The sequence below is a fragment of the Acinetobacter tianfuensis genome, assembly GCF_003611465.1.
In the GTDB taxonomy this organism is placed as follows: Bacteria; Pseudomonadota; Gammaproteobacteria; order Pseudomonadales; family Moraxellaceae; genus Acinetobacter; species Acinetobacter tianfuensis.
On record NZ_RAXV01000034.1, the window covers coordinates 1 to 43,784 of the forward strand.

At 43.9% G+C, this 43,784-nt stretch carries 37 protein-coding genes, 3 tRNA genes and 1 pseudogene; 19 read left to right on the plus strand and 22 right to left on the minus strand.

Translation table 11 applies throughout. The features are described 5' to 3' along the window. Positions 1–457 (plus strand): annotated as a pseudogene (locus D7V32_RS13635) (Lrp/AsnC family transcriptional regulator); the annotation flags it as partial. Between the two features lie 48 nt (positions 458–505). Here the strand turns inward: D7V32_RS13635 and D7V32_RS13640 are convergent. After that, positions 506–2,167 (minus strand): acyl-CoA dehydrogenase family protein, encoded by a 1,662-nt coding sequence (locus tag D7V32_RS13640; RefSeq protein ID WP_120403395.1) that lies wholly within the window; start codon positions 2,165–2,167, stop codon positions 506–508. Between the two features lie 91 nt (positions 2,168–2,258). Here D7V32_RS13640 and D7V32_RS13645 point away from each other — a divergent pair, with 91 nt between their 5' ends. The 3 genes from D7V32_RS13645 to D7V32_RS13655 are packed head-to-tail and all read left to right on the plus strand — an operon-like array spanning position 2,259 to position 4,249. Then, a complete protein-coding gene (locus D7V32_RS13645) occupies positions 2,259–2,903 on the plus strand; it encodes a TetR/AcrR family transcriptional regulator (protein WP_120403396.1) in 645 nt (214 codons plus the stop codon). Between the two features lie 25 nt (positions 2,904–2,928). Beyond that, positions 2,929–3,858 (plus strand): hypothetical protein, encoded by a 930-nt coding sequence (locus D7V32_RS13650; RefSeq protein ID WP_120403397.1) that lies wholly within the window; start codon positions 2,929–2,931, stop codon positions 3,856–3,858. After that, positions 3,809–4,249, plus strand: a complete 441-nt coding sequence (locus tag D7V32_RS13655) for a hypothetical protein (protein WP_228200220.1) — start codon at positions 3,809–3,811, stop codon at positions 4,247–4,249. The genes D7V32_RS13650 and D7V32_RS13655 overlap by 50 nt, the downstream gene beginning before the upstream one ends. A gap of 46 nt (positions 4,250–4,295) precedes the next feature. On the opposite strand, the gene katG is transcribed toward D7V32_RS13655, so the two are convergent. Further along, entirely contained in the window at positions 4,296–6,482 is a 2,187-nt protein-coding gene (katG, locus tag D7V32_RS13660) for a catalase/peroxidase HPI (protein ID WP_120403398.1), read from the minus strand. A gap of 350 nt (positions 6,483–6,832) precedes the next feature. On the opposite strand from katG, the gene D7V32_RS13665 reads away from it, so the two are divergent. Both D7V32_RS13665 and D7V32_RS13670 read left to right on the plus strand, forming a co-directional pair. Then, entirely contained in the window at positions 6,833–7,273 is a 441-nt protein-coding gene (locus tag D7V32_RS13665) for a thiol-disulfide oxidoreductase DCC family protein (RefSeq protein WP_120403399.1), read from the plus strand. Beyond that, on the plus strand, positions 7,266–7,655 hold the full coding sequence (locus D7V32_RS13670) for a DoxX-like family protein (protein WP_120403400.1): 390 nt from the start codon (positions 7,266–7,268) through the stop codon (positions 7,653–7,655). The genes D7V32_RS13665 and D7V32_RS13670 overlap by 8 nt, the downstream gene beginning before the upstream one ends. Before the next feature lies 1 nt (position 7,656). Here the strand turns inward: D7V32_RS13670 and D7V32_RS13675 are convergent, their stop codons facing one another. From D7V32_RS13675 to hcaE, 8 genes are all read right to left on the minus strand, one after another. Further along, the gene (locus tag D7V32_RS13675; protein ID WP_120403401.1) at positions 7,657–8,712 is read right to left on the minus strand and encodes an MBL fold metallo-hydrolase; all 1,056 of its coding nucleotides are present in this window, start codon (positions 8,710–8,712) and stop codon (positions 7,657–7,659) included. A gap of 419 nt (positions 8,713–9,131) precedes the next feature. Next, complete coding sequence (locus D7V32_RS13680) at positions 9,132–10,040, minus strand: DMT family transporter (RefSeq protein ID WP_120403402.1); 909 nt, start codon at positions 10,038–10,040, stop codon at positions 9,132–9,134. Positions 10,041–10,344: 304 nt separating this feature from the next. Continuing rightward, positions 10,345–11,574 (minus strand): 3-phenylpropionate/cinnamic acid dioxygenase ferredoxin--NAD(+) reductase subunit, encoded by a 1,230-nt coding sequence (gene hcaD / locus D7V32_RS13685; RefSeq protein WP_120403403.1) that lies wholly within the window; start codon positions 11,572–11,574, stop codon positions 10,345–10,347. Positions 11,575–11,579: 5 nt separating this feature from the next. After that, a complete protein-coding gene (locus tag D7V32_RS13690; RefSeq protein WP_120403404.1) occupies positions 11,580–12,545 on the minus strand; it encodes a 3-carboxyethylcatechol 2,3-dioxygenase in 966 nt (321 codons plus the stop codon). Between the two features lie 65 nt (positions 12,546–12,610). Continuing rightward, a complete protein-coding gene (hcaB, locus tag D7V32_RS13695) occupies positions 12,611–13,426 on the minus strand; it encodes a 3-phenylpropionate-dihydrodiol/cinnamic acid-dihydrodiol dehydrogenase (RefSeq protein ID WP_120403405.1) in 816 nt (271 codons plus the stop codon). Between the two features lie 2 nt (positions 13,427–13,428). Continuing rightward, positions 13,429–13,755 carry a 3-phenylpropionate/cinnamic acid dioxygenase ferredoxin subunit gene (gene hcaC, locus D7V32_RS13700; protein ID WP_120403406.1) on the minus strand — a complete coding sequence of 109 codons (327 nt, stop codon included), beginning with the start codon at positions 13,753–13,755 and terminating at the stop codon, positions 13,429–13,431. Beyond that, complete coding sequence (gene hcaF / locus D7V32_RS13705) at positions 13,755–14,273, minus strand: 3-phenylpropionate/cinnamic acid dioxygenase subunit beta (RefSeq protein ID WP_120403407.1); 519 nt, start codon at positions 14,271–14,273, stop codon at positions 13,755–13,757. The genes hcaC and hcaF overlap by 1 nt, the downstream gene beginning before the upstream one ends. After that, complete coding sequence (gene hcaE / locus D7V32_RS13710; RefSeq protein WP_120403408.1) at positions 14,270–15,637, minus strand: 3-phenylpropionate/cinnamic acid dioxygenase subunit alpha; 1,368 nt, start codon at positions 15,635–15,637, stop codon at positions 14,270–14,272. Before hcaE ends, hcaF begins: the two co-directional genes overlap by 4 nt. A 280-nt stretch (positions 15,638–15,917) precedes the next feature. Between hcaE and hcaR the strand changes: the two genes are divergently transcribed. Further along, positions 15,918–16,817: a DNA-binding transcriptional regulator HcaR gene (gene hcaR, locus D7V32_RS13715; RefSeq protein ID WP_120403409.1), complete on the plus strand. Its 900-nt coding sequence runs from the start codon at positions 15,918–15,920 to the stop codon at positions 16,815–16,817. 400 nt (positions 16,818–17,217) lie between these two features. Here the strand turns inward: hcaR and D7V32_RS13725 are convergent, their stop codons facing one another. The 7 genes from D7V32_RS13725 to D7V32_RS13760 form a co-directional block, all read right to left on the minus strand. Beyond that, positions 17,218–18,078 carry an alpha/beta fold hydrolase gene (locus D7V32_RS13725; RefSeq protein WP_120403411.1) on the minus strand — a complete coding sequence of 287 codons (861 nt, stop codon included), beginning with the start codon at positions 18,076–18,078 and terminating at the stop codon, positions 17,218–17,220. 286 nt (positions 18,079–18,364) lie between these two features. Beyond that, positions 18,365–19,618 carry an OprD family outer membrane porin gene (locus D7V32_RS13730; protein WP_120403412.1) on the minus strand — a complete coding sequence of 418 codons (1,254 nt, stop codon included), beginning with the start codon at positions 19,616–19,618 and terminating at the stop codon, positions 18,365–18,367. 563 nt (positions 19,619–20,181) lie between these two features. Beyond that, positions 20,182–21,201 (minus strand): 4-hydroxy-2-oxovalerate aldolase, encoded by a 1,020-nt coding sequence (dmpG, locus tag D7V32_RS13740; RefSeq protein ID WP_120403414.1) that lies wholly within the window; start codon positions 21,199–21,201, stop codon positions 20,182–20,184. A gap of 10 nt (positions 21,202–21,211) precedes the next feature. Then, complete coding sequence (locus D7V32_RS13745; RefSeq protein WP_120403415.1) at positions 21,212–22,114, minus strand: acetaldehyde dehydrogenase (acetylating); 903 nt, start codon at positions 22,112–22,114, stop codon at positions 21,212–21,214. Positions 22,115–22,150: 36 nt separating this feature from the next. Continuing rightward, positions 22,151–22,948 carry a fumarylacetoacetate hydrolase family protein gene (locus D7V32_RS13750; RefSeq protein ID WP_120403416.1) on the minus strand — a complete coding sequence of 266 codons (798 nt, stop codon included), beginning with the start codon at positions 22,946–22,948 and terminating at the stop codon, positions 22,151–22,153. 484 nt (positions 22,949–23,432) lie between these two features. Next, positions 23,433–24,101, minus strand: a complete 669-nt coding sequence (locus tag D7V32_RS13755; RefSeq protein ID WP_120403417.1) for an HAD-IA family hydrolase — start codon at positions 24,099–24,101, stop codon at positions 23,433–23,435. Between the two features lie 148 nt (positions 24,102–24,249). Next, positions 24,250–25,212, minus strand: coding sequence for an RluA family pseudouridine synthase (locus tag D7V32_RS13760; protein WP_120403433.1), 963 nt, complete (start codon positions 25,210–25,212; stop codon positions 24,250–24,252). 509 nt (positions 25,213–25,721) lie between these two features. On the opposite strand from D7V32_RS13760, the gene D7V32_RS17375 reads away from it, so the two are divergent. From D7V32_RS17375 to D7V32_RS13790, 6 genes are all read left to right on the plus strand, one after another. Beyond that, positions 25,722–25,862, plus strand: a complete 141-nt coding sequence (locus tag D7V32_RS17375) for a hypothetical protein (RefSeq protein WP_171407673.1) — start codon at positions 25,722–25,724, stop codon at positions 25,860–25,862. A gap of 111 nt (positions 25,863–25,973) precedes the next feature. Further along, the gene (locus tag D7V32_RS13770) at positions 25,974–29,366 is read left to right on the plus strand and encodes an Rne/Rng family ribonuclease (protein ID WP_120403418.1); all 3,393 of its coding nucleotides are present in this window, start codon (positions 25,974–25,976) and stop codon (positions 29,364–29,366) included. A gap of 188 nt (positions 29,367–29,554) precedes the next feature. Further along, the gene (locus D7V32_RS13775) at positions 29,555–31,396 is read left to right on the plus strand and encodes a long-chain-acyl-CoA synthetase (RefSeq protein ID WP_120403419.1); all 1,842 of its coding nucleotides are present in this window, start codon (positions 29,555–29,557) and stop codon (positions 31,394–31,396) included. Positions 31,397–31,527: 131 nt separating this feature from the next. Then, a tRNA-Lys gene (locus D7V32_RS13780) sits at positions 31,528–31,603 on the plus strand. Between the two features lie 24 nt (positions 31,604–31,627). Then, positions 31,628–31,703 (plus strand) — tRNA-Lys (locus tag D7V32_RS13785). A gap of 45 nt (positions 31,704–31,748) precedes the next feature. Further along, positions 31,749–31,824 (plus strand) — tRNA-Lys (locus D7V32_RS13790). 204 nt (positions 31,825–32,028) lie between these two features. Here D7V32_RS13790 and D7V32_RS13795 read toward each other — a convergent pair. Beyond that, positions 32,029–32,682, minus strand: coding sequence for a hypothetical protein (locus D7V32_RS13795; protein ID WP_120403420.1), 654 nt, complete (start codon positions 32,680–32,682; stop codon positions 32,029–32,031). Positions 32,683–32,974: 292 nt separating this feature from the next. On the opposite strand from D7V32_RS13795, the gene D7V32_RS13800 reads away from it, so the two are divergent. Next, positions 32,975–33,226, plus strand: coding sequence for a PspC domain-containing protein (locus tag D7V32_RS13800; protein ID WP_120403421.1), 252 nt, complete (start codon positions 32,975–32,977; stop codon positions 33,224–33,226). Between the two features lie 135 nt (positions 33,227–33,361). Here D7V32_RS13800 and D7V32_RS13805 read toward each other — a convergent pair whose 3' ends face one another. Continuing rightward, complete coding sequence (locus D7V32_RS13805) at positions 33,362–34,468, minus strand: HPP family protein (protein WP_120403422.1); 1,107 nt, start codon at positions 34,466–34,468, stop codon at positions 33,362–33,364. Positions 34,469–34,687: 219 nt separating this feature from the next. On the opposite strand from D7V32_RS13805, the gene D7V32_RS13810 reads away from it, so the two are divergent. Together D7V32_RS13810 and D7V32_RS13815 are read left to right on the plus strand one after the other, a co-directional pair. Beyond that, complete coding sequence (locus D7V32_RS13810; protein ID WP_120403423.1) at positions 34,688–35,452, plus strand: sulfite exporter TauE/SafE family protein; 765 nt, start codon at positions 34,688–34,690, stop codon at positions 35,450–35,452. Between the two features lie 101 nt (positions 35,453–35,553). Beyond that, positions 35,554–36,969, plus strand: coding sequence for an SLC13 family permease (locus D7V32_RS13815; protein ID WP_120403424.1), 1,416 nt, complete (start codon positions 35,554–35,556; stop codon positions 36,967–36,969). A 59-nt stretch (positions 36,970–37,028) separates the two neighbouring features. Here D7V32_RS13815 and D7V32_RS13820 read toward each other — a convergent pair whose 3' ends face one another. Both D7V32_RS13820 and D7V32_RS13825 read right to left on the minus strand, forming a co-directional pair. Then, the gene (locus D7V32_RS13820) at positions 37,029–37,823 is read right to left on the minus strand and encodes a TIGR03915 family putative DNA repair protein (protein WP_120403425.1); all 795 of its coding nucleotides are present in this window, start codon (positions 37,821–37,823) and stop codon (positions 37,029–37,031) included. Between the two features lie 4 nt (positions 37,824–37,827). Next, the gene (locus D7V32_RS13825; RefSeq protein WP_120403426.1) at positions 37,828–39,087 is read right to left on the minus strand and encodes a putative DNA modification/repair radical SAM protein; all 1,260 of its coding nucleotides are present in this window, start codon (positions 39,085–39,087) and stop codon (positions 37,828–37,830) included. A gap of 311 nt (positions 39,088–39,398) precedes the next feature. Here D7V32_RS13825 and glyQ point away from each other — a divergent pair, with 311 nt between their 5' ends. From glyQ to glyS, 3 genes are read left to right on the plus strand one after another with little or no spacing between them, the layout of a single operon-like run. Next, positions 39,399–40,367: a glycine--tRNA ligase subunit alpha gene (glyQ, locus tag D7V32_RS13835; protein WP_120403428.1), complete on the plus strand. Its 969-nt coding sequence runs from the start codon at positions 39,399–39,401 to the stop codon at positions 40,365–40,367. Between the two features lie 36 nt (positions 40,368–40,403). Then, entirely contained in the window at positions 40,404–40,799 is a 396-nt protein-coding gene (locus tag D7V32_RS13840; protein ID WP_120403429.1) for a tautomerase family protein, read from the plus strand. Between the two features lie 46 nt (positions 40,800–40,845). After that, positions 40,846–42,912, plus strand: coding sequence for a glycine--tRNA ligase subunit beta (gene glyS / locus D7V32_RS13845; protein ID WP_120403430.1), 2,067 nt, complete (start codon positions 40,846–40,848; stop codon positions 42,910–42,912). A gap of 50 nt (positions 42,913–42,962) precedes the next feature. On the opposite strand, the gene D7V32_RS13850 is transcribed toward glyS, so the two are convergent. Beyond that, on the minus strand, positions 42,963–43,784 hold an 822-nt coding region (locus tag D7V32_RS13850; RefSeq protein ID WP_120403431.1), incomplete at its 5' end, for a UvrD-helicase domain-containing protein.

Genomic DNA, 43,784 nt, shown 5'->3' on the forward strand with positions numbered 1-43,784 from the left:
AACCGATGCTAAAATTTTAAAGCATTTACAAGAAGACTCGCGCATGACCAATGCAGAACTTGCAGAACAAATTGGCATGTCGACCTCACCCTGATGGCGCAGAGTCAAACATCTTGAAGATACTCAAGTGATTAAAGGCTACGGTGTTTTATTAGACCGCAAAAAAATTGGCCAAGGCGTCATGGTGTTTATTCGAGTATCTATTGACAGCCACAGTGAAAAAGAAGCGAAAAAATTTGAAGAACGTGTGACCGAGCTTGAACATGTAGTCGCCTGCTATAGCGTGGGCGGTGATGCTGACTTTTTGCTGCAAGTGGTGTCACCCGACTTAGACACATATGCAGAGTTTTCTATGTCAATTATTCGGCGCTTGCCCGGCATTAAAGAAATGCAGAGTATTTTTGTGCTGAAAGAAATTAAGCCTTTCTTGGGTTACCCGATTCATAGTCAGAAATAAAATACGGGCTGAAGCTCTCTCCCAAAGGGAGAGGGAAATTCATTGTATTTAGCGTGCAAAAGCCCGTTCTAATACTCGCTCTACATCGACCATTTTCGCTTCAATCATACCCACCACACGCCCATGAAATGCACTATAGCGGCTTTGAATAAAGGCATCCGAAACAAAATCAGGGGAATAGCGTTTCAATAAAACCGCTTGCGCCAAGACCGTTAAACGGCTGACCAAACTGCGCCCCATAAACTGTAAGTCTTCAGGCGATTGATGGAACAATCTGAACAAGTCCTGCAATTCAGTTTGCAAAGTTTCATCTGTATTTGCCGTGCTAGCCAAATCTTTAAACAGCACTTCAATGGATTCAGGATCACGCCCAATGGCACGCAGTACATCTAAACACATCACATTGCCCGAACCTTCCCAGATGGTATTCACAGGCGCTTCTTTAAAAATGCGCGCCATGATGCCATTATCAACATAGCCATTGCCGCCAAAGACTTCCATCATCTCACCAGTCAGCTCCACTGCACGCTTACAAATCCAAAACTTAGCGGCTGGGGTCATAATGCGTTTCCATGCCACAGACAAAGCATCATCCGATTCATAGCACTGCGCCAAATGAAAACTCAGCTGCGTCGCCGCTTCACTTTCTAAAGCCAAATCTGCCAAAACTGCACGCATTAAGGGTTGATCAATCAGATGTTTACCAAAAGCCTGACGCTGACGGGTATAAGCAATACATTGCACCAAAGCTTGACGCAGCATGGCGCTCGAACCAACTGAACAGGTCAGACGAGTATAGTTCGCCATTTCAATAATGGTTGGAATGCCACGCCCTGCCTCACCAATCATGATGCCCCATGCATTTTTGAATTCGACTTCCGAGCTTGAATTACTGCGATTCCCGACTTTTTCTTTTAGGCGCTGTACCTGAATATTATTCTTGGTACCATCTTCCAGCCAACGCGGTACAAAGAAGCAGGCCAAGCCATCTTGTTCGGTTTTTGCCACCACCAAATGCGCATCACACATCGGTGCAGAGAAGAACCATTTATGTCCTGTGAGCAAATAAGCCTTGCCTCGTCCTGTTTCTGCCACAGGCACGGCGATGGTTTCATTGGCGCGTACATCCGAACCGCCCTGCTTTTCAGTCATGCCCATACCGAGCCAAATCGACTTTTTCTGCGCAATCGGTACATCGCGTTCATCATATTCTGTCGATAATAATTGAGTGCCAATTTTCGCCCACAATTCAGGTTCTCGTTGGATTAAGGGAATACTGCCCAGCGTCATGGAGTTTGGACATAAGTTACCGCATTCGACCTGACCAGCAAGATAAAAACGTGCGGCCCACTCCACCCATTTCGTTTTGGAATTTGGCTGATTAAACGGATGTGCATGGGTATCAAACTGGCGGTTGAGACCCATCCATTTATGCCATGAAGGATGAAATTCGATAAAGTCAGTACGGCGGCCACGGGCATCAAAGGCATGTAAAATTGGCGTGTGTTTGTTGGCTAAAGCTCCATGCTGAAAGTATTTGCTCGAACCTGCGACTTTACCCATTTCGCATAAAGTCGGCTGATCATGGCTGCCGTAGCGTTTTAAAATTTCATGTAAAACCGTATCACTTGAAAATAAGTTGTAGTTGTCCAGTTCATCAAATTGGTTGCTGATTTGATGCGTCATCCATGGTTGTTCTAATGTATTCATCGTCTATATTTTCCGCTTGTTCTTGTTGGCTTTTCATTTCAGTATAGAGAAAATTTAAAGCATAGTCGTTCGGTTTTCCACGCTTAAAAATATGAAGCATTCAGCCATTCAAATACGGCGTAAGCCACGTCAATCTCGTGCCAAACTGACCCAAGAAGCCTTACAGGACAGTTTTGTTCGGCTTTTGCATGAGCGCCCTGCCAGCCAAATTACCATTCGGGAAATTACCGACCTTGCAGGCGTTGGCTTAGGGACGTTTTATGAGTATTTTTCTAAGAAGGAAGATTTGATTGCGCTGACCATTCATTTGCATGTGAAGCACAATGCGGAAAGCTTAAAAAGTTATGCACAAAGCTTGATCAAGTTATCCACAAATTTGGAGTTTCAGGTGTATTTAGAAAGAATTATTCATTTTCAAATTGAGCAAATTCAAGCACAGCAGTTTTTATGGTCACAGGTATTTTTGCTGGAACGGCAAATTTCAGATATTGAAAGTTACCGTAAGAGCTATGCCATGATGGTGCAAATGTGGCAAAGCATTCTTGCACCGTTTATACAGAATGATAAACAGCTCACGTCGATGGCTTTAAATATGCAACGGGTGTGTTATGGCTTTGTATCGCAGACTTTGTTGATTGAGCCAGAGTTTGGGGATTGGGAAATCTTTGAAATTAATATTATTCAAATGCTAAAATCAACTAATACAAAGCAATTTCAAAATTATACAAGATATTGAGATTAAATAATTTTATGGGGGATTTATGAAACTAAACTATTTTACTTACTGTTTTGAAAGATTCGATGATAAACAACAATTTCGCTGTAATATTCGTGAATTTATTAAAGCTTCTACTTCACCACAAGCCCTACCATTTGCACGAGTAAATAAACATTCTGGAGAAAACCTATATTTACTCCCTGTTCTATCGGGTCTTTATTTATTCGTTCAAACAAAAGATCGAGAAATTATAAAAAAAATTGAACGAAAAGATGACGAAATTAAAGCTCACGAAATTCAGTCTTTACTAACTAAAGATGAAAGCTTAGGTTTTGCTTCATACATATATTTTCATCCTATGATCAATGTATTTGGATTTGCATCCCGAGTACTATCGCCCAAATGTACAGTTTTTCAAACTTTTATTAACAACTTGCTCTTAATGCTTAATATCCGTGACATCAATTTTTTAATACATCCATTAAAAACACAAATTACTAAAGCAGAAGCAATGAAGTTTCCATTTATTGGTACTACACGCGTTTTAGTCAATGGAAATAGTAGCTTTGGACAAAATGTTAAAGAATTTTTGCTAGGCTCCACTAATCAAAATGATCTAGAGATTATTGAAAGTTTTGAAATTATTATTAAACCCTCTCCACGAAAGCCTCTCACTGATACTATAAAACATCAATTAGCTACATTAGATGATGACGGTGTTAAAGGTATTATTTTACGTGCTAAACAAAATTTGGAAGATAATATCAAAGATTATTACATACATCAGGCTGGTGCATTGTACGATGAGATTACCAATACAGAAGAAGAAAAAATATTTAATGAAATTAAAGATAAATTAGAAAACAATAGTGAGTTGGCTGAAAAGGTGTCCGAATATGAACATGAAGTCCCAGAAGGTTCTAATGAACGTATTAATCATTTTAGTCAGCCCGATAATTGGCGTACTGACTGAGCTCATATATTTTCATTATTTGAAAGAAATTATTACTATTAGTTTTTTTACAAATGCTAAAGACCTAGCAACTGCACTTCTCAGCTATGCTATCGCTATGTTTGGTATTGTCGCTATGATAATTACACTAGTTTATGGTCTATCAAAACCAGGTGTAAGTAATTATAGGAAAAAGTTTGGTGTTCAATTTGCTTTGCTTTGGATATTTTGTATTATTTATCTATCACTTACTGGACTATTATCCATTTTAGGATTTGCTAAAATTGATATCATGTATTTATCTATCTTAATAAAAATATTTCTTGTGCTGTTTATATCTAGCTTTATTCAATCAATCATTACTATTTTTATTGGTATAGCAATTTTAATTAACAGCAACAAAGTCGCTTAATAAAAAACCGCCTTTTCAGGCGGTTTTTTTTACATCTCAATGCAAATTATTTCACATCAAAACGGTCTGCATTCATTACTTTCGTCCAAGCTGCAACAAAGTCTTTTACAAACTTCGCTTTGTTGTCATCTTGCGCATACACTTCTGCATACGAACGTAGAATTGAGTTAGAACCAAATACAAGGTCTACACGTGTTGCTGTGTATTTCGTTTCACCTGTTGCACGGCTCACGATGTTGTACGAGTTCTTACCTGTCGGCTTCCAGTTGTAAGCCATATCCGTCAATGTCACGAAGAAATCATTGCTTAATGTGCCGATATTGCCTGTGAATACACCTGCTTTAGAGTCACCGAAGTTCGCGCCAAGCACACGCAAACCGCCTATCAGCACTGTCATTTCAGGAGCCGTTAAACCAAGCAATTGTGCACGGTCTAATAACAGCTCTTCAGGTTGGACTGCATAATCTGCTTTCACAAAGTTGCGGAAGCCGTCCGCTTTAGGCTCTAAATCTTCAAACGAATAAACATCCGTTTGCTCTTGAGCAGCATCACCGCGGCCAGCTGTAAATGGCGCAGTAATGTCTACGCCTGCTGCTTTCGCTGCTGCTTCAACTGCTGCTGTACCGCCCAATACGATTAAATCTGCAATGCTGACTTTCTTGGCAAGACCGGCTTGAATTTCTTCAAGTTTAGCCAATACTTTCGCTAAACGCGCAGGTTCATTGCCTTCCCAGTCTTTTTGCGGCGCAAGGCGGATACGCGCTCCATTTGCGCCGCCGCGGAAGTCCGAACCGCGGAAGGTACGCGCACTATCCCATGCCGTTGCAATCAGTTCAGCAGAAGATAACCCGCTGGCTAAAAGTTTTGCTTTAAGCTCAGCCACTTCAGCATCAGATAAGGTGTAATCTACCGCAGGAATTGGATCCTGCCAGATTAAATCTTCAGCAGGAACGTCAGCACCCAAGTAACGAGATTTTGGCCCCATGTCACGGTGGGTCAATTTAAACCAGCCGCGGGCAAAGGCATCCGCCAATTTGTCAGGGTTCTGATAAAAATCTTCTGCAATTTTGCGGTATACCGGATCGAATTTCAGCGCCATATCGGCATCGGTCATCATTGGGTTACGGCGTACATTGGGATTATGCGCATCAACAGGTTTATCTTCCTCTTTGATGTTCACAGGCTCCCACTGCTTCGCACCCGCAGGGCTTAAAGTTTTTTCCCACTCATAGGTAAATAATAGATAAAGGAATTCGTTATCCCATTTGTCAGGATGCGTGGTCCACGCGCCTTCTAAACCGCTGACCATGGTGTTTGCACCATTGCCTGTACCTTCTGAGTTGTGCCAGCCTAAACCTTGGAATTCAACATCTGCGCCTTCAACATCCGCGCCTAAATTTTCTGCTTTACCATTACCGTGCGCTTTACCAACAGTATGACCACCGACTGTTAATGCAACCGTTTCTTCATCATCCATACCCATACGGTCAAAGGTCACCCGCATATCTTGCGCCGTACGAAGCGGATCTTGAACACCGTCAACACCTTCAGGGTTAACGTAGATGAGGCCCATTTGCACGGCAGAAAGCGGATTTTCTAAAGTTTCACGGTTGTTCACGTCGTCATAACGGTTTTCAGTTTTGTCTAGCCATTGACGCTCTTCACCCCAATAAATGTCTTTTTCCGGGTGCCAGATGTCTTCACGGCCGCCTGCAAAACCAAAAGTTTTTAAGCCCGCAACATCATAAGCAACAGTACCAGCCAAAACGATTAAATCCCCCCAAGACAGTTTGTTGCCGTATTTTTTCTTAATTGGCCAAAGCAGGCGGCGGCCTTTGTCTGTATTGACGTTATCAGGCCAGCTGTTAAGTGGCGCAAAACGCTGGTTGCCTGTGTTTGCACCGCCGCGGCCATCCTGCTTACGGTAAGAACCTGCTAAATGCCATGCCGTACGTACAAACATACCAATATAAGAGCCATAGTCAGAAGGCCACCATTCTTGGCTGCTGTTAATCAGCTCACGAAGGTCAGCTTTAACAGCTTCTAAATCTAAAGACTTGAATGCTTCTGCATAATTAAAGTCGGGGTCTAAAGGATTGGTTTTTTGATCGTGCTGAGAGAGGATGTCTAAATTAAGGGCATTGGGCCACCAAAATGAATTGCTTGTCGTATCTAGCGTGGTCTGTGCACCTGATTGGTGAAATGGGCACTTGCCTTGCGAATTCTGTGTCATTGTGAAGCTCCAAATAATTATGAAGTAATGTTTTGAACCGTATAAATCTTCTATTTCAAATTTAACTTAACCTTTTTAAGTGACAATATGAAGTGAGTTTTACGAATAAAAACAATCGTTTTATTCAATTTAAGCGCTTCAAAATAAATGACATTTTATTTTTCATAGAGTTAGATCTCTGCTTATGAAAAATTCATCTTTAAGCGCGTTTTCTCAATCATTTTTATATTTTTTTATCGGTAAAAAAAGAAAACGTTAAGTTTATGGACTGAAATTAGTGTATTTTTTAAACTCATTTTAAAAATACTGATAAACTAAACAAATAAATAAAATGAAAAGAGTGTGGATGTATGCAAAACGATATCCCAAATATTTTTCAGCAGCATAATATTATTTTATTCGATGCCATCTGCGTACTTTGTAATGGCTGGGCTAAATTTTTAATTAAAAATGATCGGCAGAAAAAATTCAAATTGGCTTCCGTCCAGTCCCCGCTTGGGGAAGCAATTTTAAAACATTATGGTATGTCTACCGAAAATTACACCACCATGGTCGTCATTTTAAAAGGTCAGCGATACCTTGAATCTGCTGCCCTCCTCAAAGTCCTGCAGCGCTTAGGCATGCCTTACTCGCTGCTCAGCGCAGGCTTCATTATTCCCCAAGCAATCCGTGATTTTTTATATCGCCGTGTCGCTCTCAACCGCTATCAGCTATTTGGCACCACAGATTATTGCCTGCTGCCGTCTGCAGAAAATCAGCAGCACTTTTTAGAATATGCCATCCATGACTAAATCAGCCCGGCACATCGTGCTCGGCATTCACTTCAGTCTGGCCGTTTTATGGTTCTATCAAGGTTTAGTACCCAAAATTTTAGTACAAGCGCCTGATGAACTGCGGATTTGGGCACTGCAAGGCGTAACAGAGACTAACGCTGTTATTCTGATGCAGTTATCTGGCTGTGCAGAGATTATTTTTGGCCTGCTGTTCCTGCTATTTCGCCAAAGTCAGCGGTTACATGTGCTGAATATCGCTGGCATGCTGGGACTGAGCGCCCTCATTTTATGGCTTGATCCGCAATATTTTTTGCAGGCTTTTAACCCTTTTGTCATGAACGCTGCCATGACCGCGCTCTCAGTCATTGCCATTGTACTGATCCAAGAAGAAAAGCAATGACTTAAACCGTTAAACGCTTGCCTTCACGGATACAAATAAAAGGATTCATCAGCTTCGAAGACTTCTGACGCGCTTTTTGCAAGTCTTCTTCCGGCTGTTCACGGCTTTCATCTGTCAGCTGGAAAGTGCGGTAGTGAATGGCCAAAGAGCATTTTGCATGCAAGTCTTTATGCGCCTGAAACGCTTCATCTGGGTTCATGTGCAAATAACGCATCAGCAGACGCGGCTCATAAGCGCCAATCGGCAGCAGCGCAATACGCGGCGCACCATATTTGGCATAGATGTCTTTAAAATGCGGTGAATAGCCTGTGTCGCCAGCAAAGAAGCAATGATCCTGACCATTCAGCACAGAAAACCCGCCCCATAAGGCACGGTTCTGATCGCGCAAACCGCGGCCTGAACCATGCTGCGCTGGCGTATAAACCAGTTTCAAATCGCCTAATAAAGAAGACTGCCACCAGTCCATTTCATAAACCTGGAAATGATCTGGCAAATAGAATGCATTGCCCAAACCTGTATAAATAGGCATCGCAAAACGCTCATGCAGCCACGTCAGGCTTGCGATATCCATGTGATCATAATGATTATGGCTCAGCAGCACGGCATGAATTTCTGGAAGCTCCTCCAAAGCAATACCGGCAGGACAAACACGGCGCGGCCCGCTGCCCTGTCTAGGCCCTGCATACTCAGACCAGACAGGATCCGTCAGCAGGTTATAAGGGCCAATTTGAATCAGCACCGTCGCATGGCCGACAAACCACACCTGCCAATCATCTAATTTGGCATTCGGGCGGTTTTGCGGCAAAGAGCGCGAAGCCTGTTCAAATTGCTGATACTCCTTTTTACGGTCTACGCTCCATGTATAAGAACGGCGCTTGAGCATCCATTTTACAAAATTTGAACGCTTATGACTTTCTGGCGGCCGCAGCGCATTCAGAAAATGTTCACCATTAAAATGCTCCGATGCGAGGTAATCAAATATCGGCTGCTGCCAAGTATGCGACCAGCAGCTGGCTGCCGGCAATTGAAAATGCTTTTGTTCTACATCTTGCTTCATGGACATTCAAAGTTCTTCAATTTAAAAAATACGAAATCAGCAGCGCCTCATGCTCACAGTCTGCTTCGACAACATTATTCGCCATTCACGCCAGCTTGACTCATTTAACAGCTGGACAAAGCTTGCCATATTTTCAGAGTCAATCTGTTGCGTTTATGATTCAAAGCGTTTATTGCTTGCATATGCCGCAGCGCTTCGTCATTTTTAAACGCTTACCTAAAAGAAGCAATACGCCTAAATGCTTAGACTGCCTAAAACCCAATTTTCAGCCGAAATTTCACGCAGCTAAGCGAAGTACAGTACATATTCAGCAAAAGTATAAAAATATTTCATGGCCCTGCTGTGCATCACTCCGCATGAATGGTCATTTTCCATAGACCAGAACACCATAGAAAAAGGAGTCGCAGCCCCTTGATGTTTTATTTTGTAAAATACTGTCCGCGCCACTCTTTCCAGAAGTAAAGCACAATACCGAACATCACCGCGCTAATCCCCAATACAGCATTCGCGCTAATATGTTCATGATTTAAAGTCGCGCCCAGAACCAAAGCAATGACTGGCGTCATGACATTACTTAATGACACTGTTGAAGCGGCTAGGCGTTTGATCAGCCAGAAGTAGCACAGCATGGCCACAATGGATGACAGAATCATGGTAAATAAGAAACCGATCATGGCATTGCTGCTTGGCATCTGGGTCGGGAAATGCTGCCAGATAAATGGAATCAGCAGCAGTGAACCCAGTGCAGATACAATGAGTGATCCCGTTGCTTGCGACATCGGTTTCAGCGGCGCATTAATCTGCTTGACCCAAAAAATAGAGCTGATATATGACACCATACTGATCAGCATCAGCACGATGCCCCATGGGTTAACTTTGCTGTCGGCTGAATCAATAAATACATAACTTAAGCCCACAATCGCAATCGCCATGCCCAGCCACTGCAGCCACACCAATCTATGCGTTTTTAAAATCACATGGCCAATAAGACCTGCAATCAGCGGTGAAAAACCGAAAATCAGCGCCATCAAACCTGAGGTTAAATAATTGGCTGCCAGATAAATAAACAGCTGCGCGCCAATCAAATTCAGACTGCCTGCCACGTAACTCTGCATAGACACTTTGTCAAAAGGCAGCGGGCCGCGCATCAGCTTAAGTAAGAATAAAGCAATGATTGAAGCGCCAAAATAGCGAATGATCAGCACCCACATTGGATGTACTTCCGCCACACTCCAGACAATCGCAAGCGGCGTAGCTGCCCAGATCAGCACCAGCAAAGCATAAATACTTGCCGTGATCATCATGGGAGAGGATGAATTTGAACTCATAAACTGCTCAATAAAAATGTATTAGAAAGAATCGAACCAAATTTATGTTCAAATCTGCAATCAACAATACCGGTGGCGGCAAGGATGCCGCCAGATCGTTTGGGGTATAGAGATATACCCTCAAACGATCAAAAAAATTTTGTTACTTTTCATCTTTGAAAAGTAAAACACACCTACGCAATGCCATTAAAAATCACAATGCAAATTGCGGTCATGTCTCAAATAATAAAATAAAACAGCCATAAAAAAGCAGACCTAGGTTGCCCAAGGTCTGCCCTGCTGTAAACTCATAAATAAAGCAAAGTTATTTCACAAGCTTACGAAGATCTTGGCTAAGATCTAAATATTTGTCCGCTTCAAACAATGCATTCTTGCTGATCAGCTTTTTAAGATGACGCATGTCTTTGGCTGCGTTCACAGTGATACCGCCCACGATCACACCGTCGGTCACACCGAACAATACGAAAGAAGATTCCGCACGCTGCTCTGCATTGATTTCACCGCGTACCTGCCATTCGCTGGCTGCCATATCACCTACGAATTGGTAGTTGATGTCTAGCTGATCTGTCCAGAACCAAGCTGGATTTGGCACAGGATGCTCAACACCCATCACATGACGCGCGAAGATGCCTGCTTGAAGGTTGGCATTTTCCCAAGTTTCCACACGGCGGTGGTTACCGCAGTCACGAAGCTGAGTCGCAACATCACCTGCAGCATAGATGTCAGCATTAGACGTTTGGCAGTTTTCATTCACAAGAATGGCAACATTTACGTCTAAGCCAGCATCCGCTGCAAGCTGTGCATTTGGCACAATGCCGATACCATAAATCACTGCATCTGCACGTAAAACTTCGCCATCACCTAAAGTCACAACAACTTCTTCGCCTTCAAGCTTGCAGTCTGCAATTGAAGTGGAAAGACGCACGTCTACCCCTGCAAGGCGCTGCTGTTCAAGCAAGAATTCGCTCAAAATACGTGGCGAAGAACGGCCCATCACCATTGGACCCATTTCAATGACGGTAACGATACAGTCTTTGAAACGAGCCGATGAAGCAAGCTCTAGACCGATTACACCGCCGCCGATCAAGACAATACGCTTACCAGCCTGCAATACAGGAACAAGCGCTTGAGAATCTTCAAGGTTACGCAGTGTATAAACGTGTTTGCCCAAAGCATCGAAGTTTGGCAAACGGCGCGCTGCGCCGCCTGTTGCTAGAAGCAATTTGTCATAAGCAACAAGATCACCGTTTTGAAGTGCAACCGTTTTCGCATCTGCATTGATTTTCACAACGCCATTGCCGCGAATGGTTTCAACACCAAGTTCTGCCAATTTGTCTTCTGACAAAATTTCAATCTTGGTGTCGGAAGGTTTTAGAATCACGTCTTTTGATAATGGCGGACGCTCATAAGGAAGATGCGTTTCATCACCAATTAAAATGATTTTGCCTTCGTATTTGTTGCCGCGAAGTTCTAAAATCGCGCTCGCACCTGCTTGGCCAGCACCTACGATTACAACGGTTTCGATGTTGCTCATGTAAATTAACCTTTTAATTCTGCAGATACGATGCCGAAGCCCGCAATCCACTCGCTAATATCTTCATAGCAGTGAGTTGTCATTTCATACTCACCAAGTTCGCTGAGCGCAGCAAAAGCAGCCATCCATGAACGGACTTCTTGACCGCCACGGCCGCCGTCACGGCGGATTTCTGCCTCTGTCATTGCTTCCAGCGCAACGAAATCAGCATTCTTGAATTTTTCAAGCAATGCGATATCCCATTCAGGACTCAATGGCACAGCAACAGACGTATCGCCTGCAGCCAATTTCTGGCCCACAGCAATAATCTTCGCTTGACGTGCATTACGCGCTTCTGCTGTTGGGTTGCGGCCCGCAATCAGGAACTCTTCCACTTCAGGCGGCACAGCACCCATTTGCGGTGTCGGCGGATCGTGTGAAAGACCGCCAGTCCCCAGCACAAGCACACGCTCATTTTCAAGGTTTAAAGACTGGATAAACTGACCTACAGCACGGCCCAAAGCGATCGTGCGCTTTGTGGTTGGCATCGGTGCTGCAGCGCCATTGATAAATACTGGAATCGTTGGATAACGATCAAGTTTGCCTTCGCATAAAAAATGTAAGGGCTGAGTCACACCATGATCCGCTTGCATACGGTATGAGTATGCAACGTCCACACCTTCATCGAGCACACGGCGAACCATCGCCAAAGCTTTGTCCTCAGGCACATTAATATGGTCATTGTCTTTACCGTAATCCCAGTCGCCTGCAGCTTTGGCACGGATACCCACGCAGAAACTTGGCATCAGGTCATAGAAGAAACCATTGAAATGGTCTGGACCAAACGTGATGATTAAGGTCGGGTCGTAAGCTTTTACTTCAGCAGACAGTGTTTCAAAAGCATCGCGAACTTTTTGCTCTTGAGATTGATCTTGCGGTGAAGCAAATTCCATTAAAGGACTGTGCGATGCACAAATAAGTTTAACGGCCATGAGAGACTCCAAAAAGGAAGGCAGCTAATGCTTAGCTGCCGATAAGTCCATTTAAGACTGGATTTTTATTCGTCAAAGAAACCTGCACGCGGCTGACGCAAGCCGCGAATTCCTAGACCGCATTCTGCATTAATCAGAACACCAGTCAGCGGACGGTTATTTTGACGAGATGCCAAGAGCACGTATGAACCCGTCATTTCTTCCGGCTCAGGCAGGAAGTTCAGCGGCATGCCGCGCGCGATTTTCTCAGGATCACGGGCATCCAGCAGGCCAACATTGTCTTGACCCAAAGATGCAGCGCCTTTGATGTTCACATTCATACCTGACGGAGCAACAGCGTTCACTCGTACTTTAGGCGCAAGCTCATAAGCCAATTCTTTCATAATACCCACACCTGCATGCTTAGATGCAGTGTATACAGGGCCTCCGCCAGCGGAGTACAGTGCCGAATTAGACAAAGTAAATATGATAGAACCTTCAGAAGCGATCAATGCATCCAGCGCAGCTTTAGCGCCAAGGATTAACGACTTGGTGTTAATCCCCATGATTTCATCAAAGGCTTTATCCAGCTGTTCACCGGAAGTATTGACGATATCGGCATAATGATCCCAGATACCGGCATTGCCTACGAAGCAATCCAGCTTGCCAAAACGCTCTACAGTGGCATTTACAGCACGGACATTGTCTTCATAGCTGGCAACATCACCAGCGATTGCAAGAATACGGTCACCGAAATGTTCTTTTAAAGCATCAACTTTAGATTGCGAACGCTGAAGAACCGCAACCTGTGCGCCTTCTTCTAAGAAACGTTCAACTAAAGCCCAGCCTAAACCAGAACCGCCGCCTGTGATTAATGCAACTTCGCCTTGCAGCCAGCCCATGATTACTCTCCTGCCATCTCAACAAATAACGCGCCATCTTCAACAACAACCGGGAATGTTTGAATTGAGTCAGTTGCCGGTAAGCAAAGCGCCTGACCTGTTTTCAAACAAAAACGTGCAGCATGAAGCGGGCACTCTACTGTACCGTCATCCTCAAGGTAGCCTTCAGACATAGACGCGTTGCCGTGTGAGCAGCGGTCATTCATTGCAAAGAACTCACCGCCGTTGTTGAATACTGCAAGCGCATCAATACCGTTTACGCCGCAATCTACTTTCAATGCTTCGCCTTCGTCTAATTCATCAACTTGGCAAACAAAAATTTTATTCATTAGAAGAATACACTCAGGTTATGTGAGTTATACGTCACTTGATCAAGCACGATCTTACGGTTGAAGATCTGGAAGCCTAAGCCGCCTTCAACTTTACGGATCTTGTCATGACGCTTACCGCAGTAAATCGTTACGTCTTTCTCTTTTTGCGTACGGTATAACAAATATGTTACGTACACATCGTATTCGCCCTCTGTCTCAGCAGCTTCTACAATCACGTTGCTCACCATGTGAGTTGTACGCGACGGAGGCTCTTCAGCCCAAGCCATGCCTGTTTCAAGACGGGCAACACGGCGCTCTAAAAGATCTTTCGAGTCGTTGAACACCCAAGTTGTAGGCGGTTCAACTGAACGGCGGCGGTCACGGGTTTGTGCATTTGGCGTTGTACGCAGCGTATAAGAAATATCTTCCGCCAACACAGCCAGCCAATCGCGGAATTTCCAGTCATCAAGAAGCTTTGCTTCTTGATAAAGGAACTGACTAATTTGGTGATGAAGTTCTAAACTCACTTGACTCATTTCATAAGCTCCTTCTCGTATTCGTCAGCCGCTGCTTCAACGTCTTCCCATTTTTCATGAATCAATAGATCTGCCCAGCGGCGGTACATGCCGCGCGCTGCAGTTTCAGAGAAAATATAGTTGGTGATACCAGGGATACCGTCTTCACGTACTTTCTCGTTGCCTTTACCCATTTCCATAATGAGTTTGTTTTGACGCGCTTTATAGCCGCGTAAAACTTTTTGAATCTCAATCCAGTTTTCAGAGTCATCTTGCTCTAGGAAACCAGCTGGACCGAAGGCGCGCGTTGCCGAACGCTCAAATGCTTCTTTCACTTCTTGAGATGCTTCAGCGTCTGCAATACAGAATGCCCACACTTCAGTTTTATTTGGACCGCGCGGGTGCCATACGCGAAGTGTCGCCGTACCGTTCAGCCAAGACAGTGTCGGGAACATGGTGTTGTGACCTGCAAGACGCAGTGCGCGCACTTCACCCAAACGCTCTTTAACTTCTTCATAAGTTTCACGGAAGTAGTTTGCAACTTCACCGTCAACCCATACGTTCGCATCTGGTTTTTCTGTAAAGAAGAAACCTGAACCATGGCCGCGTGAACCGTATTGAAGCGCATCTTTCGCTGTTTCCCATACTGGACGAGCCGTTTGCGCAGCGCCTAGTTTTTTAGATGCTTCGTCGTCTGGTTTTGCGCCAAGCACTTGAATCGCAGAAGCGTGAGAGAACAAGGCATGGTATTGGTCAGAAGCGAACTGTTCCGCTGCAAATTTCCAGTTACAGTCGATTTCCCACTTGTGCACACCGCCGATGATTTCTGTACCGCCTGGACGACGATCCAGAACACCATCTAAATACCACGCGATATCGCCCATGTATTCTTCTAGGTCAGGCGTTGTTTCATCCCAGCAAGCAAATACTAAACCTTTGTATGATTTAACACGGTTGACTTCAATCAGGCCCCATTGCTCTTTGCAAGCGCCGTGCGGATAAGCGCGCTCTTCAAGCGGAATATCTTTGAGTGAACCGTCAATGCCGTATGACCAGCCGTGGTACGGGCAAGTAAACGCACGGGTATTGCCGCAGTCTGCAAAGCTTACGCGCATAGAACGGTGACGGCATTGGTTTAAAAATGCTTTGATTGAACCGTCTTTTTGGCGCGCCACAATAATCGGATCTTCACCCATATAGGTATTGAAGAAATCACCAGCCTTAGGAATTTGGCTTTCATGGCATAGGAATAACCAAGTACGACCAAATACGCGCTCTAGCTCAAGCTCGTAGATGTCAGGATTAGTATAGATAGATGGCGTGATACGTCCATTTTGTGCATCGACTAAAGCATCGATTTCGCACACATCAATTTTTCCACTCATGAAAAGCTCTCCTGTGACCAGCAATGGCACAAAGTAAATAGACTCAACTTTTCAACGATGATGGATTTTTGGCAGGTTTTGGTGAAATATTTTTTTTGTTTTAATTAAGAGATTTTAGAGATTATTAATCGGGTTATTCCTTATATTAAAACACCAAGGAAAGGCTGTAGACCATTTACTTCCTAAATGGCAAAATAATCTGCACGCCATAGTTGATTATAGATTATACTGACTCGAACTCATAGTAAGACATTTTTTGGATTACTCCTAGGCTGAATATATGGAATTACGACACCTTCGCTACTTTATTACCGTTGCTGAAGAATTGAACTTCAGTAAAGCTGCTTTAAAACTTTATACCGCTCAGCCTTCGCTCAGCCAGCAAATTAAGGACCTGGAAGAAGACGTAGGCGTACAGCTGCTTCACCGCACCAAGCGTAAAGTAGAACTGACTGAAGAAGGCGCCGTATTTCTAGAACAAGCCCGCTTAACCCTTGCGCAAGCCGACAAAGCCATTGCGATGGCGCGTCAGGTTTCACAAGCTAAACAGCAAATGCTGCGCATTGGCTTTGTGCCTGTTGCAGAGATGAAAATCTTCCCGTATGTCTTGCCAAACCTGCGTGTACAGAACCCTGACCTCAAAATTGAACTGCTAAGCCTCAACAATATTGAGCAAATGAAATTGCTGAAAAAAGGTGAGCTCGATATCACCTTTACCCGCCATAATTTCAACAGTGACGAAATTGAAAGCCAGTTTGTGCTGCGCGAACCCTTGCTGTTTATTTTGCCAAAAGACCACCCGCTGGCAAAACATGAGAGAATCCCCGTTAAAGCATTGAATGGTATAGATTTTATTATCCCAGCGGCTGAACAGTCACTAACCCTGCACAACACAATTTTAGACTTTGCGAAAACCAATAATATCGAATTCAATATTGTTCAAAAAGCGGATAATATTCTATTTAATATCAACTCGATCGGCATGGGCCTAGGCTGTACAATTCTGCCGGGCTATATTGCGCCGCTGACCATGAACAATACGGTCATCCGTCCGCTGGATATCGAGCTGCCATATTTGGACCTATACGTCAGCTGGCGTAAAAACAGTGAATCCGTCGCAGTCAATAAATTTATGGAATTGCTGACACGCGTATTTTATTTAGATATTACACGTGACTAGCCCCAATCCACTCAAACGTTTGTATTAAAATTAAACAGCACCATTATTTCCTTGGTAAATAATGGTGCTTTTTTATGCGCAAAAAGTTTATTTTTCACTCATTCCAGACTTAAGTATGAGTCTATTTAAGTCATTGCCGATCTTTTTTTCCAATAACAGTCATGCAAATTTTTACTGCCGCCGGCTTTCAAAAATATCAAAGCATTCAAATTACAACTTAAGTCTAATACTTGAACCTTATGCTCTTCCCATTTTTGAGCCGCTCATTCTGCAGCAAATGAAAGATTTTCTGAATATATTTTAAAATACATGATAATAATACTCATTTAATTATACCGCTTTATTTTTAAGCTAAAAAAAGGGATGCCGCAGCATCCCTTTTATCTAACAATGATAATGTTTATTCAACACCATGAACCGCTAAGTAGTTTTTAATGACTGTATTAAATTCATCAGCTTTTTCAACTTGAGACCAATGGCCGCATTGGCTGAAAATGTGCGCATCAGCATTTGGAACAATATTTAAAATGTCCCAAGTCCGTGAAACTGGGATCACCACGTCTTGCGTACCGTGAATCAAAAGTACAGGCACAGTGATTTCTTTCATTTTTTCGAAGTCTAACGGGAATTCGAAACGGTCACGGTCACGTGCGCCCACAACATCCATCAAACGGTTTGATGCATAGTCATTTGCAGCAGATGCAAAGCGTACTTTTACCAATTCATCAGTGATCAAATCTTTGTTCACAACAAACATAGATAATGTTTTCTTGATGCCTTCTTCTGTTAATACCGGATTTGCATGTGCTTTAAGCGCTGCTGTTTGTTTCGCGCCGCCAGTCCCCATAGACACGATACCCAATACACGCTCAGGATAATCCAGCGCCATTTGAAAAGCTAACCAGCCGCCTAGTGAGTTGCCCACTAACCATGTTTTTTCAATGCCAAGCGCATCTAAAGTACGTACAGCATGATCCACCCAAGCGCGGATACCGTAAGCTGTATTTGGCGCAACAACAGTTTGGCCATAGCCAATCGTGTCAATTGCGATGCAGCGCGCCTGCTCGCCAATTTGCGGCAAATTCAGCCACCAGTTTGCAGCTGCAGATACACCCGTACCTGAACCGTGCAAGAATAGAATTGGAGTACCTTCACCAATTTCGTGATAGTGAGTGAGCTCACCTTCAGCTGTTTCAATCCATTTATCTTCTAAACCGAAAAATGAATCAGTTGTGTATTCAGGGATTTGAACTGTGCTCATACATACTCCTCGTACAGCGTAGCGCTTGCGTTTTCATCCGATCCAGATTTAAACGCTAATGGATTAAACATTTTTGTGTTTGACTCAATCATATTAACCGCTATCGCATGCCTAACTGATACAAAATTACGATCATAAACAACATATTAAATATAATTTATCCTTTTGTTTTAAAACAGTTTTTTAAAACAAATACCCTTAGTTTCTGTCAGGTATTTTCCAGCCAAATACATTTGGCAAAAAAAGCAGCTGTGTACAGCTGCTTTTTTATATAAGTTTCCGCAAATTAGAACTTATAGTTATAAGTTACAGCAGTACGGTATTCTTTTAAGTCTGATTTATAGTCAAAGTCTGCATCAATATACATTGCCTGCACACCTAAACCTTTCAGCTTGCCCTCTGGAACGGTGTAATTCACAATTAAATTCAGCTCATCTGAATCTTGATCTTTCTTACCATTGGTCTCAGCATCTTGACCCAGCATGTAAACCGCAGTCGCATTTAAACCTTTAGCACCCATTTCAGAGAAATCATAGCCATAGGTTAAGCCATACGATTTTTCATTTTTTGCCGTGAATGTCGCAACACCCCAGTTCACTAAATAAGGCTGCGGCACCCAGCCGCCCAAAGTCGGGAATGCTGAATCGCCAAACATTTGTTGATAACCTAGCCCTACTGTGTGCGCGCCATAATTTAATTTTGCACCGACAGAGAGTGCTTGGTTATCAATTTCGCCATACAGCTTGTCGCCAGACTCTGAGTTATCGAAGTAACGGATATGGCTGTCTAGTTTGGCTTTTTCACCCAGCTTAGTTTTGTAGTTTACGCCTGCATAATGCTGCTGATAAATATCTTGAACATCTGCATACCAGTAGCTGCCGCCAATTTCAGGTGTGAATTGATGGTCTACACCTGCAATCCACATACCGTCTGCTGCAGGGCCATTATCATAAAAGTTTTTACCTTTCGCAGGCGCAAACAGCGTCAAATCACGGAATTGGTTGTCATAACGGTTATTGATGCTGTCGATGTACGCCAAAGTCAGCTTCGTGTCTTTAATGTCTTTAGACTCTAGCCAAGCACCGCCAAAAGTCGTTAAAAGCTGACGCGATGGATCAAATACCAGCACTGGAGATACTGGAAGCAGTTCACCTACTTTTAATTCAGTTTGTGACACTTTTGCTTTTAATGTCGCGCCGGCTTTACCGAAATTATCTTTTGACTCTTTGCCGTTATGCGGCAAGATGAAATCTGCGTTTTTATCACGTGCATTTAATTTAAATGCATGCTGCACCAAAAGGTCTGCACCGACTTGAATACCCGCGCCAATATCGTGATAGCCAGACTTTGCATCCAAAGTCACGCCCTGTGTCCAAGAACCCCAGTTATTTTGCGGCGCATCCGCAATTTGACGGTCTAAATAGAAATTTTTTAATTTCAATTGAACCTGACTGTCGTCAATAAAATCTGCATAAGTTGCAGCTGTTCCCAAGGTTGCTGTCACAGCAATAATTGCTTTCCATAAATTTTGACGACGCATGGCTCTCTTCCTAAATCATCAGATTAAGCTATGGCGCTATCATGCTGAACAATACGCTTTGGAGAAATCAGACCACAGTATTAAGTATTTTCGACGAAGATACTCAGCCGATAACCCTGATGATTTTGCATGCTTTTTTTTAGAGCTTTCAGCAATAACCATTTTTTCAATAGTTTACCAAACAATAAAAACAAGCAAATGATTTTAAATATTTAATATCTATTTTCATATTTTTTTATTTATATTTTCACTCTACTTATTGCTTTTAAGTTTAATACCTTAAAAAAAGGCTGGCGTTTTTCATTAAAACCCATATCTAAAACAAATTATTCAATACTTGAAAACTATCAATATCAAATATTTAGAATAAATTTTCCCTCATTTTTATATGCTTTTTATTGATCACCGCCCATCTTCAGATCCAGCTGCCGCATACCAGCCTAATCTTTCAATAGCGCGGCTGTGGCAAATAAAAGAAAAACGCCATACAAGATAAACTGCCTTTTGTACAAAACGGAAAAAGCACCCCAAATGGAGTGCTTTTATTGAATCAAACTTAAAAATTAAGCTTGCAATTCACGCGCTTTAGACATGGTTAACGCTAAATCTTCAATCATGTCTTCCTGACCGCCAACAGTACCGCGGCGGCCAAGTTCTAATAAGATTTCACGAGCTGATACACCATATTTCGCTTCAGCACGTTTTGCGAACAATAGGAATGATGAGTAAACACCTGCATAGCCTAAAGTTGCTGCATCACGGTCAGCACGAATTGGGTTGTGCATCATTGGAATAACCAAATCTTCAGCAATATCTTGTACTTTGAACAAGTCTACGCCAGTTTCCATTTGCATACGGTTTGCAACAGCTACAAATAGCTCAAGCGGCGTATTGCCTGCGCCTGCACCCAAACCTGCAGATGCTAAGTCGACACGAATTGCGCCAGCTTCCACAGCTGCAACAGTATTTGCTACACCCATACCTAAGTTATGGTGGCCGTGGAAACCAATTTCGATATTTGAATCTAGATTTTGACGTAAAGCGCCAACGCGGTCTTTCACATCTTGCGGAAGCATATAACCTGCAGAGTCAGTCACATAGATACAGTTTGCACCGTAAGAGACCATCTTTTTCGCTTCTTCTAAAAGACGCTCAGGAGAAGCCATGTGCGCCATCATTAAGAAGCCCACAGTGTCCATACCCAACTTGCGCGCAGCTGTAATGTGCTGTTCAGAACAGTCCGCTTCCGTTGAATGCGTTGCTACACGAATGGTTGATACACCAATTTCATGCGCCATTTTTAAATGGTCAACCGTACCGATACCCGGTAACAGCAGTGCAGTTACTTTGGCATTTTTCATACGCGGCACAACTGCAGACAAATACTCTTCATCTGTTGCCGCTGCAAAACCGTAGTTGACTGAGTTGCCGCCAAGGCCATCACCATGTGTCACCTCAATTAAAGGCACACCTGCTTCATCCAAAGCAGTTGAAATGGCAATCATTTGCTCAACAGTGGTTTGATGGCGCTGCGGGTGCATGCCATCACGCAGTGTCATATCATTAATAATCACTTTAGACATGGTGTGCTCCTTAAGCTTCAGCAACTTGTGATGCAATTAAACGCTCTGCAAACATTTCTGCAGTACGCGCCGCAGCAGCCGTCATAATATCGAGGTTACCCGCATATTTAGGCAGGAAGTCACCCAAACCTTCTACTTCTAAGAAGATTGATACACGGTTGCCGTCAAAAATAGGACCATTGACAAGCTTGTAGCCTGGTACATATTTTTGAACTTGCGCAAGCATTGCATGAACTGCCTCAATAATCGCTGCTTGATCAGGCTCACCTTCAACCAAGCAATGCACTGTGTCACGCATGTATACTGGCGGCTCAGCAGGGTTAATAATGATGATGGCTTTACCTTGTTTTGCACCGCCCACTTTTTCAATGGCGCTTGCTGTTGTACGGGTAAATTCATCAATATTTTTACGTGTACCTGGACCAATAGATTTTGTTGATGCTGTCGCGATGATTTCGCCATAGTTCACTGGCTGAACACTAGCAATAGCAGCAATCATTGGAATCGTTGCCTGACCGCCGCATGTCACCATATTTACGTTTGGCACTTCACCTTGTGCAAGCAATGCTTCAAGGTTTACAGGCGGTACGCAGAATGGACCAATTGCAGCAGGCGTTAAGTCAATCATGAGCACGCCAAGTTCGTTTAACTTGCGGCTGTTTTCAGCATGTACATAAGCTGAAGTTGCATCAAATGCAATTTTGATATCATCTGCAATCACGTGCGGAAGCAAACCGTCTACGCCTTCAGCCGTGGTTTTCAAACCCATTTTTGCAGCACGGGCAAGACCTTCAGAAGTCGGGTCAATACCAACCATCCAAACTGGCTCTAACCATTCGCTGCGCTGAAGTTTGTAAAGCAAATCAGTACCGATGTTACCTGGACCGATCATTGCACATTTAATCTTTTTCATTAACGTACTCTCTAAAAATTTTGCTCAGGCAGGATCTTATGCAGCAGCAAATGCAGCTGTTACTGAACCAAAGCCTTCAATTTCAACCACGAATTCATCACCGGCATTTGCCACAACCATTGGACCTAAAGCACCAGTCAAAATGATGTCGCCTTTGAGCAATGGACGGCCGCGGCGCACCATTTCGTCAGCCAGCCAAATTGCAGCATTCAGCGGGTTAGCCAAACATGCTTTGCCTACCCCTTGAGATACAACTTCGCCTGCGCGGGTCATGGTCATTTTGCAATTTACAAGATCAAGGTTTTCAAGTTTTACAGGACGTGAACCCAAAACAAATGCAGCGCTTGATGCGTTATCAGCAACGGTATCAATCAAAGAGATTTTCCAGTTTTCGATACGGCTATCTACGACTTCTACAGCAGGAAGCGCATAATCCGCCGCGCTGATAATGTCTGCATAAGTGTGTTTTTCTTTGGTTAAATCTTCTTTGATCACCAAAGCGATTTCTGCTTCAACTTTAGGCTGAATCAAAAGGCCTGCTGGAATCGCTTCGCCATCGCCATAAGACATGTCGGCAAACAGCATGCCGAAATCAGGCTGATCGACACCCAGCTGCGCTTGAACAACTTTAGACGTTAAGCCAATTTTACGGCCTACAAGACGGCGGCCTTCTTTTAATGCGCGCTCAGTATTTACTTCTTGAACAGCATAAGCGATATCTACGTCAGCAGCTTCACCGCCAAGCTCTGGGCGGATTGGCGCAATCGCAGCTTGATTTACTTCAGCATCGCGAAGCGCTTGTGCAACGGATTCAACAACAGCAGAATTCGACATCAATGTTTCCTTGAACTGCAAAATTTGGACTTACAGCGCTATCTGTGAAAATGTAAAAGAACATTTATTTGAACGAAAAGATCAGCTCAATTTACGCAGCGCCTCCCAATACGAAGGCATTTCAACAGAAAACGCGAATATGAATACACTGATTTAGAATCGAGATTTTGAGGTTTAAACGCCAATACTTATTTTATTTATAACAATAGCTAATTCCTATAAATTAACTCGGATTTATTATTTAAAAACAAAACCTTAAACTTAAACAATGTACTGCATTCAAAATCAGGGTTTGTATGCCAATTCTGCAAGATAAGAAAAAAACACCGCATATACGACTAAAAGACTAGATCGTTTGCTGTTTTTTTAAGACGGCAATTCAGCTTACAGGCTTTAAAACAAGCATGATTGGATACAAAAAAAGGCGGGATAAAACCGCTCTTGCAGCCACCCGCCTCTAACAGCACTCTAAAGTGATTTAATGCTAAATCAGCTCAAAATCCTGTACTTTCGCCAGAAGAAAATCATGCAGCTTACGCACATCTGACACCATTGCCAGCGGTTCAAATTGCGACAGCACCTGCTGATCATGCACACCATACAGCACCCCCACCCGAGGCATTTCAATATTCTGCGCCATTTGCAAATCATATGAGGTGTCACCCACCATAATAGCGCGTTCCGCTGCAATACCTGTTTGCGTCAAAATTTCCGACAGCATTAAAGGGTCAGGCTTCGATTTGGTTTCACTGGCAGCACGTGTCGCCGCAAATAAGTCTGCACTTTGCGTCTGCTGCAGCACACGGTCTAAACCTTTACGGCTCTTGCCTGTTGCCACGGCCAGCTGTACACCTTGCATTTTCAAGTCTGTCAGCATCTCAGACACACCGGAAAACCAAGCATCGCCTTTCGAATTCGCCACATAGTGCGCTGAATAGCACTGCAAAATATCAGCATGCAGCTCTGGCACATTTGGAAATAAACGCTGCGCCACTTCAGGCAATCCTAAACCAATAATGCTTTTAGCATCATCGTCCGTCAGCGGCTGCTGATAGGTCTGCGCTGCAAACTGCAGGCTCGCGACAATCTGCCCCACTGAATCAAATAAAGTGCCATCCCAATCAAAAATGATCAGTTCAACTGGTTTTTTCATATGTGATTTTCCAATGTTTGATACAACTGCGAAGCCCTCTCCTGAACGAGTTTAAAGCGCTGCTTTAAACGATGTGCAAGAAAGGAGACTTTCGCAGCAATGCTTTTAAATTGAAGCGCAAGTGAGGGTTTGGGAGAGGCCTAATGAATTAATCGTCAGACGGTACAGCTGGCTTATCCGCCTTTTGCGCACGCAGCTGCGCCACTAAGCTTTGCATATCTTCAGGTAAAGGCGCTTCAATGACAGCATAGCCAGGAATTTCAAGGCGCATTGCATGCAGGCATAAACGGCGCGGTTTTGGACCTTTATAATCCGTTTCATGGCCATATTTATCATCGCCAATTAGAGGATGGCCAATACTTAAACCATGCACACGGATCTGATGGGTACGGCCAGACAGCGGCGATGCATACACTAAAGTGCCATGCATAAAACGCTCTTGCACATTCCACTGTGTTTTCGACTCTTTACCGTCTTTAGACACCCGTACGCGGCGCTCACCATTGGACAGCTCATAACGCAGCAAAGGCAGATCAATCAGCTGTTTATCTAAACTGACAACGCCCTTCACGACTGCCGCATAGGTTTTTTGTATTTTGTGTTCACGCAGCATGTCCTGTAACGTTTTCAGCACACTGCGCTTTTTAGAAATCATCACCAAACCAGATGTATCACGGTCAATACGGTGAATCAGTTCAAGATATTTTTTACCTGTCGCTGCGCGCAAGCTCTCAATTAAGCCATATGCCACACCGCTGCCGCCATGCACAGCTATGCCAGATGGCTTATTGACTACCATGAGGCCTTCATCTTCATACACCACACGTGACAAAAGGCTTTGCGCAACTTTGTCAGATACAGGCGCAGCCGTTTCATCTTTTTGTTCATAACGGATTGGCGCCACGCGGATTTGGTCGCCAATATTCAATTTCGTTTCCGCTTTGACACGCTTTTTATTGACACGGACTTGGCTTTCTCGGATCAAGCGGTAAATACGGCTTTTAGGCACGCCTTTTAAACGGCTAAACAGAAAGTTATCAATGCGCTGTCCCGCTTGATGCTCATCCACTTCAAACCAAGTGACGCTTTGCCATTGCTGTGTAGAATTCATACAGTTACTGTGACCTAAAAAAATACTAAAATTGATTAAAAATTGATCATTTGGGCTATACATTACACAAGAAACATAAGCTTAGCCCATAGGCAGATGATGCAAGGTTTGATATAGTCAGCGCACGGAAACCATCGTTGATGAACAAAAGTTGAATCGTTTCAGTTTTCTGAACACGTTCATTCAATGCACTGAACATCAAAACACGCATAGGTCCCAAAAGAATTATGCCGACGCCGAAGGCTTATTATATCGGCAAAACTGTAAGCTGTTGCGTTTAATTGCATCTTAAAAATGCATAAAGCAGCTTGCCCAAAAAAATATGTCGCCAACGATTCGTTGGTTTTTAAACGTAAACTGATACACATCAGACTAGTCGCTCCCTGATGCTGCATTCAGGCTACTGCGTTTGATGCATTGGATCTGCACAATTTGTAAAGATACGACGATAATTCCGTATCAAGACGCTCTATCTATTAAAGAAGGGATGATCTTCGAGCAATGTGACAGTGAAAGTTACTCACATCCAATGCACCGCATGTCCGCCAGTGAATCAGTCAGGTGACTTTAATCGTTTAAAGATTGAAGCCGTATTGCCTTCATCAATACGTAAATCAAAAACCGAAGCCCACTATAAAGAAGGCCGGTAAAAAGTTCAGACCGCAATCGTTATATTTGAGTTCTGAACGTTGATCCGTTTTTTGATGTTCGCTGCGTAAATAGCGATATTTTGCTGTGTATCACAAATAGGTGTTACACCCATGAAACGTATGTTGATTAATGCAACACATGCTGAAGAGATTCGCGTTGCACTTGTCACTGGACAGCGTCTTTACGATTTCGACTTAGAAAATCGTACCCGTGAACAAAAAAAATCGAATATCTATAAAGGTCACGTGACTCGCGTTGAACCTTCTTTAGAAGCTGTATTCGTTGAATATGGCGCAGGCCGCCAAGGCTTCCTGTCTATGCGGGAAATTGCCAATTCATATTACAAAGCTGACCCTCGCCAAACTTCAAATATCCGTGAATTGATCACTGAAGGCACAGAGCTTTTAGTTCAAGTGGAAAAAGAAGAACGCGGCAACAAAGGCGCTGCCCTTTCTACATTTATTTCACTTGCTGGCCGCTATTTGGTACTGATGCCAAACAACCCGAAAGGCGGCGGCATCAGCCGTCAAATTTCTGGTTCAGTTCGTGAAGAGTTGAAAGAAATGCTGGCTTCGTTAAATGTACCGCGCGGCATGAGCGTGATTGTACGTACTGCCGGTATTGGCCGTTCGCAAGAAGAGCTGCAGCTGGATCTTCAGCACTTGCTGGATCTTTGGGCGCAAATCCAAAGCACATCAAGCTCTGGCCCTTCACCAATGCTTGTACATCAAGAAGCGGGCGTGGTCACACGTGCGATTCGTGACTACCTGCGTGATGACGTTGCAGAAATCCTAATTGACTCAGAGCAAGCGTATAACGAAGCCTACAACTTTGTGAAAGCGGTGATGCCGCGTCAATTAGACAAACTGAAAACTTATACTTTAAATGAGCCTTTATTTGCTCACTTTGGTATTGAAAGCCAAATTCAAACGGCATATGAACGTGAAGTAAAACTTCCTTCAGGCGGTTCAATCGTCATTGACCAAACTGAAGCTTTGGTTTCTATCGATATCAACTCTGCAAAATCGACCCGCGGTCATGACGTTGAAGAAACAGCGCTCAACACCAACTTAGAAGCAGCTGAAGAAATTGCCCGTCAATTGCGTTTACGCGACATCGGCGGTTTAGTTGTGATCGACTTCATCGACATGACCAAAGACCGCAACCAGCGTATGGTTGAAGCAAAACTTCGTGAAGCAACTCAAAGCGACCGCGCACGCATTCAATTCGGTCAATTGTCCCGCTTCGGCTTGATGGAAATGAGCCGCCAGCGCTTACGCCCATCGCTAGAAGAAGCAACAGGTTATGTATGCCCGCGCTGTCATGGCACAGGCATGGTACGTGACTTGCGCTCACTTTCTCTTTCAATCATGCGTAAGGTTGAAGAAATTGCGCTTCGTGAACGTCACGGTGAAGTTCAGGTTCAAGTTCCTGTCGAAATCGCTGCCTTCCTATTGAATGAAAAGCGCCACAGCCTTGTCTACCTAGAGCAAACATCGAATGTGCGTGTGACAGTTCTGCCGCACCCGCATTTAGAAACGCCGCACTACGAAATTTCTTATAACCCTGAAGGCTTTGCGCCAACAAGTTACGAGCGTACAGAAGCAACGCGTAACAGTGAAAAAGAATTGGGCTATGAGTCTTCTGAATGGCATTTGGAAGATGAGCATCAGGCCGCTCAATCACCTGCAGCTCAATCGCATGAAAAGAGCCAGAAGAAATACAGTAAACACCAGCAGCACGCTCATGCTGCACAGCAAGCGCCAGCTCAAGCTGCAGTACCTGCTGCGCCAGCAACAAGCCCATGCGCTTGGTTAGAAAACCTGTTTGTACAAAAGCAAGCTGCAACCATTGATCAATCACGCACTGCAAATAACGCCGCTGCGTCTATTGAACAAATGGTGAATGGCGGTGCTGTCAGCCGCGGCCAATTCGGTCAAGTTGCTGTCCCTGCTCCAGCTGCCGCTGCTGCAAGCAATGTGTACTTAGCGCCGTCAACTTCTGTAACGCATAAGCCTGAAGTTCGTGAAAACGACAAACTTGCAGACAAAGAAGAAAAAGCGCACCGCAGCAATAACAATAAAAAACCGCGCAATAAGCACAAAGAACAGCGTGAACATGCGCCTCAAGAGCAAACGTCACAGCAAAACCAAGTGCATGAAGAAGTGCTGCAGCCAACGCGCCAAGAACAGCGTCAAGAATCACGTGAAAACAAACGCAATTCACGCCGCCAGCACAACAGCGATCAGCAGCAAGATGTTCAAAACAATCATGAACAGCAGCATGCGGTACCTCGCCGTGACCGTAACAGCAGCCAGCGCCCGAACCGCCCAAACCGCCACCGCGATCCAAGCGTTTTAAACGAGCCAGCTGCAGCGCCTCAGCAACAGCAGCCAGCTGCTGAAACTCATGCGCCGCGCGCTCCTAAAGTTGAAACTGTAGATGTGCCTCAGCAAGAGATCATGCCGACAGCGATGCTGGTGAACATTGATCAAGCGCAAAGCGAAATCGTTGCTTTAACGCCTGAAGCTGCAGCGCCTGCTAAAGCGAAAAGACAGCACCATGCAGCGCCTGCCGAAACAGCAGCGCCTGTTGCTGAAACTGCGGCGCCTGCTGAAGAAACTCCTAAAGCAGAGAAAACGCCTGCAGAGCAGCCAGCCAAAGCGCAGCAAGCTCAGGTTAAACGCGCAAGCAATGACCCGCGCCAGCGCCGCCGCCAACAGCGTGAAGCGCAAGCCCGTCAAGCTCAAGCGCCTAAACTTGCACCTTCGCAAGTGCCTACACTTGGTCAATATACAGTCGGCAGCTTAATCCGCCATGTATATGGTGAAGACTGTTCAGTACTGATTGAACAATTTGGCTTAATCCCGACATTCAACCGTGCATTGCAAAAATTCACGGAAGAATTCGCTGCGACGATGACTGTACAAACTGAAGCGCCTGCAGAGAAAAAACCGGTCACACGTGATGCGGTGATTACCAAAGCTGCGCCTGAAGCAGAGCCTGCTCCAGTGCTTGACTTAACGCCGCCAAAAGCAGAAACGCAAAACCGCGTTGCTAACGATCCGCGTGAACGCCGCCGTTTAGCGAAGCAAGCGCTTGAACAAGCAAAGCTCAGTCAGACTGAGAGTGCTGAAACCGCTCCTGCTGACGCGCCTGCAGCTGAAACAGTGCAAGAAACTGCTCCCGTCGACGCCCCTGCAGCAGAAATCGTGCAAGAAGCTGCTCCTGTTGCTTCTGCACCAGCAGAAACAGCACAAGAATCAGCTGCTGAAGCTGTTATCGACGCTCCAGCCGAAGAAACTGGATCTTCTGTAGCGCCTGCTGAGCCTGAACCAGTACAAGCTGAGCTTGAAGTCGAGGCTGAACAGGCTAAGCTGCCTGAGCAAGCTGAAACAGCGGAAGCTGATGATGATCAAGCCAAAGCAGACAAAGAAAAACCAGCGCGTCCGCGCCGTCCGCGCGGCCGTCCGCCAAAGAAAGCCAACACCGCAGCGGAGTAAGTATTTGCTCAATTGCAGGTAATTAAAAAAATCCAGTCATTTCGGTGACTGGATTTTTTTTGCTATTTTTGTCAAATTAGGTTGATTGCACTAGACCTAAACGATTAAAAGACAATTGTAGAATTTGCCGCAAAATTAATTGCAAAGAAATAAACCCTAACGGGTTACAAAAAATAAATAGGATTCACATGAACCAAACTACACAACACGACCTTATTGGGATTGCTGATGTTGCAGCAAAAATTCCCGCCTTCATTAGCAAAGTCCCTAATTTGTTGAGTGGTCTAAAGCAAGCCTATTTACGCACTCCCAACACCCCAGCAGGCCTTGGCCTTGCATTTGAAAGAGCAGTCAAGCGCAATCCAAACGGCTTTGCGCTGCTGTTTGAAGATCAAAAATATACCTATACAGAACTCAACCAATGGGCGAATCAGATCGGCCACTACTATTTATCTCTAGGCGCGCAAAAAGGCGACGTCATTGCGGTAATGATTGAAAACCGTTCTGAATTGGCCGCAACCATTATCGCTTTAGCGAAAATTGGCGTCACTGCGGCACTGGTCAATACTGCACAGACAGGCAAAGTACTGACACACAGCGTAAACTTGGTAAAACCTATTGCTTTAATTACAGGCGAGGAATGCCGCGCAGCTGTCGATGAAGTCCGTGATACGCTGGACTTGCCTGTCGACCGCTTTCATTGGTTTGCAGATCAGGCGACGCGTCAGCATCCGGGCCGTGCGCCAAAGGGCTATATCAATCTTGCAGAAGCCATTGATGCCTTTGCGAAATTCAATACCCCGACGACACAATCAGTCAAGGGTAAAGACGGTCTATTTTATATCTACACCTCTGGCACTACAGGCCTGCCTAAAGCCGTTATTTTCACCAACAGCCGCTGGACGCTGGCATACGGCACCTATGGCCATGTACTGAATTTAAATCCTGACGATGTCATGTACGTCACTTTGCCGCTGTATCATGCGACAGGCACGGTGGTGTGCTGGTGCGGTGTCATCGCCGGCGCATCAACACTTGCGATCCGCCGCAAGTTTTCAACATCAGCCTTCTGGAAAGATGTGCAGAAGTTCGATGCTTCAGCAATTGGCTATGTGGGCGAGCTTTGCCGCTACCTCATGGATGCGCCGCCTTCAGGACTGGAAAAAGGCCACCGTGTCAAAAAAATGATCGGCAATGGCATGCGCCCCAATATTTGGGACAAATTTAAAGAACGATTCGGCATCGAAGAAGTCTTAGAGCTGTATGCATCCAGTGAAGGCAATGTCGGTTTCAGCAATGTTTTCAACTTTGACAATACGGTCGGCTTCTCTCCTACACCTTATGCCATCATTCAATTTGATAAAGAAAAAAATGAACCCGTATATGATAAAAAAGGCCGCTGCCTGAAGGTTAAAAAAGGTGACGTCGGCTTATTGGTCGGTAAAATCACCAGCCGCTCGCCATTTGACGGTTATACCGATCAGGAAAAAAACAAATCAGTGATTTTAGAAAATGTATTCAAACTTGGCGACCGCTACTTCAATACTGGTGACCTTGTGCGTGACATTGGCTTCCGTCATGCCCAGTTTGTTGACCGTCTAGGCGATACTTTCCGCTGGAAAGGGGAAAATGTCTCGACCACAGAAGTTGAAAATATTGTCAGTGAATATTCTAAAATTTCAGAAGCCGTTGTGTACGGCGTAGAAATTCCAAATACCAATGGCCGTGCAGGCATGGCAGCCATCACCCTGCTCACAGATATTGAACTGAATGATCAGGACTGCAAAGATATGGCAGCAGATTTTAAAAAGAACCTGCCCGCTTATGCCGTTCCCGTATTTTTACGCGTGCAAAAGCAAGTTGAAACTACTGGCACATTTAAATATCAGAAAAATAAACTGAAAGAGCAGGCTTTCGACCCCAATAAAACGGATGAAAGAATTTTGGTTTTATTGCCGCAAACTGATGCTTACTGTGATTTAACCGCCGATATTTATACTGGCATTCAAGCCTACAAATACCGTTTCTAAGCATAGAGTTGCCCGTTTTATTGATAAAAACGGGCAATTTTGTTGTATTTATAATCAAACAAAAGCAAGTTTATGATTTTTTACTTGCGCTACAATGAGATCTTGCTACAATACGCACCATCAAGTGATATGGGTCGTTAGCTCAGTTGGTAGAGCAGTAGACTTTTAATCTATTGGTCCCGCGTTCGAGTCGCGGACGACCCACCATTTACTTCGATACCATGCAAAGATGGGTCGTTAGCTCAGTTGGTAGAGCAGTAGACTTTTAATCTATTGGTCCCGCGTTCGAGTCGCGGACGACCCACCATCTTTCTAAATATCTTCATTTAGAGTAAAATTTGCAAATCCCTAAGGGTCGTTAGCTCAGTTGGTAGAGCAGTAGACTTTTAATCTATTGGTCCCGCGTTCGAGTCGCGGACGACCCACCATTTACTTAGGGCATTCACTTCATTTGCAATCATCTGCAAATATTTTCCAAAAACTTTTAAATATTTAAAATTGACCATTCAGGTCGTTTTTTCACGTCTATATCTTTTAGTCTTCTGACCACTCCTTGTTTCAGCAGTCTTGCTATACAAAATCAAAGAAACCTTTTTTGCTTATCCCTCTCAGCAGCCGGCATAAATTCCCCTTTACTCATCCGATTTCTTTTTCAGCACATAAGCATGATCTGGAAAAGCTTTTTTATTGGTAAAATAGCGCCGATTAATTTCTGTAGCCGTCAGCGTTTTTTCTAGATCCATAATCATATGCCCAGCATGATCTATATGGTAAAAAAATTGAACTCCGCCTGCGTACTGCACAACAATTTGATGGCTGTTCTCATCATAAAACCAGCTGTCTTGGCGGTACTGCCTGCTGGATGAAAAAGTTATCGCGCCTGAATGCACAACGGAGCGGTGTACAATTCCGTTAGGCAGCAACGTGATAATTAAATTAGCACTGCCCTTTTCACAGTCTGCAAACTTATCTGCACAGTCAATTTTGACATCATAGCGCCCCACGTATGGCTGAGCATTTTCTGGAATGATCTGCTCAGCAGAATGACGCGCACGAGTTGAGGCATGCGCAGCAGCTTCAGTCAACTTTCGGCCTTCATCTGCCTGCTCGCTTTTGCCGCGGCCAACTTGTTCGCCATAGCGCTCTACAAGCTGTGCAGAATCTGCAGAACCGCCGCATGCGCTTAGCCCGCACGGCAGGACTGCTAAACACAGAGCAAAACGGAATGCTTTCGCTTTTACATGCCGCTGAATTGACATAACAGCAATTTGTATTTGTTTTTTCATCGACTTCTTACAATATTCTCTTGCAGTCTGTCAGCTTGGAGCGCACTGACAGCACGCTAAAAAAATATCACACACCCATTTGATTTGTATAGTTATTTTTATATTTCATCCATTCTGTTTTAAATTTTAGCCCAGTAAAGCAAAACCATTTTTACATAACATTACTTTTTTTATGCGCAGCGGCCCTTTAAAAAACATCATGCCGCCGCCATTTTTAAAAACATGAGGCAAGAACATGTCTCATATTCATTTTTTGATGAAAGACCATTTCTGAACTTTTAAGGAGACCTGAATGGCCAATGTTGGTTTATATCGCTCTAACCGCTCAAACATGATTGCTGGTGTAATGGGCGGTATTGCTGAACGTTTTGGTTGGAATGCAAACTTGCTGCGTCTTATTTTTATCATTGTGTCAATTATAAGCGCCGCGTTCCCAGGCATTTTGGTATATCTGATTTTATGGCTGATCATGCCTAAACAGCAAATTCAATACACACCGCCATATTCTTCAAATATGCGCACTGTGAACAAAGACCCGCTGTAATCAATGCAAATTTAACTGTTTTTATATTTTAAGCTTTCCCTTTTAGCAGCCATAACCCTCCCCAACGGTTATGGCTTTTTTTTACAAGAATTTTGGCAGGCAGATATTTAAATTTGATGAATTTCAGCAGCCAGCTTAGGTTTGCTGCTGTGCATTCAGTTCTTGATATAGCGCTGCGATCATATCCGCGCGGCTGATCATGCCCACCAATTTTTTTGCTTCAACCACAGGAATATAATTAAACGACCGTTCCACAAAATAAGGCACTAAATCCTGAATAGGCTGATCAGGCCGCACCGTCACGACTTTTGGATTCATAATTTGATAAACGTGATTTTCCCAGCTGGCTTTTGGATCTGCTGCACGTTTAAACCACTCCACAACATCATACAGCGCCAAATTGCCGACCAAACGGTCTAGATCGCTCACGACTGGCAGGCTCATTAAATTCACCTGTTTAAATTTCTCTAAGGCTGATTGAATATCATCTTCAGCACGCAAGGAAATCACTTGCCTGCTCATAATGTCCCTGCAGCTGAATTGACTTAAACCGCGGCGGTTCGCCAGCTGCTGCGCTTCTAAAATAATTTTTTGCAGATCATATTCACTGATGTCGAGCAGCTGACTCTGCTGCTCCAGCACTTGATGAATGTCAGCAGGCTGAATTGACACTTTTTGGGTCGGAGTCGGGTCAGCCGTACGCGTATTCACTTGTAATTTTTGCGGATACTGCTTGCCCAGCAGCCGATTATAGAAAATGGCGATCACCATCAGCAGGACTGAATTTAAAAGCACAGGATAAAAGAGAAACGCATAGCCTAAATCACGCACAGCCTCTCCACCCAATATCGCAGTAATGGCCACTGCACCGCTGGGCGGATGCAGTGAGTCTGTGGTCATCATTAAAATAATTGCCAGAGCCACCGCTAGGCTGAATGCTTCGGTCTGGTTCGGAATGAACAAAGCGCACGTCACGCCAATGAGCGCTGCAATACTGTTGCCGACCACCATATTCCACGGCTGCGCCAAAGGACTGGCAGGCACAGCAAATAACAGTACAGATGAAGCCCCCATCGGCGCGATATACCATGCATTGATATCACCCAGCACCAGCCAGCTAAGCAATGAAGAAAGCCCCAAACCGAGCAATGCCCCAACGCCGCACAAAATGCGGTCTTTGAGCGGCAGAACTTTAAAATTAGGTTTTAGCGTATTAAGCCAAGCTGCTTTTGCATGAAACACAGGATGCCCGATTTGTAATTTTCTAATGGGACTGCATTATAAAGCGTTAACCAGCTAAGATGTATTCATTTTATATCTTTTAATAATTCATAGAACTGCTTTAAGCCTCCCATATAAATCCCGCTATTCACAGCTTCCGTCTTCTAGCGTTTTCAACTTTACCTCATGTTCGATTCAGCTTAAAGTAGATGCTTATAACAATACAGGATACGGTAAAGCATGGCGCAATCGGAATGGCTTGCTCTCGTCATCTGCTTAGCGGCGGCCATCTTACATGGCCTATGCGGTTTTGGCTTTCCCATGATGAGTACCGCAGCGCTGTCAATGCAATACTCGATGCAAACTGCTGTTGCACTGGTTCTGCTGCCCTGCTTAGCGCTGAATATACTGATGCTGAAAGCAGATGCATCCCGCAGCTTCTGGCAAAGCACCGTGCACTATACAGCCCAATACTGGCCGCTGATTTTAAGCAGCTTAATTGGCAGTTTTATTGGCGTACAGGCCTTGCTGATGCTCAGCGAAGCTTTTCTCAAGTTTGCCTTAGCAGGCATCCTGTTTATTTATCTAGCCGATCAGCTGCGCTCACAGCCTATGCATATTGCGCCCACAACATTTAACATGCTGGTTTTCGGCAGCTTAGCCGGTGTCATTGGCGGCGCAACCAACGCCATGGCGCCTTTTTTGATGATGTATCTTTTAAGCTCCAAGCATCAAAAGATTGAGATCATCATGATTAGCAACTTATGCTTTATTGTCAGCAAATTGATTCAGCTCGGTTTGCTTTTCCCGCATATTGCCAATTTTGATGCGCAGCAAAATTTCTTATTAATTCTATTATTTGCAGCAGCTTTAGCAGGAATGTATCTGGGCAGCCATATCCGAGCTTATTTGTCCCAAGAAAAATTTAAAAACTTCATTTTATGGATTTTGGCATTGCTGGGGCTGAGTTCATTTTGGCAGGCACTTCAGCTGATCAATCTATAATTGGTCTAAATAAACTTTGAATAGTCTATCAATTGCTCTACCATCGACACCTTTATGCTTAAACTACAGCTATATCAATTAAATTGCAGAGAAAGAAACAGATGAATCAAGTTCCTAATCTTGCTACTCCCACCAACATTATGCCTAAAGGCCTAATAAAAGGCTGGATTGTCATTTTCATAGCACTCATTGTCTCCCTCGGGCTATATCAAGTTCTGCCCTACGATGATTATGCGAATAAAGGCCTTTCCTTACTGGTCTTCATTGGTATTTTATGGCTGACTGAAGCTATTCACATCACCATTACCGCACTGTTAATTCCTATATTAGCAGTACTGATCGGCATGCCAATGGCTAAGGGCGATGAACTGGTGCCTATCACCACCAAAGCCGCTTTAGCCAACTTTGCCGATCCAATTATTTTCTTATTCTTTGGCGGTTTTGCCCTCGCCACAGCCCTGCATATTCAAAAGCTGGATAAAAAAATTGCTACGTGGATTATTTCCATGTCCGGCGGGCATTTGGGAATTTCCGTTTTGGCCATTTTCATCGTGACCGCAGTGCTGTCGATGTGGATTTCCAACACGGCAACCGCAGCAATGATGCTGCCTTTAGCTTTGGGCTTATTGTCACACTTTGATGGCGAAAAAGACCGTAAAACCTTTGTGTTCATCTTACTTGGTATTGCTTATTCAGCCAGTATTGGCGGTTTAGGCACGCTGGTCGGCTCACCCCCAAATGCAATTGCAGCCAAGGCTTTAGATTATGATTTTGCAGATTGGATGAAGATCGGCTTGCCAATGATGCTGGTGGTTTTACCAGCCATGATTGCATGCCTGTACTTCATTTTACGTCCTAAGCTCAATCACAAAGTAGACTTTAAAACCGAAGTGATTCCATGGACTAAAACCCGTATTGCGACCATGATCCTGTTTTTGACGACAGCTTGCGCTTGGATTTTCAGCAAACAAGTCGGCGATGCTCTAAGCTTGTCTCAAACAGATACATGGATTGCTTTAGCAGCAGCCTGCCTTGTGGTGATTTTAGGCACAGCAACATGGAAACAGATTTCTGAAAATACTGACTGGGGTGTACTGTTCCTATTTGGCGGCGGCTTAACCCTCAGCGCCATTTTAAAAGACTCCGGCAGTTCGCTGGTCTTGGGTCAAACCATTGCCAATACCTTTGGCGACACGTCACCGCTGGTCATCATTTTTGTCGTTGCAACCTTTATTATTTTCTTAACAGAATTTACCAGCAACACCGCTTCTGCTGCGCTGCTGGTTCCAGTGTTTGCCGTAATTGCAGACCAAATGGGCATGCCGAAAGAAATTCTGGTGATTATTATCGGTATTGGAGCATCGTGCGCCTTTATGCTGCCTGTGGCTACGCCGCCAAATGCAATTGTCTTCGGTACAGGACATATTCAGCAAAGTGAGATGATGAAAGTCGGATTCGTACTGAATGTCTTATGTATTTTCATTATTTCTCTGTTTGTGTACTGGTTCTTTATTTAAACTTTAAACCATAAAAAAGCGCCTGAAGGCGCTTTTTTTTAGCTCAATCAAAACATGTTTTAAAGCTGCTTTTCATTTAAATAACGCCAATAGCGCTGAGGTACATATTGCACATGCAGTTTGAGATTTTGCCGCTCTTGAATATTTACACTTTGAAAATAGGTCTTCCACAAACGGTCACACAGCTCTTCCGCATCATTCAAAGCAATGATGAAATGCTGACTATGCCCAGCTGCAATTTGCGCATCAATATGGTGCGCATTCAAACTCACCTCATGAATTTGACTCAGATCATAATACAAACCGTATTGACGCGTTTCATCATAAATCAGCCATTTTTGGTCTTGATAACGGGTTTTAAAGTGCGGAGCAATCACTGGCAAGACATTAAAATCGGGCGCGATCAAACTTAAATACACATCATCTGCCGTTTTCTTAAACCGTACAAAAGCCTCCATACGATGCTTTTCACGTCCAACCTTTTTTGCCCATTGCGCAACTGCCAGCACACTGGTCTGCATATAGTTTTTTTCAACAGCGTATGAGTTTAAAAACACATGCACTGCATAATCAAACAAATGCTGAAAGGCATCTAAGGATTCAGATAAATAAGCCAAATAAAACTGACGCAGAGCCGTCCTCGACAGCCGCTGCTGCAGCCCTGCCCACACCCGTTCTGCATGAGCAGGATTATTCGCCACGTCAATACTGTCATCCGCAAGCAATAAATGCTGACAGTGATTGGGCAAACTTAAGCTGACATCAAACTCTTTAAACTGAAAAGCGCGAAAAATACAGCTCAGCAAGCCAACTTTAGAGCCATCGAAAACATACTGAATTTGCGCAGCTGGCATCTGATTAAAAACCTAAATTTAACTGAGGAGATAACGGTTTTTCATATTTAGACGAGCCGCCTTGCACAATATTTTGCCGAATTTGCGCAGAGGCCAATTCCCGCTGAAACGCAGGGCTATCTTCACAGCGGATAAAATATTGCGCCCGCTGATAAGCAACACCCAGTTTTTTCAACAAGTCACTGCGCACTTTGCCAAACTTTCGAGCCTGCACAATTTTCTTGGCCGAACGGACACCGATGCCCGGCACACGTAAAATCATCCAATACGGCGCTCGGTTTAAATCGACAGGAAACTGCTCTGGATGCCTTAAAGCCCAGCTCAGTTTCGGGTCAACCTGCAAGTCTAAATTGGGATGAAGATCATCTACAATTTCATGCGCTTCAAAGCCATAAAAGCGCATGAGCCAGTCACTTTGATACAGGCGGTTTTCACGCAGCAGCGGCGGCGCTGAGCCGACTGCAGGCAAATGATTATTGTCTGTATTGATTGGAATATAGCCTGAGTAATACACGCGTTTAAGTTTAAATTCTTTGTAATGATGATCAGCCATCAGCAGGACATCACGGTCCGTTTCCTGATGCGCCCCCACCACCATTTGCGTGGTTTGCCCTGCGGGCACATATTTCGGCACATGACGAATCACCAGACCTTCATCTTTCAGCTGAATTAAGCGGTCACGCACTAAGGCCAAATCTTTTTGAACTTCTTGATGTGATTTTTCAGGTGCAAATGTCTGCAAGCCCAATGCAGTTGGCATTTCCAAATTAATGCTCATGCGGTCTGCATATAAACCGGCTTCATGAATCAGCTCTGGCGATGCGCCCGGAATGGTTTTTAAATGAATATAGCCATTAAAATTTTCTTCTAAACGTAATTTTTTAACCACCTGCATCATGCGTTCCATGGTGTGGTCAGCAGATTTAAAAATACCTGAACTTAAAAACAAGCCTTCAATATAATTGCGCCGATAAAAATTAATAGTGAGATCAACAACTTCCTGCACTGTAAATGCTGCGCGCTGCACATCATTTGAACGGCGCGACACACAGTAGGCACAGTCATAAATGCAGACATTGCTGAACAAAATTTTCAGCAGCGATACACAGCGCCCGTCCTCAGTATAGCTATGACAAATCCCAGAGCCAGTATTCCCCAGTCCTTTTTCCTTATTTTTACGGTCACTTCCACTCGAAGAACAGGACACATCATATTTGGCGGCATCTGCCAAAATACTCAGTTTTTCTTGGATTCGATCTGTCATAAAACCACCATTTCAGTTCAAACATGACAGCAAGTATAGAGACTGCCGCACCCACAGAACCGGACTGGACGACACCATATGTCGCAGTAAAAATATTGCAAATAAAATGAAGCCTTTGCTCAGCAAGATTTTTGTAACAGAAGGTCTGGACAAGCAGCAAGCCAGTATCTTTTTTAAATCCGATCTGCGCTTTACAAAACATTCGGACAGATACTGCAAATCAAACATGAAATTTAAGCGAAGCCTTTGCCACTCTCCTGCAAAATCCTTATACTTAGAAGCAATTTTTTTCTAATTTTAAGTGGATGACCATGAGTCGCGCCATATCGCATATTGATACTTTCCAAGGCTTAATTTTAGCCTTACAAAACTACTGGGCTGAACAAGGCTGTGTTGTTTTACAGCCTTACGACATGGAAATGGGCGCTGGTACATTCCACACTGCAACATTCCTGCGCGCTTTAGGCCCTGAAACTTGGAACGCGGCATACGTTCAGCCTTCACGCCGTCCTAAAGACGGCCGTTATGGCGAAAACCCAAACCGTCTGCAGCACTACTACCAATTCCAAGTGGTACTAAAGCCGAACCCAGACAACATCCAGCAGCTTTACCTCGACTCGTTAAAAGCAATTGGTATTGACCCGCTTGTACATGACATCCGTTTTGTCGAAGACAACTGGGAATCACCAACACTCGGCGCTTGGGGCTTGGGCTGGGAAGTTTGGCTCAACGGCATGGAAGTGACTCAGTTTACTTACTTCCAGCAAGTCGGCGGTGTTGAATGCTACCCTGTAACAGGTGAAATTACTTACGGCCTAGAACGTCTTGCCATGTACCTTCAAGGTGTAGACTCTGTTTACGATCTTGTTTGGACTAAGGGCCAGTTCGGTACAGTCACTTATGGCGATGTATTCCATCAAAATGAAGTGGAACAATCGACGTATAACTTCGAATATGCGCCTGTAGACAAAATGTTTGAGCTATTCGACTTCTATGAAGCTGAGGCGACACGTTTAATTGAAGCTAAACTTCCGCTTCCTGCCTACGAACAAGTGATTAAAGCATCACACAGCTTTAACTTGCTCGATGCCCGCGGCGCAATCTCTGTGACTGAACGTCAACGTTATATTTTACGCGTACGCTCATTGGCTCGCGCAATTGCAACAAGCTACGTGGCAGCGCGTGCGGAACTTGGTTTCCCTATGGCGGAACCGCATTTGCGTGATGAAGTATTGGCTCAATTAAAAGCACAAGTTGAAACCGAAGCACAGCAAGGTTAATTATTTGATAAAACAAAAATGAAAAGGAAGTAAATCATGCCAAGTGTGACCATTGAAGTAAGACGTGAATATACAGTCGAGCAAGAAATTGCCATGATTGAAGCAGTTCAATCCGCTTTAGTGACGCACTTTAAGATTCCTGAAAAGGATAAGCATATTCGCTTCTTTTCTCATTTGCCGCATCGTTTTGCCTGTCCGCCGCATCAGGAACAGTCTGAGTTCTACACGCAGATTACGATTGATGCTTTTGCGGGACGCTCTATAGATGCAAAACGTGCGCTTTATCAAAGCATTGTAGATAACCTCAAGTTACTTGGTATTCCGCCGGCTTATGTCACCATCGTTCTTCGAGATATTCCTTTAGAAAACTGGGGAATTCGAGGCGGCCAGGCTGCTTGTGATGTAAATTTAGGATTTAAAGTTGATGTTTAAATCAACTGAAATGTGATACATCAACATTTAAAGAAGATATTTGAAAATGAAACATACTGTATTGTTCGAGCTTGGCTGTGAAGAACTTCCGCCAAAAAGCCTAAAAAAATTACGTGATGCGCTGCAAGCAGAAACAGTTAAGGGCTTAAAAGATGCAGGCCTTGCATTTGATGCCATTGAAGCATACGCAGCGCCGCGCCGTTTAGCGCTTAAAATTGTCAATGTAGATGCAGCTCAAGCCGATACACAAAAACGTTTTGACGGTCCTGCGAAACAAGCAGCCTTTGATAGCGACGGCAACCCAACTAAAGCTTTAGAAGGCTTTATGCGCGGTCAAGGCATTACGGTTGATCAAGTATCAACTTTCCAAGCAGGTAAAGTTGAAAAAGTTTGCTACTTAAAAGACGTGAAAGGCCAAAGTCTTGATGTTTTACTGCCGCAAATTTTACAAGCTGCCTTAGATAACTTGCCAATCGCTAAACGCATGCGTTCTGCAGCCAGCCGTACTGAATTTGTGCGTCCTGTAAAATGGGTTGTATTGCTGAAAGACAACGACGTTGTTGATGCAACGATTCAAGACCACAAAGCAGGCAACGTGACTTATGGTCACCGTTTCCATGCGCCAGAAGCCATTACTTTAGCCAATGCTGAAGAATATCTTCCGAAGCTAAAAGCGGCTCACGTGGTTGCAAACTTTGAAGAGCGTCAAGCGATTATTGACGCTCAAGTGAAAGCGTTAGCTGACGAAGTAAATGCCATTGCGATTGTGCCTGCAGACTTACGTGACGAAGTAACTGCACTTGTAGAATGGCCTGTTGCCCTACGTGCAAGTTTTGAAGAACGTTTCCTTGCTGTACCGCAAGAAGCGCTTATCACGACCATGCAGGACAACCAAAAATATTTCTGCTTAGTAAATGCTGACAACAAACTTCAGCCTTACTTCATTACTGTTTCAAACATTGAGTCTAAAGACCCGACTCAAATTATTGAAGGTAACGAGAAAGTAGTTCGTCCTCGTTTGTCGGATGCAGAATTCTTCTTCTTGCAAGACCAAAAGCAGCCGCTTGCATCGCGTAAAGAGAAATTGGCGAACATGGTATTCCAAGCACAATTGGGTACGCTGTGGAACAAGTCTGAACGTATTGCAAAATTGGCTGTTGCACTTGCGCCAATCACAGGTGCAAACACAGCGGATGCTGAAAAAGCGGCCCTTCTTGCGAAATGCGACTTAACGTCTGAATTAGTGGGTGAGTTCCCTGAACTTCAAGGTATTGCAGGTACTTACTATGCACGTCTTGAAGGTGAAAACCATGAAGTTGCTGAAGCATTAGGCGAGCAATATCTTCCGAAATTTGCAGGTGACGTTTTACCTCAAACCAAGACAGGTACAACCATTGCCCTTGCGGATCGCCTTGATACATTGACAGGTATTTTCGGTATCGGTCAAGCGCCTACTGGTTCTAAAGACCCGTTTGCACTGCGCCGTTCTGCGATTGGTATTTTACGCCTTGTGACTGAAAACGATTTAGACGTTTCAATTGAAGACCTGATCAAACTTGCACTTGCTGCCTATGGCGATGTATTGAAAGACCATGAGAAGACTTTAGCGGATGCGGTTGCATTCCTTGAAGGCCGTTACCGTGCGAAATACGAAGACCAAGGTGTTGCAGTTGATGTGATTCAAGCGGTTCAAGCGCTTTCACCTAAGTCACCGCTTGATTTTGATAAGCGTGTAAATGCCGTAAATCATTTCCGTAACTTGCCTGAAGCTGCTGCGCTTGCTGCTGCCAATAAGCGTGTTGCGAATATCTTAGCGAAAGAAGCTGCGCCTGAAGGCGCTGTGGTTGAAGCAAACTTGGTTGAAGATGCTGAAAAAGCATTGTTCGCTGAACTTGCTAAAGTGACTCCTGTGGTTGAGCCATTATTTGCTGCCAAAGACTACACTGCTGCATTGTCTGCGCTTGCTGCGCTACGTGCGCCTGTAGATGCATTCTTTGATGGCGTGATGGTGATGGCTGAAGATGCGGACTTGAAAGCAAACCGTTTACGTATGCTTGCTCAGCTTCGTGACTTATTTACGAAAGTGGCTGATATTTCAGTGCTGCAACACTAAGCTAAATATTTGAAATAATATAAGAACCCCGCTTAAATAAGTGGGGTTTTTTAATATTCGTAAATTACAAATTTATCAATATACTGAACCACGGTTTTATCTTCGACAATAATCCCTAAACTTAATTTTGGTCGAGTAAGACCTACATAGAATTTAGCTCGTGTTGCATCAGCTAATTTATGATTTGAATCAATTAACCATTTCAACATATCCGTTGTTGGATACAATAGCACACGATCAAGCGTTAATCCTTTGGCAATGCCCATATTCATGAATGCAAAATTATGATTTACTTCAGTTTTCGCTGTTAGACGTAGTTGTGTTGGTTTGTAATTATTTAAATAATGATCTATTCCACTTCGTGGTACAATAAAAACCCCCAAATGTTCATCTTCATCAACACAACAAGCACATGTTTCTGTTGGTTTAAATGATTGATAAAGTAAAGATGATAAATCACAAATTGCTTTTTCATTTCTATGTGAAAATTGCAAAGTATTTTCATCTAGCTCACATAGAGTATGCCAAAATTTTAAATAAAATTCTTTCACACCACCTGTATTATATAACTTATATTTTGGCAAATTATTCGTGGAATAAGTACATTGTCTAGGATCACCGACCAATAAAACATTATTTACTGACTTCAGAATATTAGTAACAACATCAAAATCGTAACCTGATAAATCCTGAACTTCATCAATATAAATATGCTTATAAATCCTAGAAAGCCTATCAAAAATTAAATTTGGGCATTTCTCATGAGTTTTCACTATAAATTTCGAAATTTTATCAGAATAAATTTTCCAATCTTTCGTAAAATAATGTGAAAAGCTTTTTTCATTAGTCCTAAGTGCAGATTGTCCACCTTC

Coding starts and splice junctions, on each gene's coding strand:
- D7V32_RS13640 (WP_120403395.1), bottom strand. CDS start 2,167: ATGAATACATTAGAACAACCATGGATGACGCATCAAATCAGCAACCAA.
- D7V32_RS13645 (WP_120403396.1), top strand. CDS start 2,259: ATGAAGCATTCAGCCATTCAAATACGGCGTAAGCCACGTCAATCTCGT.
- D7V32_RS13650 (WP_120403397.1), top strand. CDS start 2,929: ATGAAACTAAACTATTTTACTTACTGTTTTGAAAGATTCGATGATAAA.
- D7V32_RS13655 (WP_228200220.1), top strand. CDS start 3,809: ATGAACGTATTAATCATTTTAGTCAGCCCGATAATTGGCGTACTGACT.
- katG (WP_120403398.1), bottom strand. CDS start 6,482: ATGACACAGAATTCGCAAGGCAAGTGCCCATTTCACCAATCAGGTGCA.
- D7V32_RS13665 (WP_120403399.1), top strand. CDS start 6,833: ATGCAAAACGATATCCCAAATATTTTTCAGCAGCATAATATTATTTTA.
- D7V32_RS13670 (WP_120403400.1), top strand. CDS start 7,266: ATGACTAAATCAGCCCGGCACATCGTGCTCGGCATTCACTTCAGTCTG.
- D7V32_RS13675 (WP_120403401.1), bottom strand. CDS start 8,712: ATGAAGCAAGATGTAGAACAAAAGCATTTTCAATTGCCGGCAGCCAGC.
- D7V32_RS13680 (WP_120403402.1), bottom strand. CDS start 10,040: ATGAGTTCAAATTCATCCTCTCCCATGATGATCACGGCAAGTATTTAT.
- hcaD (WP_120403403.1), bottom strand. CDS start 11,574: ATGAGCAACATCGAAACCGTTGTAATCGTAGGTGCTGGCCAAGCAGGT.
- D7V32_RS13690 (WP_120403404.1), bottom strand. CDS start 12,545: ATGGCCGTTAAACTTATTTGTGCATCGCACAGTCCTTTAATGGAATTT.
- hcaB (WP_120403405.1), bottom strand. CDS start 13,426: ATGGGCTGGCTGCAAGGCGAAGTTGCATTAATCACAGGCGGCGGTTCT.
- hcaC (WP_120403406.1), bottom strand. CDS start 13,755: ATGAATAAAATTTTTGTTTGCCAAGTTGATGAATTAGACGAAGGCGAA.
- hcaF (WP_120403407.1), bottom strand. CDS start 14,273: ATGAGTCAAGTGAGTTTAGAACTTCATCACCAAATTAGTCAGTTCCTT.
- hcaE (WP_120403408.1), bottom strand. CDS start 15,637: ATGAGTGGAAAAATTGATGTGTGCGAAATCGATGCTTTAGTCGATGCA.
- hcaR (WP_120403409.1), top strand. CDS start 15,918: ATGGAATTACGACACCTTCGCTACTTTATTACCGTTGCTGAAGAATTG.
- D7V32_RS13725 (WP_120403411.1), bottom strand. CDS start 18,078: ATGAGCACAGTTCAAATCCCTGAATACACAACTGATTCATTTTTCGGT.
- D7V32_RS13730 (WP_120403412.1), bottom strand. CDS start 19,618: ATGCGTCGTCAAAATTTATGGAAAGCAATTATTGCTGTGACAGCAACC.
- dmpG (WP_120403414.1), bottom strand. CDS start 21,201: ATGTCTAAAGTGATTATTAATGATATGACACTGCGTGATGGCATGCAC.
- D7V32_RS13745 (WP_120403415.1), bottom strand. CDS start 22,114: ATGAAAAAGATTAAATGTGCAATGATCGGTCCAGGTAACATCGGTACT.
- D7V32_RS13750 (WP_120403416.1), bottom strand. CDS start 22,948: ATGTCGAATTCTGCTGTTGTTGAATCCGTTGCACAAGCGCTTCGCGAT.
- D7V32_RS13755 (WP_120403417.1), bottom strand. CDS start 24,101: ATGAAAAAACCAGTTGAACTGATCATTTTTGATTGGGATGGCACTTTA.
- D7V32_RS13760 (WP_120403433.1), bottom strand. CDS start 25,212: ATGAATTCTACACAGCAATGGCAAAGCGTCACTTGGTTTGAAGTGGAT.
- D7V32_RS13770 (WP_120403418.1), top strand. CDS start 25,974: ATGAAACGTATGTTGATTAATGCAACACATGCTGAAGAGATTCGCGTT.
- D7V32_RS13775 (WP_120403419.1), top strand. CDS start 29,555: ATGAACCAAACTACACAACACGACCTTATTGGGATTGCTGATGTTGCA.
- D7V32_RS13795 (WP_120403420.1), bottom strand. CDS start 32,682: ATGAAAAAACAAATACAAATTGCTGTTATGTCAATTCAGCGGCATGTA.
- D7V32_RS13800 (WP_120403421.1), top strand. CDS start 32,975: ATGGCCAATGTTGGTTTATATCGCTCTAACCGCTCAAACATGATTGCT.
- D7V32_RS13810 (WP_120403423.1), top strand. CDS start 34,688: ATGGCGCAATCGGAATGGCTTGCTCTCGTCATCTGCTTAGCGGCGGCC.
- D7V32_RS13815 (WP_120403424.1), top strand. CDS start 35,554: ATGAATCAAGTTCCTAATCTTGCTACTCCCACCAACATTATGCCTAAA.
- D7V32_RS13820 (WP_120403425.1), bottom strand. CDS start 37,823: ATGCCAGCTGCGCAAATTCAGTATGTTTTCGATGGCTCTAAAGTTGGC.
- D7V32_RS13825 (WP_120403426.1), bottom strand. CDS start 39,087: ATGACAGATCGAATCCAAGAAAAACTGAGTATTTTGGCAGATGCCGCC.
- glyQ (WP_120403428.1), top strand. CDS start 39,399: ATGAGTCGCGCCATATCGCATATTGATACTTTCCAAGGCTTAATTTTA.
- D7V32_RS13840 (WP_120403429.1), top strand. CDS start 40,404: ATGCCAAGTGTGACCATTGAAGTAAGACGTGAATATACAGTCGAGCAA.
- glyS (WP_120403430.1), top strand. CDS start 40,846: ATGAAACATACTGTATTGTTCGAGCTTGGCTGTGAAGAACTTCCGCCA.